Source organism: Erwinia sp. S43 (genome assembly GCF_016624745.1).
Taxonomy (GTDB): domain Bacteria; phylum Pseudomonadota; class Gammaproteobacteria; order Enterobacterales; family Enterobacteriaceae; genus Erwinia; species Erwinia coffeiphila.
On the sequence record NZ_JACVTX010000009.1, the window covers coordinates 1 to 57,671 of the forward strand.

At 59.5% G+C, this 57,671-nt stretch carries 38 protein-coding genes and 1 pseudogene (1 of these 39 running past the window's edge); 21 read left to right on the plus strand and 18 right to left on the minus strand.

Going from position 1 to position 57,671, the window contains the following annotated elements; genetic code table 11:
* Positions 1 to 284: 284 nt before the first annotated feature.
* Positions 285 to 536, plus strand: coding sequence for a hypothetical protein (locus IBT47_RS12845; RefSeq protein ID WP_105592676.1), 252 nt, complete (start codon positions 285 to 287; stop codon positions 534 to 536).
* A gap of 50 nt (positions 537 to 586) precedes the next feature.
* On the opposite strand, the gene aztD is transcribed toward IBT47_RS12845, so the two are convergent.
* A complete protein-coding gene (gene aztD / locus IBT47_RS12850) occupies positions 587 to 1,858 on the minus strand; it encodes a zinc metallochaperone AztD (protein ID WP_200560718.1) in 1,272 nt (423 codons plus the stop codon).
* Positions 1,859 to 1,900: 42 nt separating this feature from the next.
* A complete protein-coding gene (gene aztC / locus IBT47_RS12855) occupies positions 1,901 to 2,839 on the minus strand; it encodes a zinc ABC transporter substrate-binding protein AztC (protein WP_200560854.1) in 939 nt (312 codons plus the stop codon).
* Between the two features lie 462 nt (positions 2,840 to 3,301).
* Here aztC and IBT47_RS12860 point away from each other — a divergent pair, with 462 nt between their 5' ends.
* A complete protein-coding gene (locus IBT47_RS12860; RefSeq protein ID WP_200560719.1) occupies positions 3,302 to 3,463 on the plus strand; it encodes a type I toxin-antitoxin system Hok family toxin in 162 nt (53 codons plus the stop codon).
* 226 nt (positions 3,464 to 3,689) lie between these two features.
* Positions 3,690 to 4,346, plus strand: a complete 657-nt coding sequence (locus IBT47_RS12865) for a hypothetical protein (protein ID WP_200560720.1) — start codon at positions 3,690 to 3,692, stop codon at positions 4,344 to 4,346.
* Between the two features lie 72 nt (positions 4,347 to 4,418).
* On the opposite strand, the gene IBT47_RS12870 is transcribed toward IBT47_RS12865, so the two are convergent.
* The 10 genes from IBT47_RS12870 to IBT47_RS12915 all read right to left on the minus strand — a co-directional run bounded on the left by IBT47_RS12870 (position 4,419) and on the right by IBT47_RS12915 (position 13,334).
* Positions 4,419 to 5,519, minus strand: a complete 1,101-nt coding sequence (locus tag IBT47_RS12870) for an NADH:flavin oxidoreductase/NADH oxidase (RefSeq protein ID WP_200560721.1) — start codon at positions 5,517 to 5,519, stop codon at positions 4,419 to 4,421.
* An 81-nt stretch (positions 5,520 to 5,600) separates the two neighbouring features.
* A complete protein-coding gene (locus tag IBT47_RS12875) occupies positions 5,601 to 6,599 on the minus strand; it encodes an Ldh family oxidoreductase (RefSeq protein ID WP_200560722.1) in 999 nt (332 codons plus the stop codon).
* 12 nt (positions 6,600 to 6,611) lie between these two features.
* Positions 6,612 to 7,895 carry an FAD-binding oxidoreductase gene (locus tag IBT47_RS12880; protein ID WP_200560723.1) on the minus strand — a complete coding sequence of 428 codons (1,284 nt, stop codon included), beginning with the start codon at positions 7,893 to 7,895 and terminating at the stop codon, positions 6,612 to 6,614.
* Positions 7,892 to 8,662, minus strand: a complete 771-nt coding sequence (locus IBT47_RS12885; protein WP_200560724.1) for an amino acid ABC transporter ATP-binding protein — start codon at positions 8,660 to 8,662, stop codon at positions 7,892 to 7,894. The genes IBT47_RS12880 and IBT47_RS12885 overlap by 4 nt, the downstream gene beginning before the upstream one ends.
* The gene (locus IBT47_RS12890; RefSeq protein WP_200560725.1) at positions 8,659 to 9,336 is read right to left on the minus strand and encodes an amino acid ABC transporter permease; all 678 of its coding nucleotides are present in this window, start codon (positions 9,334 to 9,336) and stop codon (positions 8,659 to 8,661) included. Before IBT47_RS12890 ends, IBT47_RS12885 begins: the two co-directional genes overlap by 4 nt.
* The gene (locus IBT47_RS12895; RefSeq protein ID WP_200560726.1) at positions 9,333 to 10,004 is read right to left on the minus strand and encodes an amino acid ABC transporter permease; all 672 of its coding nucleotides are present in this window, start codon (positions 10,002 to 10,004) and stop codon (positions 9,333 to 9,335) included. The genes IBT47_RS12890 and IBT47_RS12895 overlap by 4 nt, the downstream gene beginning before the upstream one ends.
* A 63-nt stretch (positions 10,005 to 10,067) precedes the next feature.
* Positions 10,068 to 10,955 (minus strand): transporter substrate-binding domain-containing protein, encoded by an 888-nt coding sequence (locus tag IBT47_RS12900; RefSeq protein ID WP_200560727.1) that lies wholly within the window; start codon positions 10,953 to 10,955, stop codon positions 10,068 to 10,070.
* A gap of 31 nt (positions 10,956 to 10,986) precedes the next feature.
* Positions 10,987 to 11,727, minus strand: a complete 741-nt coding sequence (locus tag IBT47_RS12905) for a cupin domain-containing protein (RefSeq protein WP_200560728.1) — start codon at positions 11,725 to 11,727, stop codon at positions 10,987 to 10,989.
* 14 nt (positions 11,728 to 11,741) lie between these two features.
* A complete protein-coding gene (locus tag IBT47_RS12910) occupies positions 11,742 to 13,088 on the minus strand; it encodes an FAD-binding oxidoreductase (RefSeq protein ID WP_200560729.1) in 1,347 nt (448 codons plus the stop codon).
* A gap of 36 nt (positions 13,089 to 13,124) precedes the next feature.
* Complete coding sequence (locus IBT47_RS12915; RefSeq protein WP_200560730.1) at positions 13,125 to 13,334, minus strand: hypothetical protein; 210 nt, start codon at positions 13,332 to 13,334, stop codon at positions 13,125 to 13,127.
* Between the two features lie 654 nt (positions 13,335 to 13,988).
* On the opposite strand from IBT47_RS12915, the gene IBT47_RS12920 reads away from it, so the two are divergent.
* The 9 genes from IBT47_RS12920 (at position 13,989) to IBT47_RS12960 (ending at position 41,025) form a co-directional block, all read left to right on the plus strand.
* Complete coding sequence (locus tag IBT47_RS12920; protein WP_200560731.1) at positions 13,989 to 16,076, plus strand: TonB-dependent receptor; 2,088 nt, start codon at positions 13,989 to 13,991, stop codon at positions 16,074 to 16,076.
* Positions 16,077 to 16,195: 119 nt separating this feature from the next.
* On the plus strand, positions 16,196 to 27,880 hold the full coding sequence (locus IBT47_RS12925; protein ID WP_200560732.1) for a non-ribosomal peptide synthetase: 11,685 nt from the start codon (positions 16,196 to 16,198) through the stop codon (positions 27,878 to 27,880).
* Positions 27,877 to 33,297, plus strand: coding sequence for a non-ribosomal peptide synthetase (locus tag IBT47_RS12930; protein WP_200560733.1), 5,421 nt, complete (start codon positions 27,877 to 27,879; stop codon positions 33,295 to 33,297). The genes IBT47_RS12925 and IBT47_RS12930 overlap by 4 nt, the downstream gene beginning before the upstream one ends.
* Positions 33,294 to 34,361 carry a saccharopine dehydrogenase NADP-binding domain-containing protein gene (locus IBT47_RS12935; RefSeq protein ID WP_200560734.1) on the plus strand — a complete coding sequence of 356 codons (1,068 nt, stop codon included), beginning with the start codon at positions 33,294 to 33,296 and terminating at the stop codon, positions 34,359 to 34,361. Before IBT47_RS12930 ends, IBT47_RS12935 begins: the two co-directional genes overlap by 4 nt.
* The gene (locus tag IBT47_RS12940) at positions 34,358 to 35,485 is read left to right on the plus strand and encodes a Gfo/Idh/MocA family oxidoreductase (protein ID WP_200560735.1); all 1,128 of its coding nucleotides are present in this window, start codon (positions 34,358 to 34,360) and stop codon (positions 35,483 to 35,485) included. The genes IBT47_RS12935 and IBT47_RS12940 overlap by 4 nt, the downstream gene beginning before the upstream one ends.
* Complete coding sequence (locus IBT47_RS12945; protein WP_200560736.1) at positions 35,478 to 36,239, plus strand: thioesterase II family protein; 762 nt, start codon at positions 35,478 to 35,480, stop codon at positions 36,237 to 36,239. Before IBT47_RS12940 ends, IBT47_RS12945 begins: the two co-directional genes overlap by 8 nt.
* Positions 36,229 to 37,500: an MFS transporter gene (locus tag IBT47_RS12950; protein WP_200560737.1), complete on the plus strand. Its 1,272-nt coding sequence runs from the start codon at positions 36,229 to 36,231 to the stop codon at positions 37,498 to 37,500. Before IBT47_RS12945 ends, IBT47_RS12950 begins: the two co-directional genes overlap by 11 nt.
* Positions 37,501 to 37,577: 77 nt before the next feature.
* On the plus strand, positions 37,578 to 39,275 hold the full coding sequence (locus IBT47_RS12955; RefSeq protein WP_200560855.1) for an ABC transporter ATP-binding protein: 1,698 nt from the start codon (positions 37,578 to 37,580) through the stop codon (positions 39,273 to 39,275).
* Positions 39,268 to 41,025 (plus strand): ABC transporter ATP-binding protein, encoded by a 1,758-nt coding sequence (locus IBT47_RS12960; RefSeq protein WP_234471884.1) that lies wholly within the window; start codon positions 39,268 to 39,270, stop codon positions 41,023 to 41,025. The genes IBT47_RS12955 and IBT47_RS12960 overlap by 8 nt, the downstream gene beginning before the upstream one ends.
* A 450-nt stretch (positions 41,026 to 41,475) precedes the next feature.
* Here IBT47_RS12960 and IBT47_RS12965 read toward each other — a convergent pair whose 3' ends face one another.
* Positions 41,476 to 42,432 carry a VirK/YbjX family protein gene (locus IBT47_RS12965; RefSeq protein ID WP_200560738.1) on the minus strand — a complete coding sequence of 319 codons (957 nt, stop codon included), beginning with the start codon at positions 42,430 to 42,432 and terminating at the stop codon, positions 41,476 to 41,478.
* A gap of 298 nt (positions 42,433 to 42,730) precedes the next feature.
* Here IBT47_RS12965 and IBT47_RS12970 point away from each other — a divergent pair, with 298 nt between their 5' ends.
* Entirely contained in the window at positions 42,731 to 43,621 is an 891-nt protein-coding gene (locus IBT47_RS12970) for a GNAT family N-acetyltransferase (RefSeq protein WP_200560739.1), read from the plus strand.
* 52 nt (positions 43,622 to 43,673) lie between these two features.
* On the opposite strand, the gene IBT47_RS12975 is transcribed toward IBT47_RS12970, so the two are convergent.
* Positions 43,674 to 44,885 carry a cell wall metabolism sensor histidine kinase WalK gene (locus IBT47_RS12975; protein ID WP_200560740.1) on the minus strand — a complete coding sequence of 404 codons (1,212 nt, stop codon included), beginning with the start codon at positions 44,883 to 44,885 and terminating at the stop codon, positions 43,674 to 43,676.
* The gene (locus tag IBT47_RS12980) at positions 44,882 to 45,565 is read right to left on the minus strand and encodes a response regulator transcription factor (RefSeq protein ID WP_234471885.1); all 684 of its coding nucleotides are present in this window, start codon (positions 45,563 to 45,565) and stop codon (positions 44,882 to 44,884) included. The genes IBT47_RS12975 and IBT47_RS12980 overlap by 4 nt, the downstream gene beginning before the upstream one ends.
* A gap of 89 nt (positions 45,566 to 45,654) precedes the next feature.
* Here IBT47_RS12980 and IBT47_RS12985 point away from each other — a divergent pair, with 89 nt between their 5' ends.
* The 6 genes and pseudogenes from IBT47_RS12985 (at position 45,655) to IBT47_RS13005 (ending at position 51,444) form a co-directional block, all read left to right on the plus strand.
* Positions 45,655 to 46,443, plus strand: a complete 789-nt coding sequence (locus IBT47_RS12985; protein WP_200560741.1) for a MipA/OmpV family protein — start codon at positions 45,655 to 45,657, stop codon at positions 46,441 to 46,443.
* A 149-nt stretch (positions 46,444 to 46,592) separates the two neighbouring features.
* Positions 46,593 to 47,864, plus strand: a complete 1,272-nt coding sequence (locus IBT47_RS12990; RefSeq protein ID WP_200560858.1) for a 4-aminobutyrate--2-oxoglutarate transaminase — start codon at positions 46,593 to 46,595, stop codon at positions 47,862 to 47,864.
* A 249-nt stretch (positions 47,865 to 48,113) separates the two neighbouring features.
* Complete coding sequence (katG, locus tag IBT47_RS12995) at positions 48,114 to 50,321, plus strand: catalase/peroxidase HPI (RefSeq protein ID WP_200560742.1); 2,208 nt, start codon at positions 48,114 to 48,116, stop codon at positions 50,319 to 50,321.
* Between the two features lie 210 nt (positions 50,322 to 50,531).
* Positions 50,532 to 50,621 (plus strand): annotated as a pseudogene (locus IBT47_RS27360) (STM2901 family protein); the annotation flags it as partial.
* Complete coding sequence (locus tag IBT47_RS13000) at positions 50,615 to 50,944, plus strand: DUF1493 family protein (RefSeq protein WP_200560743.1); 330 nt, start codon at positions 50,615 to 50,617, stop codon at positions 50,942 to 50,944. The pseudogene IBT47_RS27360 and the gene IBT47_RS13000, both read left to right, overlap by 7 nt.
* 14 nt (positions 50,945 to 50,958) lie before the next feature.
* Positions 50,959 to 51,444, plus strand: a complete 486-nt coding sequence (locus IBT47_RS13005) for a type VI secretion system tube protein TssD (RefSeq protein ID WP_200560744.1) — start codon at positions 50,959 to 50,961, stop codon at positions 51,442 to 51,444.
* 108 nt (positions 51,445 to 51,552) lie between these two features.
* Here IBT47_RS13005 and IBT47_RS13010 read toward each other — a convergent pair whose 3' ends face one another.
* The gene (locus IBT47_RS13010) at positions 51,553 to 53,079 is read right to left on the minus strand and encodes a cytosine permease (RefSeq protein WP_200560745.1); all 1,527 of its coding nucleotides are present in this window, start codon (positions 53,077 to 53,079) and stop codon (positions 51,553 to 51,555) included.
* A 22-nt stretch (positions 53,080 to 53,101) separates the two neighbouring features.
* The gene (gene deoD, locus IBT47_RS13015) at positions 53,102 to 53,812 is read right to left on the minus strand and encodes a purine-nucleoside phosphorylase (RefSeq protein ID WP_105592633.1); all 711 of its coding nucleotides are present in this window, start codon (positions 53,810 to 53,812) and stop codon (positions 53,102 to 53,104) included.
* A 251-nt stretch (positions 53,813 to 54,063) separates the two neighbouring features.
* Between deoD and IBT47_RS13020 the strand changes: the two genes are divergently transcribed.
* On the plus strand, positions 54,064 to 54,726 hold the full coding sequence (locus IBT47_RS13020; RefSeq protein WP_200560746.1) for a Crp/Fnr family transcriptional regulator: 663 nt from the start codon (positions 54,064 to 54,066) through the stop codon (positions 54,724 to 54,726).
* An 85-nt stretch (positions 54,727 to 54,811) separates the two neighbouring features.
* On the opposite strand, the gene IBT47_RS13025 is transcribed toward IBT47_RS13020, so the two are convergent.
* On the minus strand, positions 54,812 to 56,407 hold the full coding sequence (locus IBT47_RS13025; RefSeq protein WP_200560747.1) for a GMC family oxidoreductase: 1,596 nt from the start codon (positions 56,405 to 56,407) through the stop codon (positions 54,812 to 54,814).
* 352 nt (positions 56,408 to 56,759) lie between these two features.
* On the opposite strand from IBT47_RS13025, the gene mdlD reads away from it, so the two are divergent.
* A protein-coding gene (gene mdlD, locus IBT47_RS13030; protein WP_200560748.1) for an NAD(P)-dependent benzaldehyde dehydrogenase MdlD crosses the window boundary here: on the plus strand, positions 56,760 to 57,671 show its 5' portion. 396 nt of this gene lie beyond the right edge of the window; the window shows 912 of its 1,308 coding nt (coding positions 1–912); its start codon is at positions 56,760 to 56,762; the stop codon falls past the right edge of the window.

Genomic DNA, 57,671 nt, shown 5'->3' on the forward strand with positions numbered 1-57,671 from the left:
GGGTAAGTGGGTAAGTGGGTAAGTGGGTAAGTGGGTAAGTGGGTAAGTGGGTAAGTGGGGAGAGCGCAGTCTGGGAAACTTTTTCGTGGACTGAATATGTAACAGAGTCATCGGCAAGAAATTAAAGAGTCATTGGAAAGAAATTTGCGCAGCGCGAAGCGGATGTTATGTTATTTTATAACCGTTCAGATTAAGCTTCAGTTTTTAAACTAAAACCGTTTCACCCAATGCCCGCAGTCGTTAAGACAGCCCGACAGCGCCCGGAATGCTTATTAGGGGTTCAGATGAAAATCAGTAAAATTATTGCGCTCTCTCTGACGATGGCCTCGGCCCAGGCTCTGGCCTTTCAGGCTAAAGAGACTCAAATTTCCGCTCCGTCGCAGGAGCAGTTAAAAACTGCTGAAAATGCGCTAATCGGCAACTTCTACAATCCACACGGGGTGCGAGGTCAGGCCAGCGCCTTTGCCACCTGCGCCGCCGTCCCGGTCGCCGGATGCGGCTGCCCGTTCTGCACCCAGCTGCGCAGCCGGGCATAAGCCGCAAGCCACGCCGCCGGGGCCTGTTCCGGCGGCGGAGCTTTTACCTGTTAATGCGTGTGTTCGTGGTTATGCGCGTTCTCATGGCTGTGACCGTGTTCGTCGTGAGCGTGCCCGCCGCCGTGAACTTTGCCCGATCCGCCCACCGCCACGATATTAAACGGCTGGCCAGCCACCGCGATCTCGCCGGTTTCTTTAAACGCCACCGCATCCAGCACGTGGATTTTGCTTTTCAGCGGATCGGTCACAAAGATTTTGCTGTCCGCCACGGCAATGCGCGGGCGCGGATCGTTCCAGTGGCCGTCCATTGAGTAGGGCTCGGTGATCTTCACCGACTGGGTAATCTGCCCCTTCAGCACATCAATCTGATTCAACTTGCCGTCTTCAGTAAACACGTAAGCGAATTTCGGCCGCACCGGATCAACGGCAAAATGCACGCGGCGGGTTGGCAGCTGGATCAACCGGAAGCTGTCCGCTTCGGTCGGGTCAATCAGCACCAGGCGGTCCGGGCCGTAGTTGCCAATAAAGTACTGCATGCCCTTGCCGCCAATCAGCGTGGAGGTGCTGCCTTCCGGCAGTGATTTTGCGTAAGGCAGATGCTTAATCACCGGCGCATCGTCATTTTGCGTGATAAGCAGCAGGCCGGTAGCGCAGGAGAGGGCATAGATATTGCCCGAACCGGCAGAACCGTGCAGTCCCGGGCAGGCGGCATCTTCGCCTACTTTATTCCCTTTCAGATCGACCACCCGCGCGCCGATTGGGCGCTTAGTAGCATCTTCAGGATTCGGAATAGAAACCACCGCGTAACCATCGTATGGGACCGCTACGCCGTGATGCGCGGCCACAACACTCACTTTGGCCGCATCATTTTTGCCCGCCAGTACCGCATGCTCGGTCAGCAGCTGTGCGCTGTTTTCACCGTCAAACCACTGCGCAACCTTGCCCTGGCGCTCCACAAAGTGGCCGGGCTTTTTGCCGTCCAGCTCAACTTTCAGCAGTTTTGCATCGTCAATATCGATATCGGCATGATCGCCGTGATCGTGGAAGGCAATGCCGGAAGAAATCGCCGACACCACGTTGGCGCTGCCCTGAATCGCAAATACCACCGCGCCGCTCTCGGTGCGCGAAAGGCTGGCCGGGCCCTTGACGTTAAAGGTCGCCAGCTTGTCGCCGTCCAGCGCATCAATCACATTAATCACCGGCTTATCGTGATCGGCAACAAACAGCCGCCAGGCGTTAACGTCGTCTTCAGCCTGTGCGGAACCCGCCGCGACACCCAACAGCAGCGCGGAAATCGCCGCTGATAAAATGCGTTTTTTCATGCTTTTCTCCATCTTTAACTATTTCCCAGAATAATGAGTCGGTTACTGCTTGCCGATGGCGGCGGCCGCAAGCGTTGTGGCGTTGTGTTCCATCATGGCGAGATAGGTGGCGGCAGGGCCATCGGCGGCGGAAAGTGCATCGGAGTAAAGCGTACCGGCAACGTGCAGCCCGGCTTCACTGGCGATCTGCTGTACCAGCCGCGGATTAGAAATGTTCTCAGCGAAAATGGCGGAGGCGCGGTGGGTTTTTATCTCCCGCAAAATTCCGGCTACGTCCGCCGCCGAGGCTTCAGACTCCGTGGATACGCCCTGCGGCGAAAGGAAATGGATGCCGTAAGCCTCTTCGAAATAGCGGAAGGCATGATGCCCGACGACCACGGTGCGCCTCTCCGGCGGCACCTGCTGAATTGCGGCAGTGATTTTGCTATCCAGCACGCTCAGTTTTTCCGTATAGCGATCGGCGTTCTGCTGATAAAACGTGCAGTTATCCTTATCCGCCGCGCAAAACGCCTCGGTAATATTCTTCACGTAAATTTTCGCATTGGCGACGGACTGCCAGGCGTGCGGATCGAACGGGGCGGCATGGAATACCGCTTTGCCGTTGTTGAAGTGATAGTGCCCACCTGCCGGATCGCGCAGGATCGTGGCGTCTTTGGTGGTTTCAATAACCGGCGCGGTGCTCTCGCTGGAGCGGATCAGCCGGGTCATAAAGCCTTCCAGCTTCAGGCCGTTAATCAGGATCACATCGGCTTTGGCCATTGCGATAGCGTCAGCTGGCGACGGTTCATAGACGTGCGCATCGCCGTTTGGTCCAACAATCGTGCGCAGCGTAATGCGGTCTTCACCAATGCTGTGCGCCATATCGCCAATAATTGAAAAACTGGCGATCACATTGATTTTGGCGTTTGCCTGCGCGGTAGCAAACAGCGACAGCATGGATGCCATCACCAGCGTTAACGCGGGCAGGCGGGGCTTCTTCATCACATCACTCTCCTGATTTTATCCCTGGCGAAAAGCCATAAAGGCATACAAAAATTTACATCATGAAACGTTATAACATAACAATTGATGATGCAAACGATTATTAATGCCGAGTTTCAGGTGACCCGGTGAAGAGTGTGGGTTTTGAGAAGTGTCAAAGACGAAATATGGGTAAAAAGACAGGTTTCAGTAATCAATGGGTAGCCAACTAACCTGGGGACTATCAGCTCATGCGGAAAGAAATTCACAAGAAAATACAATAATCTACTAATACACTCCTGTCTTAAAACACAGCATACTTCACCACGGTGCTTGAGGCTTTTTGTCTGGTCTCATGCAAATGCGTCGGAGACAAAAAGCAGAAAGCCCCGAAGGTAATTTTTCAATCACCAACGAGGCCTACTGATCGTCCCAACAACGTGAATGTAGCCTCTTACCCGTCGAAAGACAAGGAGAACGGCTATGAGATTGCCACCCGCTGTTATTATCGTGTGTTTGCTAATTATCTGCATCACACTGTTAATATTTACCTGGCTGACGCGCGAAACGCTCTGCGAATTGCGCTGGAAGGAGGCAGATCGGGAGGTTGCTGCATTATTCATGGCTTACGAATCCGGTAAGTAGCGACCCGCGCGGGGGAATGATTCCCCCGCTAACGGGGTTCACGCAGGTTGTGACGGTATCCAAAAGCACTGCTTACGGGGCTATCAGTTAACGCTGATAGCCCCGTCCTTTATGCATGAGCAAAACGTAGGAAGAAGGGCGACTGGCGAGGGGTGTGAAAATCCTTTACTCTTATCGGCCTCAAAGCGGGTTGGAAATCCCTGCAAATTCAGTGGTGTAATCCAAAATGAAGAAGTTTTTTATTTCGCTGTTGTTTTTAGTCTCATGCAATTCCTCTGCCTTAACCCTGAGTAACTGGGAGTTCCAGAAGCCGGGATCGTTTTGCCCACTAATGGGCTACGGCATGTGCCTGATGGATGTGTACGAAGGTGACATCGTGAAGGGCGATGCGGATAAGATAGCGAGCCGGATCGAAAAGCTGGCGAAAATAGACCCCTCAACGCGAACCGGAATGATCCAGATCCAGTCCAACGGCGGCGATGTGGAAGAGGCAATGCGCATCGGCCGACTGCTGCGGAAAAACAAAATTCAGGTGCTGGTGCCGATGAATGCGCACTGCTATTCCTCCTGCGTGCTGCTGCTGGCGGGGGGCGTGGGGCGCTTTGCGGCGGGAGAAATCGGCATCCACTCCTTTTACAGCCTGAGTTCGCAAAAGCCTGGTGCGGACTACGATCGGGAAGAACAGCTCTATGCGGATACCGAAAAGTCGATCAGAGCCTATCTGAGTGAAATGCGCGTGCCGGGTTATCTGATGGACGCGATGCTGCAGGTTCCTTCTTCCAGGTTGGAAATACTCGAACTGGAAAAGCTGCAAGAATATGGCCTGTTTAGTGTCGATCCGGTGTTTAATCAGTACTTAAAAGCGAATAATCTGGATAACTAAGCGAAATGGCGGGTAGATATTCTTCCCGCCATGACTCTGATGAGCAGATGCCGAAACATCTGCTTTAATTGCTCACGAGCCGCTTTTAAACGTGCCCTTAACCCCGTGCGGTTCCGAACGCAGATACTGCGGCGGAACGCTGACCTCACCTTTGAGCGCGGCGGCGGCATGCCACGGCCAGCGCGGGTTATAGAGAATACCGCGCCCCAGCGCGATCAGGTCGGCATCGCCATCGGTCATAGCGGCTTCGGCCTGATGCGGATCGGTGATCAGCCCAACGCCAATCACCGGAATAGTGACCTGCTGGCGAATATCGCGTGCAAACGGCAGCTGATAGCCATCCCGTACGGTAATCGCCTGAGCGGTGGACAGCCCGCCGCTGGAAATATGCAGGTAGTCGCAGCGCAGCGCTTCCAGTTCCCGGCTGAAGGTAATCGACTGCTGCACATCCCAGCCGCCCGCCACCCAGTCGGTGGCCGACAGTCGTGCGCCCACCGCCACCGATGCCGGTACGGCTTCACGCACCGCGCGGAACACCTCAAGCGGGAAACGCAGGCGATTTTCCAGCGATCCGCCGTACTCATCTTCGCGCTGGTTGCTGAGCGGTGAGAGGAACTGGTGCAGCAGATAGCCGTGCGCCGCGTGCAGCTCAATCAGCTCGAAGCCCAGACGCACCGCGCGCTCGGCGCTGCGCACAAACGCCTGCTTGAGTTCGCCAAGTTCCTCTTTGGTCAGCGCATGCGGAGGTGCATCGCCCTCGGCAAAGCGGGCCGCCGACGGCGCAACGGTTTGCCATCCTCCCTGTTCCTGACTCAGCTGGTGGCCACCGTTCCACGGTGCGGCACAGGAGGCTTTACGCCCGGCGTGGCCCAGCTGGATGCCGAGCCGAATCGGCGAATACGTGCGGATATCGCGCACCACCTCGGCCAGTGCCGCCTCGGTTGAATCATCCCACAGCCCTAAATCGGCGGGAGAGATGCGGCCTGCGGGTTCAACCGCCGTGGCCTCCAGAATCAGCAGCCCGGCCCCGGAAAGCGCTAAATGGCCGAGATGAATGCGGTGCCAGGCGGTGGCATGGCCGTTATCGGCAGAATACTGGCACATCGGCGCAATCACGATGCGGTTGTCCAGCGCCAGCTGGCCGATATGGACGGGGCTGAATAGTTGACTCATAACATTCTCCGTTGCAAAAGTTAAAATATACGCCGCTCAGCGCGAGGTGACACCCGTCGCAAAGTCGTTTTGTTCCTTGTGCTAAGCCACACCCAGCAGCACCGCCGTTTCACCCGCCACAGTAAAGCCGTGCTGTTCGGTTAGCTGCCGCTGCTGGCGGCGGCGCTCGCCCGGCAGGCGCAGATCGGCATCGCCGTGCAGGTGCGTCACCAGGCTGGCGATGCGCTCGGCAAACGGCATGGCGGTGCTGAACGCCGGATCGATAACGATAATCGTCTGCCCGGCGTTGGAACTGGCTGCGCCGGGATACTTCGCTGAGCGATCTTCAAAGCCGAAACGCCCACCGGTCAGCGCGGCGGCCATCACCTCCACCATCAGCGCAATCCCCGAACCTTTGTGGCCGCCGAACGGCAGCAGCGTGCCGCCGTGCAGGACCGCAGCGGGATCGGTGGTTGGCTGGCCGGATTGATCCAGCCCCGTGCCTTCCGGCAGCGGCACGCCGCGCAGTGCATGCTGCTTGACCTCGCCCAGCGACATTGTGCTGGAGGCCTGATCCCAGCCCAGCACGCCGCCTTTACCATCGGGGAAGGCAAAGGCCATGGCATTGGTGCCGACCAGCGGCCCCGGTGAACCGTACACCGCCAGGCGCGGGCGCGAATTGACAAAGTTTAGTGCAACATAGCCGCGTTCGGCGTACTCCTCAATATCGGTCCACAGCGCGCCGATATGGTGCGCGTTGCGAATGCTTAACAGAGCAATCCCGTAACGGGACAGCCGTTCGAGCACTGCCCGCTGCGCCAGCTGTGCGGCTGCCTGGGTAAAGCCGTTGCCGCCGTCCGCCTGCACAAACGGCGACGGCTGCGCGTCAATCACCGGCTGTGCATCGGCCGTAATCCATCCCGCCCGTATCGAGGCCAGATAGTCCGGCAGGCGCATCAGGCCGTGGCTCAGCGTGCCGTCGCGCTCGGCAATCGCAATACGCTGAGTCAGTATCCCTGCGATGGTGGAAGGAATACCTGCGGCGGCCAGTACCGCCTGTATACGTTCATGCAGCTGTTCAAAAGAGAGAGTAACGCTCATCGGGCGCTCCTTTTATTCGTCGGTAAAGCGGCGCAGGCTGAACGGCGACCGCGCGGCCGAATCATCACCACTGGCGATCAGATCGCTCACCCACCGCGCGGTCGCTGGCGCGCCGGACATGCCGTAATGGCCGTGTCCGAAGGCGCAAATCAGGTTCGCAGCGGCGGGATGGCGATCGATATAGGGCAGCGAGTCCGGCGTTGACGGGCGATGCCCGTACCAATGCGACAGGCGTACCCGGGGATAGCGCGGAAAGCGCTGGCGAAAGTAGCGCTCCAGCCGGTCGTAGCAGTCGCGGCGGGCGGGGCTGCCCGGATGGGCGTATTCAGCAAAGCCGCTGACCCGAATGCCGCCGGACATTTCCGTTATCACGCACTTATGGCTGGCATCGTGCAGTACGCAGGGTGCGAAACCGTCCTGCGGCGAGTCGGCAAACAGCGGGCGGCTGCGTTCCAGCAAAATGTGATAGCCGCGCTCGGCGATGAGCGGGATGTGCAGACTGCTAGTGGGGAGCAGGGCGGTGGAAGCGTGGCCCGCAGCCAGAATGTAGTGGTCCGCGTGCAGCCTGCCTCCGTCGCCGGTCAGGCTGTGGATGCGTCCCTCGCTGACCGTCAGGCGCTCGGCGCGGTAGCGCTGCCAGCGGCCTCCGGCGGCGATAAAATTTTGCCGGAGCGTCTCCAGCAGTGCGGCCGGATCGCGTACGGCGGCGGTGTGGTCAACGGCGGTAAAAATGGCTCTTTCGGCCGCGATCTCCGGGAAACAGCGGGCAATAGTTGCAGGGGAGATAAGGCGTGTCGATACGCCAATCTGCTCCCGCAGCCGGGTGGCCAGCGAGGCCATCACCGCCTCTGCGCGAGTGGATTCATGGCGGGAAACGGTGCTGCCGGGGCGAAACAGCGGCGTCCAGGCCTCTTCACCCAGCAGCTCACGCCAGCCCTCAATGGCCTGATGATGCAGCCTGTGCAGCCCATCGCGGCTGCGCAGAAGCTGTACCTCGTCGGCCATCTTCAGGCTAAGCCGCAGCCAGCGCAGGGCGTCAGGCAGCGCGTGTGGCCGGACGATCACGCTCTTCCTGTCGCCGAACAGCAGGGCAGGCAGCTGTCGCCAGAAGCCGGGCGTCGCCATGGGCACCACCGCATTCGGCCCGACCATCCCCGCATTGCCAAACGACGCGCCCGCGCCGGGGCGACTGGCATCCAGCAGCAGCACCGAATGCCCCTCACGCTGAAGCCGGAGTGCGGTGGCGCAGCCAATCACCCCGGAGCCAATCACGATGCAGTCCGTCACGCGATTCATGCCACCGGCAGCGTGAAGGTGGTGTGGCTGGCGAGAAAGCGCTGGGTATGCGGCAGAGAAGGGCGCAGCAGGATCTCATCCGGCGTACCCTGCTCGTAGATCTTGCCGTCGCGCAGAAAGACGATGCGGTCGGCAACGTGCCACGCAAAGCCCAGCTCGTGGGTGACAATCGCCATGGTCATGCCCTCATCGCGCAACGCCTTGATAGTGTTCAATACCTCGCCGACCAGTTCCGGGTCCAGCGCCGAGGTCACCTCGTCAAACAGCATCAGCTCCGGCTTCATTGCCAGCGCCCGCGCAATCGCCACGCGCTGCTGTTGCCCGCCGGAGAGCTGGGTCGGCAGCGACGTGGCTTTATCCGCCAGCCCGACCTTGGCAAGATAGTGTTCTGCGATGCTTTTCGCCTCGCTGGCGCTGCGGCGCAGAATATGGGTCTGCGCCACGGTGATATTGCGCTCCACAGTCAGGTGCGGAAACAGGTTAAACTGTTGGAATACCATACCGGTTTTCTCGCGCAGCGCCTGCAAATCGCGGTCGTCGTAGCGCCGCGCACCGTCGCGTGCGGGTTTACCCAGCGGCTGGCCGTTGAGGACAATCTCGCCGCGATCGGGCGTTTCCAGCAGATTCATGCAGCGCAGCAGGGTACTTTTCCCGGAGCCGCTGGCCCCGAGGATCACCACCACTTCCCCTTTTTCGATGCGCAGATCGATGCCGCGCAGCACCGGCTGCCCGCCGAACGATTTTTGGATATTGCGTAATTCAATCATAACGACCTCGATTTGGCGGGGGCATAGCGGGCCTCAATCAGCCACGCCAGCGCGCTTAACAGCAGGATAAACACCATAATGATGCCCGCTACGGCGGTGTAGGTTTCCACCGGGCGATATTCACTGTCGCTGATCATCCGCGCCTGGCTCAGCAGCTCAGGGAAGGCGATAGTCGCCGCTACCGCGCTGATTTTGACGATCTCAATCACCTCGTTAACCAGCGCGGGCAGGCTGTGGCGCAGCGCCTGCGGCAGCATCAGCACCGCAAACGCCCGGCGGCGGGAAAAGCCCAGCATACTGGCGGCTTCCCACTGCCCGGCAGGCAGTTTTTGCAGGCTGCCGCGCAAAATCTCGCAGAAGTAGGCGGCGGTATACAGGCTGAACGCCAGCCAGGCGGTCAGAAAGCGGCTCACCTGCATCCCGGTGTACAGCGGCAGGGCGTAGAAGAACCAGAACAGCACGATCAGCGCGGGCAGATTGCGCAGCAGATTAACGTAGATCTGCCCCACTGCGCGCACAGCCGGGCGTGGGGACAGCCGCAGCAGCGCCAGCAGGGTGCCGAGCAGGAAACCGCTGACCATAATCGCCAGCGACAGCTGTACGGTGTTGAGCAATCCTTCCCACAGCACCGCGCGGTAGTTGAGCAGGAAATGAAAATTCAGGCTGTAGTTCATCGGCGCACCTCCTGCTGCCAGCGGCGTTCAAGCCCGCGTGCCGCCAGGCCGATCATCGCCAGCAGTACGAAGAACAGCCCCCCGAGCAGGGTGAAGGTTTCCAGCGGGCGGAAGGTTTGCGACGAAATCCGCCCGGCGTTATACACCACTTCGCTGAAGCCGATCACCGACGCCAGAGTGGTGGTTTTGATCAGATCGATCAGCCGGTTCATAAACGCGGGCATCACGTGGCGCAGCGCCTGCGGCAGCACAATCAGCCGAAAGCGCGTCCATCCGCGCATATTGAGCGCGGCGGCGGCTTCCCACTGGCCGCGATCGACGCCCTGAATACCGGCCCGGAACACCTCGCAGAAGAAGGCGGCAGCCTGCAGGCTGATGGCCAGCACGGCGGAGGTCAGCGGCGCGGGGCTGAAGGCAAACAGAATCGGAGCGGCAAAGAAAAACCAGTAAATCAGCACGATGGCCGGGGCGGAGCGGAAAAAGGCCACGTAAAGCCCGGCAAAAGCGCGGAGCAGCGCCGACGGCGACAGGCGCAGCACCGCCAGCAGCAGGCCGAGGGGGATGGCGGCCAGCAGTGACCAGGCCACTAATAGCAGCGTACCCTCCAGCCCTTCCAGCAGCAGCGGTAGCAGCCGGAAAACCTGGGAGAAGTCCCATTGATAATGCATAACGTCCTCAGTGACTTCAGGCGAAGGAGGCGGGCGCTGAACGCCCGCCGGAAACGGATCGCATTACGCGGATTCGCGTTGCACCGGGATCACGCTTTTCGGATCGATGCCGCGGAACTTCAGGAAGGTTTCATAGAACTGCTGCGATTTACCGGTGTAGTAGAAGTAGCCCGCACAGGTGTTCAGGTAGTTCAGCCAGCGGGAGTCGTTCTCCTGGCGCACCGCAATGCCGCCAGGGATATAAACCTTCGGTGCGGGCACCAGGGTTTTGCCGCTGCCGATGCGCGCACGCGCCAGGTCGGCAGCCACGGCGGAAATCAGCCCGGCGTTAATGCGCCCGGCCTGGAAAGCGGCAAAAATTTCCGCACTGCTCTGGAAGCGGCTGATGTTGGCCTTCGGTGCCTCCTTGGTGATGAACTCATCCCAGGTGGTGCCAAGGCCGACGCCGATAGTAAAGCTCGGGTCGTTGATCTGCTTCCAGTTTTCAATTTTGGCATCGTCCTTCGCCAGCAGCGCCAGCGGATACCACAGCAGCGGGGTGGGGATAAAGTTCACCGACAGCGCGCGGGCCGGGGTGGCATCCAGCAGCACGAAGGTATCAAACTGCCCGGTTTGCAGCCCGGCCACGGCGTTTGCCCAGGTGGTTTCTACAATCTCCAGCTGCACGTTCATCGCATCCGCCACCGCTTTGGCAAAGCTGATGCCGACACCGCGCCAGGTCACGCCATTGCTGACTACCGCGCCCGGCAGGTCCGAGCCGCTGCTGTCTTTAAAGTACCAGGGCTCCATCACCGGTGCGCCAATGCGCAGGATTTTAGTTTTCTGGATGCGATCCCAGGTGCTGTCGCCGGGGTTCAGCGGCTGCGGGGTGGATTCGGCGGTGGCAATTAGCGGCAGGCTGGCGGCGGCAAAGGCCAGCGGCATAGCGGTAAGAAGCTCGCGACGGTTCATGATGGTGTTCTCCTGGTGAAGTAAAAAAAAGTTAAACGCTGATTTTGCTATAGATTTTTTTAACCAGCCCGGTGCTGTGCCAGGCATTGCTGACGCCACGGTTGACCGCCACGCCCTGGCCCGGCCCGTAGACGAAGGATTCCCCCAGCGCGTTGCTCAGTTCGATTTCTCCCTGCACCGGGTACATCAACTCGTAGTCGCCAAAGGCGGCCTGGCGGCGGGTATAGGGCGTTGCCTGCCAGATCCCCACGCTGAATTTTCCGTCGGCGCTGAGGTACAGCACGCGGCGATGCACCGTCGGGCGTTCGGCGGAGCTAATCAGGTCGGCGGCAGGCCCGTCGATGAGACCCAACTCCACGTCGGCGTCCACTTTGAACGGCTGCGCATCGCTATGGCCGTCAGCAATCGCCTCCGGCTGATAGGCGCTGAACCACACCCGGGTACCCGCTTCACTGCGCAGTGCAAACTGCGCACCGCGCGGGATCACCAGACTATCCTCGGCGTTAGCGGTAATCTCATCGCCGTTGCTCAGCCGCAGCGTCAGCCGCCCGCCGATAACAATCAGCCACAGATCGGCATCAAAAGCGTCGATCTGCTGAGAAAAGTCGCGCAGATTCGCAAAGCCGGAATAAACGCCGTGCTGCTCATTTTTGCTGTAGTAAAAGGCACGCTCGATCAGCAGATCCTCATCAAGCTGCGGTCGGCCATCGAGCCAGCTGCGGAAAATATCGCGGCGCTGCTCGTCGCGGTGGTAGGTAATAATCGGATACATAGCAATCTCTGGTGTTAAGGATGAAGTGAAGAAGGCTCGCGGCCGTAGCGGGCATCGTTCAGACGATCCTCCAGCCGGTAGCGAGCGGTAAGGGAACTGACCAGCGGACGGTGGACGGCGTGGAACCAAAGAGGCCGGACGTCGGTCAGCGGATGCACCAGCCGATCTTCCTCTTCACCCCGCGCCAGTGCCGCCAGATCGCGCCCCATCAGCGTACCGATGGCGACGCCGCGCCCGCTGAAGCCGTAAGCAGCCAGCACGCCGGGAGCCAGCCGGTGCAGTCGCGGATAGTGATCGACGGTCATATCCACCCAGCCCGCCCAGTGATTTTCCCAGTTCAGCGTGGTGAGCTGCGGGAACATCATTTGCAGACGTTGGGTCGCGCCGTTAAGCCAGCCGTCGGCGTGGTGGCGAAACAGCGGGCCGTCCAGACCCACGTGCAGACGGCCATCGGGCCAGATGCGCACCCCGGAAAACATCCGGCGGGTATCATTCAGCGGCTGTCCACCGGGCAGGAGCTGGCTGAGTATCTCCGGTGCCAGCGGCTGGCTGACGGCCTGATAGGCTCGCACCGGGATGATTTCACGCTGAGTATGTTGGCCGAGCAGCTCGCCGGTAAAGGCACCGGTAGCAAACACCACCTGGCCCGCCGTCACGCTGCCGTGAGGCGTGGTAATGCGCCAGCCGCTGCCCGACTTTTGTAGTGAAGTAAAAGGTGACTGCGTGTAGATCTCTGCGCCTGCCTGCCCGGCGGCCCGCGCCAGCCCGCGCGCGTAGCCAAGGGGATTCAGCGCGCCGCCGCGTTCATCCAGCAGCGCACTGCGATAGCGCTGGCTGCCGGTAAACTGCTGTGTTTCAGCGGCATCCAGCAGGCGAACCGGATAGCCGCGCCGCTGAAGGTCCTGCGCCGTAGTGCGCACCCACTGTTCCTTCGCCGGATTATGTGCGGCGATAAGATTGCCGCTGCGCACCGCGTCGCAGCGGATGTCGTGCTGTTTTACCAGATTGAACACCACGTCCGGCGCGGTTTCGGCCGCGCGGTTAATACGTGCGGCGATTTCAGGCGGGAAATCCTTCTCTATTTGCGCGGGCATAAACTTGGCGGCAGCAGCGACCTGTCCCCATGCACGGCCGGAAGCGCCCCAGCCGATTTCCCGCGCTTCCAGCAGCACCGTTCGCACGCCGCTTTCCGCCAGGCTCAGCGCACAGGAAAGGCCGGTAAAGCCACCGCCGATCACCACGACATCAGCGTCAGTATCGCCATGCAGCTGCGGCCAGGCGATCGCCGGTTCAGCACGCTGGGACAGATAAACGGAAAGGGGTCCGGCGGTTTCTAAGAAAAGTTCAGCAGATTGAGGCATGGGTTGTTAACCGATCTAAAACCCAGACTATAGGGATTAACGGCAGGCAGCAGAAACGACAAAGCCTGCTTTGCTTATGCAGCCAGCGTATTTGGCCTGGCGGGCGGGCATCATGACCCGCAGCGGGGCAGCAATGAAGACGGCGGGATCTTTATTCGCTGTTATGCCGGGCGTTGAGGCGGAAAATAGCAACGAATTATTCGCTGTGCCGATTCGATTCAGCGCTTGGGAAATTAATTTCTTCAAACTTCCACATTAACGGTCAGGTAATTTCGACTAATGGCGGCAATGAATAAAAGGATATATCTCATCGTACCACTTAAGGCTGGGAATAATATTTCCTGCTAACTTGTTGAATTATTTCCGCGTCTTTTGTTGTTATTTTTACCCACGCAAAAAGTGTTATTAAAATAAATAAAACATCGATTGCATAAGAAAGTGTGATCTTTATCACACATAAAGAATGCTAACGGTTATTGTCGTTGTTTTGTCAATTTTGGTAATGATATAACAAAAACCGCATAAGGGAGTGTAAAGGAATCTCCTTTATACATCAGGTTGTTGATCGAATTTTCAGGCTGTGAAGGCTTTTTCACAGCCTGCGGTAAGAGATTCTTAAAAAAGATAACATAAGAATAATTTGTTATTTTTATGTAAAATTAGCCCTTACAGAGCCTGTGGGGCAGTCTGAATAACAGAAAGAGTCAATCGTGGGTCACGGCAATGCCGGTGATCTTTTGTTGGCTATAAATGAGTTTTTTCGTGACTGAATTTACCCTGATGATGATGGGTTTATTATTGCAAGGCAGTTGGCAACGCTATAATCATTATAATTTACACTGGAATGTACCGTGAGCAGATTCAGGTTTTTTAAAAGCCTTTACCTCATGGAGTATTACGATGAGATTTCATCGCAAAACTATCTTTGTCGCATTAAGCGCCGCGTCATTTATGGCAGGTGCGGCATCAACCGACAAAAAAACCGATAACGAAACCAAACCGGGCGAACTGCCCACCATTACCGTCACCGCAGAAAAAGTGGCTAAAGGCGAACAGCAAACGCCAATCAGCATGTATACGCTGACGGATTTTGATATTGAACGACGCAAAATCGACAATATCTATGACGTTTCGACCTACATACCTAACTTCTACATGACCAAAGCGGGCAACACGTCCGATGCGGGATTCTTCACCATTCGCGGCCTGACGCCGGGCATGGAAGGCGAACAGGCCGTAGGCTTCTTCGTTGATGGCGTATACAGCGCGCTGTTCGACGCCGAACTGCTGGATGTTGACCGGGTCGAGGTGCTGCGCGGGCCGCAAGCCACGCTCTACGGTCGCAACACCGAAGCGGGCGTGCTTAACGTCATCACCAAAGATCCTGACACCGTGCCGGAATACAAAGTCGGCCTGTCCTACGGTAGCTACAACCGTACCCAGGCCGACGCGCTGGCGGGTGGTGCAATCGGCGACAGCGAAGACTGGTCATACCGTACCGCGCTGAAATATGTCTACGGCGATGGCTACTTCAAACGTGAATCCGACGGCGCGAAAGACGTTGACCGCATCCGCGATTTCTACGGCCGCGTCAAGCTGCGCTGGCAGCCGATGGACGGCAACTGGGACGTGATCTCCACCTTTGAGTCGCAGAACAAGCGCGACGGCAACTCGCCGTTCGTTAACTGGAACGACATCAAAAGCGGCCGTAAATACGTGAAGTCCGACTACGGCGGCCAGGCCGACGTCGACGTATGGAAAGCGCAGATGAAGGCGGTGTACTCGTGGGATACCATCGATTTCACCTCGATCAGCGCCTACAACCACGATAAAAAAATCGACAACGAGGACCTCGACTTCACCAACGTCGACGAAGCCAAACTGCTGATGGATCGTGAAACGCGCTACTTCTCGCAGGAATTCCGGCTGAACTCCACCGATCAGGGGCCGTTCAACTGGCTGCTGGGCACCTACTTCCTGCACCAGGACGATAACAACACCATCGCCTACCGCTACAACTCCTACGACTACTTCCAGTCGGGCAACACGCAGATCAAAACCGACAACTATGCGGTGTTTGGTAATGCGGGCTACTACGTGCTGGATAACGTCGAGCTGGTGGCGGGTGTGCGCTACGACTACGACAAAAAACGCCTGCACTACACCTCAACCGGCACCATGATGGGCTATCCGACCGGCGACGGCGAAGACAACAACGATCGTTCGTTCGATGCCTGGCTGCCGAAGGCCGGAGTGAACTGGTACGTCACGCCGGAAGCGATGCTGTACGCCAGCATCTCCAAAGGCTACAAGAGCGGCGGTTTTAACACCCTTGGCCCGAACATGGCCCGTTCTTACGATGCCGAACACACCACCAACTATGAAGTGGGTCTGAAATCCGACTGGTTCGATCACAGCGTTCGCTGGAACACCTCACTGTTCTGGATCGACATGAAAAACCAGCAGACCGAAGTCACCTTCTATCCAGACTCCTATACCGCCAACAGCGGCAAATCGGTCAGCCGTGGGGTGGAAACCGACCTGACCTGGCAGGCGACCGACGCACTGCGTCTGGCGGCGAACGCGGGCTATACCGATGCCAAATTTAAAGACTTCCCGACCGAAGTCGATAACGGCACCGGCACCTACGTTTCCACCAACTACAAAGACAAGCGTCCGGCGAATGCGCCAGCCTATAACTACGGCTTCAGCGCGGACTACAACTTTGCCAACGGCTTCTTTGTACGTACCGACTATAACGTCACCGGCAGCATCTACTTCGATAATGCCAACACCAAAAAACAGTCGGCCTACGGCCTGCTTAACCTGTTTGCGGGTTACACCACCAACGAGTACGACATCACGGCCTACGTGAAAAACGTCACCAACGAAACCTACGTCACTCGCGCGTTCAATATGAACGGTGACTGGTATGCCCGCGCAGGGGAACCGGTCAACTTCGGCGTCAGCGTTAACTACAAGTTCTGATGTAAGCGGAACCTCAGGTGGCTGCGTGCAGCCACCTTTTCTGGCCGTTTCTTGCGGCCGGGCTTTTTCAGCAGGGCCTTATTTTTTATATCCCCCGTGGGGAAATTGAGGGAGGTTGGATGAAGCGATCGTCTATTGCCAGTGGCTGGGTGAGAGAGAAACTGTTGCAGCATGCGCAACACAAGCCGGACAGCATCGCGCTGCGCTATCGTGACAAGCAGAACACCGATGAATGGAGCTATCGTCGGTTAGTGAATACCGCCTTCGCCATGGCGCAGGAGATGGGCGATTCGCTGAACGTGAATCAGCGTGCCATCCTGCTGATGCCGGGCGATGCCAACTTTATTGCCAGCCTCAGCGCCTGCATTCTTAGCGGCGTGGCCGCCATTCCGGTCCATCTGACCAACGCCTTTCGTATTCACCGCAGCGCCGGGGTTATCGGCCATATTGTCGAAGAGAGCGCGCCGGAATACATCTTCACCTACCGTGCGATGGTCGAAGAGATCCAGTCGAAGGGCTGGCATCATCAGCGCAAACTGATTGTCGTTGACGAGCTGCCTGCCAGCCTGGCATCGGGCGATCTGCCGGATAGCGCAGCGCTTGAACAGATCTACCATCCCGGCGGCCCGGTCTACCTGCAATACTCTTCCGGCTCGACCGGAAAACCGAAAGCCGTCTGCAACTACGACGACAATATTCGTGCCCAGCAGCAGCTGCTGTTGGATCTGCACTGCCGCTGCCAGCCGGAGGTGATCACTGCCAACTGGCTGCCGTTCTATCACGATATGGGTATGCTCAGCGGCCTGATGATGCCGCTGCTTTCCGGCGGCTGCTGCAACTTTATGCCGCCGGCGCAGATGGTGGCCGACCCGCATCAGTGGCTGAAGCTGATTGAAGAGTACGGTGCCAACGCCGTCGCCGCGCCGGACTTCGTCTGGGCGCTGTGCAACGAGATGGTCAGCGATGAACAGGTTGCCCGGCTGGATCTGCGCTCGCTGAAGGTGGCCGCCAACGCCGCCGAGCCGATCCGCGCCGATACCATGGCGCGCTTTACCGATCGCTTCGCTCCGGCGGGGTTTGAACCGCAGGCGTTCACCCCAGCCTACGGCATGGCGGAGTCCACCCTGGCTATCACCTATAAACCGGCCAACACCGACTATGTGATCCAGCGCTTCAACGGCGCGGCGCTGGCGGCGGGCAGGGCGCAGCCGGATGCACACGGCAGGCCGCTGGTCAGCTCCGGGCGCGTCGACCCGCAGTGGCAGCTGCGAATTGTTGATGCCGACAGCCATCAGGCGCTGCCGGAAGGGCATATCGGCGAAGTCTGGGCCAGCGGCGCATCGAAAGCGTACGGCTACTGGAACAAGCCGCAGCTCAGCGCGGAAACCTTTGAAGCCACCGTTGCCGGTGAGCCGGAAGGGCATCGCTATCTGCGCACCGGCGATCTGGCCTTCCTGTGGCAGGGGGAGCTGTACATCTGCGGACGCCTGAAGGACATCATCATTGTGGCGGGTGAAAACCACATGCCCAACGATCTGGAACAGGCGATCGAAAAGCAGTGCGAAGAGATAAAAACCGGCGGCGTCTGCGCCTGTCAGGATACCGACAGCGGCGAGATCCTGCTGATGCTGGAAGCGCGCCGCCATCAGAGCGACGAGGTTTACACCACGCTTTCCCGCGCCGCCTGTGCGGTGGTGGCGGAACACTTTGGTCTGACGGTGGGGCGCGTTGTCGTGCTGTCGCAGGGCAAACTGAAGAAAACCTCCAGCGGTAAGATCCAGCGCCGCCAGATGATGAAAGAGTGGCAGGGCAACGAGCTTAGCCCGCTGTTTGTCTGGCAGAACGATCCTGCGGGCATCTCTGCCCTGGCTTATCGCGCTGAAAATCCCGAAGGCGGGATGGCAGAGAAGGATCGCCCGTCTGCCGCGCAGCAAGAATTGGCTGAGCGTGCCAATCCAGCAAACGGATCTACCCGCGTTGATAATGCGGCGGCTGCACGATTAACCTCGTCATCATCATCGTCATCGTTATCTTCAGCATCAGCATCATCATCGCCATTGTCACCATCATCGTCGGCAGCATCTGCCGATCGCGGGCATGCTGCCAGACACGATATGAGCGATGAGATCCTGCCGTGGCTGCACGACACGCTATGCCGCCTGCTGGCGGTCGGTGAACTGGACCCGGCCCAGGGACTGCTGGACGCCGGGCTGAGCAGCCTGCAGGCCCTGCGCCTGTGCCAGCAGATCAATGAAAAATACCGCTGCCGTCTGCGGGTCACCGATCTGTTTGCCCATCCGACCCTGCTACAGCTGAGCGGCTGGATCGCCAGCCACACCGCCGTGCAACGTGCAGACGAACAGCCTGTACCGCCGGTGAACGAGAACGAGGTGGCGATTGTCGCCATCAGCTGTCGCCTGCCGGGCCAGCAGCATGAGGGATGGCAGGCGTACGCCGACTGGCTCTCCGCCGGGGAATCGGCGGTGCGCCACGAAGCAAACGACCTGCGCCGCTTTGCGCTGCCGGTGGGGGCGCTGACGGATATCGACGGCTTCGACGCCGCCTTCTTCGCCATCAGCCCGAAAGAGGCGCAGCTGCTCGACCCGCAGCAGCGCATGCTGCTGGAGCTGAGCTGGCACCTGTTTGAACAGGCGGGCTGGCGGCCGGAAAGCCTGAAAACGGCGTCGCTGGGCTTCTGGATCGGCCAGAGCGGCAGCGAGTTCGGCATGCAGCTGATGCAGCAGAACGATCCCGACTACGCCAAAAGCTGGCTGGCAACCGGCATCAGCGCCAGCGCCAGTTCGGGCCGCCTGGCGAAGTTTTACGGCACGCGTGGCCCGGCGCTGACGCTGGATACCGGCTGTTCCTCGTCGCTGGTGGCGCTGGACTGCGCGGTGCGCAGCCTGCGCGCAGGACAGTGCCACGCGGCGGTGGTTGGCGGGGTTAACCTGCTGCTCTCCGCGCAGGTGGAGCAGGCGCTGACCAACGCCGGGATGCTCTCGCCGAACGGCCGCTGTGCCACCTTTAGCGATAAGGCGGACGGCTACGCGCGCGGCGAAGGCGCGGTGATGATGCTGCTTAAACCCTATGCTCAGGCGCTGTGCGATGGCGATCCGGTGCTGGCGGTGATAGAGGGCAGCGTAACGGCGCAGGACGGTGAAAGCAGCAGTCTGACCGCACCGAATCCGCAGGCGCAGGGCGCGATGATGCGCCAGCTGCTGGACGAAGCGGGCTGTACGCCGGACGCGGTTTCGCTGCTGGAAACCCACGGCACCGGCACCGCGCTGGGTGACCCGGTGGAGCTGAGCGCCGTAGCGACGGTATACGGCGAACGCCAGCAGCCGCTGCCGCTGGGAGCCAGTAAAACCCAGCTCGGCCATCTGGAAGCGGCTTCCGGTCTCTACTCGGTGTTACGCGCCGTGGCGCAGATCCAGCGCCAGCAGCACTTCGGCCACCCGCATTTCAGCCAGGTGAATCCGCAGCTGGCGGAAAGCTGGCCGCGCTATCGCTATCCACAGCAGACGCAGTCAGCCCGCGTGGAACGGGTGGCGGTAAACGCCTTCAGCTTTACCGGCACGATGGCATCGGCGCTGATTAAACGTGTGGAAACGGCTTCACTGCCCGCTTCGCGCGAAGAGGTTAACGGCCTGCTGCCCGTCAGCGGCCACAGCGAAACCGCACTGCGGCAGACCGCCTCGGCGCTGGCCGATGTCCTGGTGAAGCACCCGGAAAACGCTGCCGCGCTGCTGAATGCCTGGTGTGCCGGGCGCGAACATCGCTTCCCGCTGCGCGCGCTGATCCGCTACCGTTCGCTGGATGAGTTAATCAGCCAGCTGAAACAGCCGGAGATCGTGGCCACCGAACGCCTGAGCCGCTACCGCCAGGCAGACAGCGCCGAACAGTGGCTGAGCGGCGGTCGCTTTGACTGGCGGCAGGGCAGCGATCCGGCACATCCGGCCGCGCTGGCGCTGCTGCCGCTCTATCCGTTTGACCGCCAGCGCCACTGGCCGCCGGGGCTGCACTTCACGCCGTCAGCATCGGACACCACAGCGGAGCCGGGCAGCACAACGCGCGAAAGCAGCGCCAGTATTGAGGGACAATCTTCGCCGGGCCAGCCGGGCAGCGAGTTCGTGCGCGGCTGGGTGGCGGACACCCTCAGCCTGCCCGTGACGGATCTGAACGGCGATGACGATCTGCTGACGCTGGGGCTGGACTCCCTGCAAATGCTGGATCTGGTGGATGAGGGGAAAAAGCTCGGCGTTGCCCTGACGCTGGCGCAGCTGTTTGAAAAAACCACCCTTAACGCCTGGCAGCAGTGCTGGCAACAGGCGGAGCGGCAGGCGGAATCTGCCCCGCAGGCTGAAAAGGCGCAGGTACAGTGGGACGGCGGGGCCTTTACCCTGACCCCGGTGCAGCTGGCCTACTGGCGCGGGCGTCAGGGCGATCGCCAGCTGGGCGGCGTGGCCTGCCAGATCTATCTGGAGCTGGACTGCCCGCCGCTGGCCGATGAACGGCTCAGTGCGGCGCTGAACCATCTGCATCAGCGTCACCACCTGCTGCGGATGCGCATTAACGCCGACGAGCAGGGGGTCATTGAAGCCTGGCGTCCGGTGACCGTTGACAGCTATCACTGGCAGGCGCTGGCCGATGACGAGGCCGAAAATCAACGCCTGGCGCTGCGTGAAAAACTGTCCCACCGGGTGGCGGATCTCAGCCGGGAAAGCGGCTTCCATCTGGCGGCCAGCCACCGTAGCGAAGGCAGCCGCCTGCATATCAACATTGATATGGTGATTGCCGACGGCATGAGCGTACAGATCCTGCTGGCCGAGCTGAGCCGCGCGATTAATCAGCCGCAGGCGGCGTGGCCCGCGCTGGAATACAGCTTCCCGCAGTATCTGCTGGAACAGCAGCAGAACGATCTCAGCGCCAGCCGTGACTACTGGCAGCAGCGCCTGATGCAGGGGCTGCCGCAGGCACCGCAGCTGCCTCGGCAAAGCCAGGCCGGGCAGGGCGCACCGCGATTCAGCCACCGCGACTGGCAGCTGGACGCGGAACGCTGGAGCCGCCTGAAAGCACTGGCGCGCGGGCAGGGCGTTACGCCGTCGATGCTGCTGGCGGGCTGCTACGCGGCCACGCTGCGCGGCTGGTCGGCGGTGCCGGATTTCAGCCTGAACCTCACTATTTTTAACCGCCGTGGCGATCACCCTCAGCTGCCGGAACTGGTGGCGGACTTTACCACGCTGCTGCTGCTGGCCTGCGAAAGCCAGCCCGACGACACCCTGCTGGCCGGTATCCGGCGGCTCAACCAGCGCTTTATGGCCGACTTCGATCGCGCCGACTACAGCGCGGTGGAGGTAATGCGCGACGGCGCACAGCTGCACGGTCGCCAGATGGACATGCCGGTGGTGTTCACCAGCAATCTGGGCCGCGATCTGATCGGCAGCAATACGCTCGGCGAGCTGCACTACTGGATTTCGCAGACGCCGCAGGTGTGGATTGACTGCCAGGTGATGGAGCATCAGGGCGCGCTGCTGCTGTGCTGGGACAGCGTCGATTCGCTGTTCCCGCCGCAGATGGTTGAGCAGATGTTTGGCTTTATGTGCCGACTGATCGACGGCATCGCCAGCGACGAACGGCTGCTGCATGCCCCGGTGACGCACCATGTTGATAGCGCCGCGCTGGCGCAGCGTCGGCTATCGCAGGATCGACACACCGTGCCGCCGTTCAGCCCGCGCCTGCTGCCTGCGCCGTTCTGGCACAGCGTGCAGCAGCAGCCGCAGCAGCGAGCGCTGGTGGATGCCGACGGCGATCTCAGCTATCGGCAGCTCGGCAATCAGGCTCGGGAACTGGCCTGGCGACTGCGTGAAGCGCGGGTGCAGCCGGGCGATCGCGTGGCGATCCTGCTGCCGAAAGGCCGCCAGCAGATCGTCGCGGTGCTGGCCTGCCACGCGGTGGGCGGCATTTATGTGCCGCTGGATGTGGCGCAGCCGCCAACCCGTTTACAGCAGATTATCCGCCAGGCGCAGGTGCGAATGGTGGTGGGCGCGGGTGAAAATATTTTCGACGCCGGTCAAAACCCGGCGGATACGTATGGAACTGCGCCGGTCGCTGGCGAGGCCAATGCATCCGCCTCCGCACAGCATGCTGAAAAACCGGTCAACGCGTCTGCCGTGACTGGCCATGCTGATGACGCGTTTACCGCTCCCGCCGCGAATATGGAATACACCTGGCTGGATATCACCCAATCCTGCGACGCGCTGCTGCCATTGAGCGAAATCGCCTGCGGCAATCCGGCGGATGCCGCCTACATCATCTTTACCTCCGGTTCCACCGGGGTGCCGAAGGGGGTGATGGTCAGCCATCAGGCGGCGGCAAACACCGTGGATGAGATCAACCACCGCTACGTCGGCGAGGGTGCGATGCGGGTCTTCGCGCTGTCGGCGCTGAACTTCGACCTCTCGGTGTACGACATTTTTGGCGCACTCTCCTGCGGCGGCACGTTGGTGATCCCGGCGGAGGGCGAAGAGAAAGACGCCCCGCGCTGGCTGAACCACCTGCATCAGCAGGAAGTGACCCACTGGAACAGCGTTCCGGCGCTGTTCGATATGCTGCTGACCGCCGCAGAACACGATCCGCGCGGGCTGCCGCCGTCGCTTAACCGGGTGCTGCTTTCCGGCGACTGGGTGGGGCTGGATCTGCTGCCGCGCCTGCGCGCGCTGGGATCGCAGGCCGGATTTACCGCGCTCGGCGGCGCAACCGAGGCGGCCATCTGGTCAAACGCGCTGGACGTTGAACAGATCGACCCTGAATGGCAGGCGATCCCCTACGGCTATCCGCTGGCCCACCAGTCTTATCGCGTGGTGGATCGGCAGGGCCGTGACTGCCCGGACTGGGTCGCCGGTGAGCTGTGGATCGGCGGCGTCGGGCTGGCGATGGCCTACTACGGCGACGAAGCCAAAACCGCCGCCAGCTTCGTTATGCAGGGCGGCGAACGCTTCTACCGTACCGGCGATCGCGGGCGCTTTGTTCCCGGCGGCTGCCTGGAATTCCTTGGCCGGGAGGATCGGCAAATCAAGCTGAACGGCTACCGCATCGAGCTGGGCGATATTGAAGCCCAGGCCGAGCGTTTCAGCCGGGTGGGCCGCGCGGTGGCGATCTATCTGGACAAACCGCATAAGCACTTACGGCTGTTCGTTGAGGGGGAAGCGCAGCGCGAAACCCGGGCCACGGCGACTCTGACTGCGCCGCTGCCGAACGCCTTAGCGGTGGAAGAGACCGCTCAGCAGGAAGCCCACGCGGTGCGCCATCTGCTCTGCCAGCTGCTGACCACAAAGCTGGGTCTGGCGATCAGCGAATGGTATCAGCCGGATGCGCTGCTGGCTAAGGCGCAGATCGCCCGGCGCTATCGGCCGCTGGTGCGCCACTGGCTGAGCTGGCTGGTCGGGCAGGGCTGTCTGATCTCCGGCGAGCAGGGCGTGAAAGCCGGGCAGTGGCCGGGCGAATTTACCGCGCCGCCGCACCCGTACCTGGCGGCAATCGTGCAGTCGCTACAGCAGCGGCTTGAGTGGATCGCTGGGGTGGTACGCGGCGAGCAGAATGCGCTGGCACTGCTGGACGATCCGGTGCTGTCGCCGGAAACGCTGGTGGCCGGATCGCCGGAAACCCAGGCGGCTATCGATGCCGTGGTGGCGCAGATTGCCGCGCTGGCAGAGCAGCTACAGCGCCCGGTACGCGTGGCGGAGCTGAACGGCCGCAGCGGTCTGTTCGCCAGCGCGCTGCTGGCGGCGCTGCCGGAGTCGGCGATTGAATACTGCCTGGTGGAGTCGGCCTCATCGCTGCGCCAGCAGGCCGAGTTCCGCCTGAGCGGCTATCCGCACCGCAGCCTGCTACTGGCGGCTGCGGACCCTTGCCGCTTCAGCGCCGACGTGGTGCTCAGCAACAACGCGCTGCACCGCTTCAATAACATTGCGACAGGCGTTCAGGCCCTGCGCGGACTGTGCGCCGCCGACAGCCGTGCGCTGATACTGGAAACGCTGACCCTCAGCCCGCTGGCGCAGCTGACGGTGCTGCTGCTGCCGCAGGAAGCCGCTTACGCCGATCGCCGCCGTGGCAGCCTGTCGCCGCTGCTTTCCGCCGACGGCTGGCACGCGGCGCTGGCCGAACAGGGGATGACGGTGGCATCGGCCTGCGCGGTGGGCACAGGCGCGCTGCTGCTGCAAAGCCTTGCGGGCCGGTCGCGCGCGATGCCGGACGCCGCCGCCCTGCGTAGCTGGCTGCAGCAGCAGCTGCCAGCGTACATGCTGCCGCAGCAGATCCATCTGCTGGAGGCGATGCCGCTCAGCGCCAATGGCAAAGTGGACCGCCGTGAACTGGCGGTGCGCGCCGCCGCTGATGCGCAGGCGACGGGCAGTACGGTCAGCGCCGCGCTGCACGGCGAGCGCGAGCATCAGGTCGCGGCGGTGTGGCAGCAGGTGCTCGGCGTGATGCCGGACGCCGCCAGCAACTTCTTCCAGCTGGGCGGCGACAGCCTGCACGCCACGCGGATTGTGGCGCAGCTCGGCGATATCGGCATCGGTGGTGCCACTCTCGGCCAGCTGTTCGCCAGCCCGGTGCTGCGTGATTTTGTCGGCCAGCTGCCCGAACAGCAGGCCAGCGTGCAGATTGCCGCCCTGGCCCACGATGCCAAACAGCGCTACCAGCCGTTTGCCGCCACCGACGTACAACACGCCTACCTGACCGGGCGGCAGTCCGGCTTCGATCTCGGCGGCGTGGCCACTCACTACTATTCGGAATATCAGGGCGAGGCGTTTGACGCCGCGCGGCTGGAGCAGGCGCTCAGCCAGCTGGTGGCGCGTCACGATGCCCTCCGTCTGATTTTCGACGAACAGGGAATGCAGCGCGTGCTGCCCGAGCAGCCCGGTGCCGCGCTGACCGTGCTGCGCTGTGCGGCCGCAGAATGGCCATCCTTTACCGAACAAACGCGTGAAAACCTCTCTCACCGCGTGCTGGCACCGGGTGAATGGCCGCTGTTCCACGCCACGCTGATTGAAAGTGACGACGGACAAAATCGCTTCTGCCTGGGGCTGGATAACCTGGTCCTGGACGGGCTGAGCATGCAGATGTTTATTGCCGAGCTTGCCGCACTGTATGCCGATCCGCAGGCCGCGCTGCCAGCGGTGGATATCGGTTTCCGCGATTACGTGACCGCCGTTCACGGCAAGCAGCGGCCGGAATCGGAACAGTACTGGCTGGATCGGTTGGAAAACCTGCCGGATGCCCCGGCGCTGCCGCTGGCCTGCGATCCGCGCACCCTCGGTACGCCGCGCTTCCGTCGCCGCAACGGCTGGCTATCTGCTGAACGCTGGCAGCAGCTGACCGCTAAAGCGCGTCGCCATCAGATCACCCCGTCGTGCCTGCTGCTGACCTGCTATGCCCAGGTGCTGGCTCGCTGGTCGGCGTCACCGTCGCTGAGCATCAACGTCACGCTGTTTGACCGCCAGCCGGTCCATCCGGCGATCAATCATGTGATGGGCGATTTCACCTCGCTGCTGCTGCTGGCCTGCCACCACCAGGCCGGTGAGAGCTGGCAGCATCGCGCTCGCCAGCTTCAGCAGCAGCTGGGCGACGATCTGGCGCATATGGATGTCTCGGCGGTGTGGGTGATGCGCGAACTGAGCCGCCTGCGCGGCAGCGCGCAGACCATGATGCCGGTGGTGTTTACCAGCGCGCTGGGCGCGCAGAACGCCGACTATCCGCAGGCTGACTTCCCGCCGTCGATCTGGGGCGTCTCGCAGACCCCGCAGGTGTGGATTGACCATCAGGTCTTTGAGCGCGGCGGCGAGCTGCACTTCAACTGGGACGTCGTGGAGGGGCTGTTCCCGGCGGGTATGGTGGATGAGATGTTTGCCGCCTACGGCGATCTGCTGCGCCAGCTCAGCGAAAGCGAGAGCTGGGACGGTGTGATTCAGCCCGAACTGCCCGCGCCCCAGCGGGCCGCACGGCATCAGGCTAACGGCGTCACGCTGCCGCAAGACCCCCGTTCACTGCACGGTCGGGTGGCCGATGCCATGCGTGAGCATGCCGACCGCACCGCGCTGATCGACGGCGAACGCCAGCTGAGCTTCCGCCAGCTGGAGCTGAAAGTGCAGCGGCTGGCGCTGGCGCTGCTGGAGCAGGGCGCACAGGCCGGGGAGCACATTGGCGTGGCACTGCCGCGCGGCAGCGAGCAGGTGATTGCGGTGCTGGCCGTGCAGTGGATCGGCGCGGCCTACGTGCCGATGGCCGTCTCGTGGCCACTGCACCGCCGCCAGCAGATCGTCAGCAAGGCGGCGATCCGGCGAGTCATCAGCGGTCATGATGTTGAGTGGCCGTCGGACATTGCGCAGATTGCCGCCGATGCCCGCCCGCTGGGTTCACGACTGCCTGCCGCCGCGCAGGTGGAAGCGGATGCGCTGGCCTACATCATCTTTACCTCCGGCAGTACCGGAACCCCGAAAGGCGTGGCCGTTTCCCACGCGGCAGCAGTGAACACCCTGGTGGCGATCAATCAGCTGTACGGCGTAATGGAACGGGATCGCGGGCTGGCGCTGTCGGCGCTGCATTTCGACCTGTCGGTGTGGGATATCTTTGGCCTGCTCTCGGCGGGCGGCAGCCTGGTCACGGTGTCCGGGCAGGATGAAAAAGACGCCTGGCGCTGGCTGGCGCTGGGGCAGGAACACCGCATCAGCCTGTGGAACAGCGTTCCGGCCCTGCTGGAAATGGTGCTGCCGCTGTGTGAAATGCAGGATGCGCCCGCCGTGCTGGCGGATCTGCGGCTGGTGATGCTCTCCGGCGACTGGGTGTCGCCAACGCTGGCGCAGCGGCTGCAAGCCGTAGCCCCGCAGGCACAGGCCATCGCGCTGGGCGGTGCCACCGAGGCATCGGTCTGGTCGAATCACTGGCCGATAGCACAGCGCGTTGACGGCTGCCCGTCCGTTCCCTACGGCGTGCCGCTGCCGAATCAGGCGTTCCGCGTGGTTAACGATCTGGGCGACGACTGCCCGGACTGGGTGCCGGGCGAACTGTGGATCGGCGGGTGCGGCGTGGCGGCGGGGTATTTTGGCGATGAGCAGCGAACCGCCAGCCAGTTTGTCACCCTGAACGGCCAGCGCTGGTATCGCACCGGGGATATCGGCCGCTGGCTGCCCGGCGCGGTGCTGGAGTTCCTCGGCCGCCGCGACAATCAGGTGAAAGTCTCCGGCTATCGGCTGGAGCTGGATGAGATCCGCCTGGCCATCGACAGCGCACCGGCGGTGAACGATGCGCTGGTATGGGTAGCCGAACAGGGCGGTCGCCCGGCGCTGGCGGCGGTGGTGCAGTCCGCACAGCAGCCGGACTGGCGCGCGCTGGCGCAGCATCTTGCCAGCCTGCTGCCGGCTTATGCCATCCCCTCTCTGTGGGGCTACTGCGACAGCTGGCCGCTGACCGACAACGGCAAGCGCGACCGGCGTGCCATTGAAGCGCTGGCCCAGGGTGTGGCGCGACAGGCGGCGGATCGCCCGCTCAGCGACGCGGAACGGCAGCTGATTGCGCTGCTGGCTCCGTTGCTGGAGCGCGACGACATCGATATTTACGACAACTTTTTCGCCATCGGCGGCGACTCCTTTATTGCCACGCGGCTGGCCGCCGCTCTGCGCCGTGAACACGGAACAGAGCTGCCGCTGTGGCAAATCTTCCAGTTACAAACGCTCGACCGCATCGCGGAGGCCGTGGCTTCCGCCTGCGAGCAGGCGTCGGATACCCATTTTGAGGAAGGAACGTTATGACCAGCCATTCACCATCGGCGCAGCAGGCGCTTTCCCTGCTGCTTTTCCTTGAAAAACAGCAGGCGCAGTTCTGGTTAGATGCGGGCGCGCTGAAGTTTCGCGCCCCGCAGGGGGTGATTGGTCCGCAGCAGATTGAGCAGCTTAAGGCGCTGAAACCGCAGATTATCGCACTGCTTGAGCAGTGGAGCCGCGAAGATGCCTTTATCGCCGAGCCGCAGGACCAGCACCTGCCGTTTGCGCTCAGCGATGTGCAGTCCGCCTACTACATTGGTCGCCAGCAGGCGTTTAACTTCGGCGGCATCGGCTGCCACGGCTATTTTGAAATTGAAGCCTCGCGCTGGGATGCCCCGCGGCTGGAGGCGGCCTGGAACCGGCTGGTGGCGCGCCATGCGATGCTGCGTGCCGTCGTCAACCCGCAGGGCGAGCAGCAGATCCTGCCGTCGGTGCCGCACTTTGACATCGCCAGCCGCAATGCGTCGCCGCAGGCCCTGCGCGAAGAGATGTCCCACCGGGTATACGCCACCGACCGCTGGCCGCTGTTCGATTTACAGTTCAGCCACACCGACGCCGGTGACTGCCTGCACTTCAGTATCGATCTGCTGATTGCCGACGCGCTGAGTATTCAGATCCTGCTGGCCGAGCTGTGGCGTGAATATCGCGGTGAGTCCGCCGGTGATGAACTCACCGTGAGCTTCCGCGATGTGATCCAGTATCAGCAGCGCCAGCAGCGGCATCGCCGCTATGCCGAAGCGCGGGATTTCTGGCTGGATCGGCTGGAAAGCCTGCCGGAATGCCCGCTGCTGCCGCTGCTGCCGGAGGCCGCCAACGAGGGAACGCCGACCTTCTTCCGCCTCAGCCAGCAGTGGGACGCTACGCAGTGGCAGCGCCTGCGGTCACGCTGCCAGCAGCAGGGTGTGTCGCCCTCCGCGCTGCTGCTGACCCTGTATGCCGAAACCATGGCGCGCTGGTCCGCCAGCCGTCATTTCTGCCTCAACCTGACGGTGATGGATCGCCCGGACGTGCACCCGCAGGTGGCCGCACTGATCGGTGACTTTACCTCGGTCAGCCTGCTGGAGGCGGATCTGCGCGCTACCTGCACCCTCGGCGAGCGGGTAAACCAGCTGCAAACCCGGCTGTGGCAGGACCTGGAGCATAACGCCTTTTCCGGCGTGTCGACCATCCGTGAACTGGCACGCCAGCGCGGCAGCCAGCGTGCCCGTATGCCGGTGGTGTTTACCAGTGCGCTGGTCAGCGATGAGCACGCGCCGGATACCGCCAGCGCGCTGCCGGGCGATGCGCACTTTACCTGGGGCATCAGCCAGACCCCGCAGGTGTGGATCGACTGCCAGGTGATGCTGTTCCAGGGCGGACTGCTGATTAACTGGGATGTGATCGACGGCGTGTTCCCCGAAGGCACCGTGGCGGCGATGTTTGACGCCTTTAGCGGCCAGATCGCTCGGGTGCTGGAGGACGATCGCTGCTGGCAGCAGCCGGTCCAGCTGGCGCTGCCCGGCGCGCAGCAGCAGACGCGCGCACGCGCTAACCACACCGCCCGTGATATCCCCAGCGGATTACTGCACGACGAGCTGCTGCATCAGGCGGCACAGCGGCCACAGGCGGTGGCGCTGATTGATGGCGACGGTGAAGTGACCTATGGCGAACTGCTGCACCAGGCGCAGACCCTGGCCGCAGCGCTGGCCGCTGCGGGCCGCTATGCGCTGGTGCTGAACGTGCGTCGCCAGCAGATTATCGCCGCGCTGGCGGTGCTGCTGGCGGGCGGCACCTATATCCCGGTCGACGCCGGGCAGCCGGAGCAGCGCATCGCCCAGATCGTTGCCGACGCCGGGGTGAAGGCGGTGCTGGTCGCCGGGCAACTTGAGCAGCAGGCGTGGCAGCAGCAGGGCGTGGCGGCGGTGGATGTATTGCATCCCGTGGCGCTGGAACCGCAGACCGTAGCGGCGCAGATCGATCCGCAGGATGCCGCCTACATTATCTATACCTCCGGCAGTACCGGGCAGCCGAAAGGCGTGGTCATCAGCCATGATGCGGCACGCAACACGCTGCACGATCTGCAACAGCGGCTGGCATTAACCGCCGACGACCGCCTGCTGGCGCTCTCCCGCATCAGTTTTGACCTGTCGGTGTTCGATATCTTTGGCGTGCTCGGTGCCGGTGGCGCGCTGGTGCTGCCCGCCGAGGCCGACCAGCGCAACCCGGCGCAGTGGGCGCGGCTGATCCGCGAACATCGGGTGACGCTGTGGAACACGGTTCCGGCGCTGATGAATATGCTGACCGGCTATCTGATGACCGAAAACGCCACGCTGGATTCGCTGCGTTCGGTGATGATGTCCGGCGACTGGATACCGGTGGGGCTGCCCGCGGCCATCGCCCGCTGCGCGCCGCAGGCCCGTCAGCTGAGCCTTGGCGGCGCGACCGAGGCAGCGATCTGGTCCAACAGCTGGCCGATCGACCCGAAATATCACTATCAGCAAAGCATTCCGTACGGCCTGCCGCTGGCTAATCAGCAGTTCCGCGTGGTCAACGCGGTGGGCGAGGACTGCCCGGACTGGGTGCCGGGCGAGCTGTGGATCGGCGGGCGCGGCGTGGCCCTGGCCTACTGGGGCGACGCGGAGAAAACCGCCGATCGTTTTATCACCGACGAGCGCGGCGTGCGCTGGTATCGCACCGGCGATCGCGGCTGCTACAACGCCGACGGCGTGCTGATCTTCCTGGGTCGACTGGATCAGCAGGTGAAAATTCGCGGGCATCGCGTGGAGCCGGGCGAGATCGAAGCGGCGCTGTCGCGGCTGCCGCAGGTGGCGCAGGCGTCGGTGGTGGTGCGCGGTGGTGCGATGCAGAAAGAGCTGCACGCTTACGTGGAACCGGCGATGCTGGCGGCGGCCGGTCCGCAGGAAAATGCCCAGTGGCAGGCGGTAGTGCCGTCGCTTCAACTGGCGGCGAGCAGCGTGACCGCTTCGCTGGATCGCGGGCAGATTGCCGAACTGACCGACGCGCTGGACCGCGTGGCGCTGATGCATATGGTGAAGGCGCTGTGTGACTGCCGGGCGCTGAACGTCGGCCAGCCGGTAACGCTTGATGAGATGATGCAGAGCGGCGGCGTGGCGGAAGAAAACCGCCAGCTGGTGCGCCGCTGGCTGCGCGCGCTGGTGCAGCACAACATGCTGGTGCAGGACGGCGACCGCTATCGCTTGCAACAGTCGGTTGATACCGCAGCGATCGCCCGCCTGTGGCAGCGCGGCGAACAGCTGATTGCCGGGCTGGACGACAACGGCGGCCTGCTGACCTATCTGGAGCGCAGCAGCCGCTGCCTGCCGGAGCTGCTGCGCGGCGAAGAAGATCCGCTGAATCTGCTGTTCCCGGACGGCAAGCTCGATGTGGCGACCCACGCCTATCAGAACAACCTGATCAGCCGACTGATGAACCATCTGCTGCTGCACGCGGCGGAAGAAAAGGTCCGCACGATGGCCGAACGCCGTCGGATGCGGGTGCTGGAGATCGGCGCGGGGGTTGGCGGCACCAGTAACGTGCTGATCCCGCTACTGGCGGGCTATGACGTCGAGTACACCTTTACCGACGTTTCGCCGTTCTTCCTTAACGAGGCGCGTCAGCGCTATCAGCAGCACGACTTCGTGCGCTATCAGCTGTACGACTTTAACCGCCCACCGCTGGAGCAGGGGCTGGACTGTGGTCAGTTCGACATGATCGTCTCCAACAACGTGCTGCATAACGCGGTAGTGGCGCGCGACGGGCTGGCTAATCTGCGCCAGCTGCTGGCCCCCGGCGGCTGGCTGCTGATTATCGAAGCCACCCGCGACAACTACCAGCTGATGACCTCGATGGAATTTAAGCACGGCCTGACCGGCTTTGCCGACGAACGTCTGGAGTTTGACTCGCCGTTTATGCCGCAGGATCGCTGGCTGGCGGCGCTGGATGACGTCGGGGCGGAATCCCTGTGGGCGTGGCCGCCGGAGCAGGATGCGGTATCGCGCCTGGGCCAGAGCTTTATGCTGGCGCAGTTCAACTCCCGCCGCCAGCGCTGTGAACCGCAGGCGCTGCTGGCCGCCCTGAAAGTGCAGCTGCCCGCCGCGATGATCCCGGCCCGACTGGCGGTGCTGGAAGCGCTGCCGGTAACGGTGAACGGCAAGATCGACCGCCGCCAGCTGCCGGAGCTGCCTGCCGCCGCCGAAAGTACGGCGCAGTCGGCCAGCGAGGCGGGCAGCGACGCGCTGGAAACCCAGCTGCTGAGCCTGTGCCGCGAACTGTTGAATAACGCCGCCATCGGGCCGGAGGATGACTTCTTCGCCAGCGGCGGCGACTCGCTGCTGATCACCCAGTGGGTCAGCCGCATCCGCGAAACGCTCGGTGCCGACCGCGTGCCGTGGGAGGGCAGCCTGCGTCAGGTGCTGCAACAGCCGACGGTGCGCGCGCTGGCGGACTACCTGCGCGAGCAGGGCGCGGCGCAGGAAGAGAGCGGCGACGGCTACGCAAAGGTCGCCTGCCTGAAGCCGGGCGACGGCGAAGCGGTGTTTATTTTGCATGAAGGCAGCGGCACGGTGCTGCCGTGCCTGTCGCTGGTGGAGGCGCTGAGCGGACCGGTATACGCCATCAGCGTTGCCAATACCGAGGCCTTCCTCGACCTGCCCGCCGAGGGGCTGATCGCGCGGCTGGCCAGCGACTATCTGGCGGAGATCCGCGCCGTCGCGCCGGATGCCCACCTGTTCGGCTACTGCAAAGGCGGCCTGCTGGCCTATGAGATCGCCCGTCAGGCGATGGAAAACCAGACCCCGCTGGCGTCGGTAACGGTAGCCAGCAGCTACCGCATTCCTTATGTGATTGACGATCCGCTGATGATCGATATGGCTATCGTCTGGGCGCTGGGCATTGATGCACCGTGGCCGCTGGACAGGCTGGAGCTGGAGGAGGTCTATCAGCAGATCCTGCACCGCAATCCGGCGTCCATCACCCCGCAGTGCGTGGCGCGCGTCGCCCGCGAACAGGGCAAAACCGCTTTCGCCAGCGCCTATGAAGAAGTACAGCAGCGCACGCCGGAGCAGCGTCTGAACGAGCTGACCGCCGCCATCGTCGGCAATTCCGGCGGCCAGCCTGCGCTGGCCGAGGCCGAGTGGCAGCGCATGTGCGCGGTGTTCCGCCACAGCATTCGCGGCATCTGCTGCTACAAGCCGGGCTTCTTTGCCGGGGAGATGACCTTCGCCTGCCAGCAGGGGGATACCTATCTGCTGCCTGCGCTCCAGCGCGATATGAAATCGTTCTGGGAAGGGGTGTGCATCGATGAAGTGCGCTATGTCGATTTGCAGGGCGACCATTTCAGCTGCATGAGCGCGGAAAACGTCGCGCCGCTGGCGCAGCATCTGGAACAGCAGCGGAGGGCAGGATGAAACACATTATTGTGATCGGCGGCCGGGGGGAAGTAGGCCGTGCGGCGGTGGCGCTGCTGCGGTCGCTCGATTACCGGGTAACGGTGGTCGGGCGCAGCCCCGGCGGGCTGGAAGCGGACTACCGGCAGTGCGACATCTTCGATGCGCAGGCGCTGGCGGACGTCTGTCGCAGGGCCGATCTGGTGCTCAACGCCGCCGGTCCGTCTTCGCTGATTGGCGCGCGGGTGGCGCAGGCGGCGCTGCTGGCGGGGGCGGGCTACGTTGATGTGGCGGGCGATCCACCGCTGTGGCGTGAAATCGCCCAGGACGGCAGGCTGCAACACGCGCTGGCCCAACGCGCCTGCGTGCTGGGAGCCGGGTTAACCCCCGGCCTGGCGGCGATGCTGCCGCGCTATGCGCTGGCGCGGCTGGCGCACGTTTCCCATATCACCCTTTACGGCGGCGGCATCGAGCGCTTTACCGCCGTTTCCGCAGCGGATTTCATTGCCAGCCTCAATCCTTATCAGGAGCAGGGCCGGGCAGGTACGGTGATTGCCAACGGGGAAATGCAGCGGGCTTCGGCGCAGCAGCGGGTGAAGATTCCCACCGCCGCCCGGCCGTTTGACGCGCTGCCGTTCCTCAGCTTCGAACTGGAACAGCTGGCCGGCGAGTTCGGGCTGGGCAATCTGGCCGCTTACAGTCTGGTGGCCGATGCGCAGATGCTGCTGGCCTGCCAGCAGCAGGATGAGGCGCAGGCGGAACTGGTACGGCTGAGCACTGAGCTGGCCGCTGCCGAAGGCGAACAGCAGCACTTCTGGCTCCAGGCGCGGGGCACCCAGGCCGGGCAGCCGGTCAACCTGGAGCTGCGGCTGCGCTTCGCCAACAGCTACCGCCTGACCGGCAGCGTGGCGGCGCTGGCGGTGGATGCGCTGCTGCGCCAGCCAGCGGGCGGCCTGAAGTGGCTGCCGCAGGTACTGACGGCTGAACCGCTGCTCAATGCGCTGCACGCGCATGGTCTGCTGGCGCAGTTCACTTCCAGCGTGCTGCCTGCCGAACAGCCACAGTTTACCGAGGGGGAGCTATGAGCCGTCCGTTACGCGTGGTGGTCTGCGGTACGCTGTTTGGCCAGGTCTATCTTTCCGCGTTTAATCAGCCGTTCGCCGGGTTTGAGCTGGCGGGCATTGTGGCGCGCGGCAGCCAGCGATCCCGCGATCTGGCGGAAAAGTACGGCGTGCCGCTTTATCAGCACGTGGACGATCTGCCGGGGGATATTGATATCGCCTGCGTGGTGATCCGCTCGGCCATCGTCGGCGGGGCGGGCAGCGAGATCGCCCAGGCGCTGTTGCAGCGCGGCATCTCGGTATTGCAGGAGCATCCGGTTTATCAGAGCGACGTGGCGCAGTGCCTGAAGCTGGCCCGTAAACACGGCTGCACCTACCACGTAAATACCCACTATCCGCACAGTCCGGCGGTGCGGCGCTTCATCCGCGTGGTGCAGAACGCGCTGGCGGAGCAAAAGGCGTTGTTTATCGACGCCACCTGCGGCGTGCAGGTGATCTGTAGCCTGCTGGATATTCTGGGCCGCGCCTTTGGCCGCTTCGCCCCCTGCGCCTTTGAAGCGCAGGACGGCTGGAGCCAGGCGCTGCGATCGCAGATGCAGGGCACGCCGCCGTACAGCCCGCTGCGCGGGGTGATTGCCGGGGTGCCGATCGCGCTGAATCTGCAAAATCAGCTCGACCCCGCCGATCCGGATAATCATTTCCACATTATGCACCGCATCTGCGTGGGCCTGCCGGGCGGCAACCTGCTGCTGGCCAATACCCACGGTCCGCTGCTCTGGCACGCGCAGATGCATATCCCGCGCGAACGGACCGAAACCGGCTGCCGTGAACCGCTGCCGCCGGAGCATGCGCCGCACTATTACCGCACGCCGCTGTACGCGCTGGCCGAGGATAACCGTGACGATCTGGACGGCGTGCTGGCGGAACAGTGGCCGTCGGCGGTGCGCCATGCGCTGCGTGAGTTTGCCGCGCGGATGGCCGATCCACAGCCGCAGCATGCCCAGCAGCTGCTGGCGCTGACCGCCGCCTGGAAGGATCTGATGAGCCAGGTCGGCAATCCGCAGAGCGTGACCTTCGACGCGCCGCCGCCGCTGCCTGCCGCCGCGTGGGCCGCGTTTAATCAGGGCGAGGAGCAAGACGATGACTGAACAACCTTTACGCCTGCTGCGTGCAGGCACCTCCCGGCAGCTGGTCTGCTTCCATCACGCCGGGGGCATGGCCGAGTACTTTCTGCCGTGGCGCGACGGCGTGGCGCAGGAAAGTGCGCTTTACGCCACCCAACTGCCGGGCCACGGTGCGCGGATGAACGAAACGCCGCTGACCTGCCTGCATCAGATGGCCGATCGGCTGGCCGCCGCCTGCCACTTCCTGCCGCGCCGTCCGACTTTTTTCTTCGGTCATAGTATGGGGGCGGCGCTGGCGTTTGAAGTGGCGCTGCGCCTGCAAAAACAGGGCAGGCCGGTGGACGGGCTGGCGGTGTCCGGCCGCCTGCCGCCGCACCGCAACAGCGGCAGCGACTACTACCGCCAGAGCGACAGCCGCCTGCTGGATAAAGTCACCCGGCTTTCCGGTGATGAGATGCCGTCGGGCCAGGCCAGCGAGCTGCTGACGCTATTGATGCCGGTATTTCGCGCCGATTTTCAGGCGATTGAAACCTACCAGCGCCGCTGTGCGGAAAAACTCAGCTGCCCGGTCTTTGCCGCCGTCGGCGAGCGCGACAGCGAAGTGTCGGTGGAGGAGATGTCGCAGTGGGAAAGGGTGACCGGACATCGCTTCAACCTGAAAGTGTTTAGCGGCGGTCATTTCTATCTTCAGCATCAGCGCAGTGCGCTGCTGGATTTTTTAAACCGCGAGTGTGACCGTGCATCCGGTGCCTCGGTGAAGGAATATCATGAAATATAATGCGAATATCGTCAGCCTGTTCGGCCTTTACTGCGCGCAGGGCACGCCGCTGGGCTTTGCCCTGTTTGCCCTGCCGGGAATACTGCGCGAGCAGGGGGCGGATCTGCGCTTTATCGGCCTGGTTGGCCTGAGTATGCTGCCGTGGGCGTTTAAGTTTATCTGGGCTTCGTGGCTGGAGAACCGCCGCCCGTGGGGCTTCCGCGCGCTGCCTGCCGGGCTGGCGTGGATACAGCTGTTAAAACTCTTGTCGCTGGCGGCGATCGCGGCGCTGTTCTGGTTCGATCCCGCCGGGCATATTATCGGCCTGGTGGTGATGGTCACGGCGGTGAACCTGTTCTACGCCACTCAGGATGTGGCGGTAGATGCGCTGGCGGTGCGCACCTTTGCCGGTAGCCGCCACGTTAACGTCAACGTTGGCCAGGTGGCGGGCTTCAGCCTCGGTATGCTGGTGGGCGGAGTGGTCAGCCTGTATGTCTTTTACCGCACCGGCTGGCAGGGTACGGTGCTGCTGTGCCTGCTGATCCAGGTGGTCTGCCATCTGCCGTTCCAGCTTCATCTGCGCCACTTTGCCCGCCAGCCCGCTGAAGTGGCACCGCTGGGCGAGAAGGGCGCTGCACTGCGCTATATCTTCCGCCGCAAACACTGGAAGCCGGTGATCCTCACCGCGCTGCTGTTTAAATCCGCCAGCACCCTCGGCGCCAGCCTGGTGTCGCCGCTGCTGGTGGATATGGGCGTCAGCCTCGACCAGATTGCGCTGATCTCCGGCAGCGTGCTGATCGTCAGCTATATTGCCGGGGCTGTGGCATCCGGCGTGCTGCACCGCTGGCTGAGCAGCGCGCGGCTGACGCTGATCGGCCTGTCGGGCAGCCTGCTGTGCTGGCTGGGGATGGCGCTGTCTTTAAGTGCCGATCGCGCATCCACCCAGTGGATCTTCACCTTCTTCGTGCTGGAAGGTTTCTTCTTTAACCTGTGCTGCGTGGCGCTGTTCGCCTGGTTTATGTGCTGGAGCGAAGGGGAAAAAGACGGTTCGGTGGTGCAGCCTGGCACCGACTTTACCCTGTTGCAGTGCTGCGAAGTGCTCGGCAGCAGCACGGCAATGGTGATTGGCGGCACGCTGGCGCACTACCTCGGGTTTGCCAACACCTTCTATATGGCGGCCCTGTTCGGCGCGGTGATTGCGCTGGTGATTATGCGCTGCTTCCGCCGCGTGCCGGACCGTTCACCCGATGAACCGCAGCCGCTGAATGAGGTGGCGCAATGAGCGAGCCGCAAAACGGCAGCGCCTTTCGCTGGCTGATGGCGCTGGTCAGCACCCAGCGGGCGCGGCTGGCGCTGTCGATGAGCCTGGCGGTGTGCTATTCGCTGCTGGCGCTGGTGCCGTACGTGCTGGTCTGGCGGCTGGTGGACGGCATGCTCAGCGATCGCGCGCTCGCCGCCGGACAGGTGTGGCAGTGGGTCGGGCTGGCGGCGCTGGCGCTGGCGTTGAAAATTGCCCTGCAGCTCACCTCCGGCCTGCTGTCGCACCAGGCGGCCTTCCGGCTGCTGTTCGACCTGCGCCGCCGGGTGATCGAACGGGTCGGCAGGCTGCCGCTCAGCGTCTGTCATCAGCATACTTCCGCCCGGCTGAAGAAGATTATTTCCGACGATATCGGCCGCATCGAAACCTTTGTCGCCCACCATCTGCCGGATATGGCGGCGGCGATTATCACCCCGCCCGCCGCCGCGCTGCTGCTGTTTTTCTTTGACTGGCGGCTGGCGCTGGTGGCGCTGATCCCGCTGCCGGTGGCGATCCTGATGCAGTGCTGGATCTTTCGCGGCTTCAGCGGGCGCATCGGCGACTATCACCGGGTGGTGGCGGATCTGCATACCAGCATCACCGACTTTGTGAAAAGCATGCCGCTGGTAAAAACCTTCAATATGACGGTGGACTCCCATCGCCGCTACGCCCGCGCGGTGGACGAGCACTATCAGCTGGTCAGCGGCTGGCTGCGCGACACGCGTACGCCGATGGCGCTGTTCAAAATCAGCATCGACATCGGGCTGCTGTGCCTGATGCCGGTGGGGATCTGGCTGTTCGCCCAGGGCGAGGTGACGCTGGCGACGCTGTTTATGTTCCTGCTGCTTGGCGTGGGGCTGATGGAGCCGCTGTTTAACCTGCTGCAGTTTGCCGGGATGTTCAGCGAGCTGCTGAAAGGGGTGGAAAACATTCGCGACTTCGCCACCATGCCCGTGCAGCAGGAAGCCGGGCAGTGGGCGACGCTGAAGCACTACGATATCCGCTTCGAGCAGGTCGGTTTTGCCCACGGCAACAGTCAGAAAGCGACGCTGGAAAACCTCAGTTTTACCGCTCATCAGCATCAGATCACCGCTATCGTTGGCCCCAGCGGCGCGGGGAAAACCACCGCAGCGCAACTTATCCCCCGGCTGTACGAATATCAGCGCGGCGAGGTGCTGATTGGTGACGTGCCGATCACCGCGATGCCGCTGGAGCAACTGATGTCGCTGGTCAGCGTGGTATTCCAGGACGTGTTTATCTTTGAAGAAACGGTGGAGAACAATATCCGCATGGGCAACACCGCGCTGAGCGAGCCGCAGATCCGGGCGGCGGCGTGTGCGGCCTGCGCCGATGACTTTATCCGCGCCCTGCCGCAGGGCTATCACACCCCGATACGGCCCGGCATGCTCAGCGGCGGGCAGGCGCAGCGGCTGGCGATTGCCCGCGCCATCGCCAGAAATGCGCCGATCCTGATCCTCGATGAAGCGACAGCGTTTTCCGATGCGCGCAACGAGGCGCTGATCCAGCAGGCCCTGTCGGCGCTGATGCAGGGCAAAACGGTGCTGGTGATTGCCCACCGGCTGAACACGCTGACCGAGGTCGATAAGATTGTGGTGATGTCCCAGGGAACGAACGTGGCGGAAGGGCCGCACGCTGAACTGCTGGCGGCCTGCCCGCTGTATCTGCATATGTGGCAGGCGCACCAGCAGGCGCGCGAATGGCATCTGCCGGTACGGCAGCCGGAGGTGGTGCATGAATGATATTTTCAAGCTGATGAAACAGGTTGGCAACGCACTTAGCGGCCTGCGCAAAATGGTGCTGCTGACGGTGCTGGATGCGTTTCTCGCCTCGGTGCCTTACGCGCTGCTGTTTTACATCCTGCTCGACATGCTTTCAGGCGCGCCGGATTTGCGCTGGCAGTTCACGCTGGCGGCGGGCTGCCTGCTGTTGATGCTGGTGCGCGTGGCGCTGGCAAGGGTGCTTAACTTCAACCTGTCGCTGATGGGCTTCCGCGCCGGGTATCAGCTGCGCAAATCGCTGGGGGAGCATCTGCGGCGGCTGCCGATGGGCTTCTTTTATCACACCGATATGAGCAGCGTGAACAATACGCTGCTGAAGGATATCGATATGAGCGAGAAGATCTTCACCCATCTGTACGCGCCGTTTATCGCCAGCGTTTCCGTGGTGTGCTTCTTCGCGCTGGGCCTGCTGTTTAAGGACTGGCGGATGGGGCTGGCGATGCTGTCGACCCTGCCGCTGGCGGTGGCGGCTTTCCTGCTGACCCGCCGCTACGCGCGCCGCTGGACGGCGCAGATGCAGGCGCTGATGTTCCGCCTGAACGACGCGCTGATGGAGTATATCGACGGCATTAAAGAGTTGAAGGCCAGCCGGATGACCGGGCAGGCGTTTGGCCGACTGGATAAGGTGCTGGAGACGACCTGGCGGCAGTCGTTGATCGCCGAGAAGGCCAGCGCCTGGCCGGTTTACAGCTTTAATCTGCTGGTGGAGTGCGGATTTATCGTGCTGCTGGCGGCGGTCAGCTGGGCCTGGCTGGGGCAGACCCTGCCGATGGCCGAGGTGCTGATGTTCCTGATCGCCGCCGTGCGCTTCTTCCGTCCGCTGCTGAATATTTCGATGTTCCTCGCCGAGCTGAACTACTTTGGTCTGGCCGCCGGGCGCATTGCCACAGTGTTCGATCTGCCGGAGCTGCCGCAGGGCAATGAGATGCGCGATCCCGACCGGCTGCGCATTCGGCTGGAGAACGTCAGCTTTGCTTATCCTGAGAAACCGGCTCTGTTCGAGCGGCTGAATCTGACCATTGAGGCACAGCAGGTGACCGCGCTGGTCGGGCCGTCCGGATCGGGGAAATCAACTCTGGCATCGCTGATTGCCCGCTTCTGGGCGCTGGAGGGCGGCACTATCTGGGTCGGCAGCGATTCGCAGCGGATTGATACCGCGAAGATGGACGCCAGCCACTGGCAGTCGTATATCAGCGTGGTGTTTCAGCAGAGCTACGTGCTGAACGATACCATCGCCAATAACCTGCGGGTGGCGCAGCCGGATGCGGATTTGCAGGCTCTGCGGCGGGTGTGCGAAGCCGCGCGGCTGCTGCCGCTGATCGACAGTCTGCCCGACGGGATGGATACGCTGGTGGGCGCGGGCGGGGTGCATCTTTCGGGCGGCGAGCTACAGCGGCTGTCGATTGCCCGCGCGCTGCTGAAGGATGCGCCGCTGATTATTCTGGACGAGGCCAGCGCGTCGCTGGACCCGGAAAATGAGCGCGATATCCAGCTGGCGATGCAGTCGCTGACCGCCGGGAAAACGGTTCTAGTGATTGCCCATAAACTCTCTTCGGTGCGCTATGCCGACCGGATTGTGGTGATGAATGACGGGCGGATTGTGGAGCAGGGGGATCATCAGCAGCTGATGGCGGCGGACGGGCTGTATGCCGAGATGTGGGGGCTGCAGCAGCAGGCGATGAGCTGGCGGCCGGGGGCGACGGTAGCATAACTGGTCGGCTGGTCGGCTGGTCGGCTGGTCGGATCGTTGGCAGGTTGGCTGGGCGATCGGGGCCAGACCGGTGATGGCTGTGCGAAGGTCGCCCGGGCGATCGTGGTCAGGGCCGGGGGGAGACTGCGCACGCCGGAGCGGCAAAACCCGCATCCCTGCGTGCCTCGGAACGCGCCGTCCGTGGCGCGTTACGCCCGGCTTAGCGCAGTCTCCCCCCGTCCCTTTGATATCGGAGATGGCTGTGGGAAATCTGGCTCTACAGACTGAGTCCGTAACGTGGTTTTGTGAAGTGTACTAAGTTTACAGATTGAATTCGGTGGTTGTTGTCCGTGCGTCAGGCTATAGGGACATACTTGCGCCAGTGCAGCAAGCCGCCCCAACGCCTTCAACCGTGCAGCCATTTGAAGCGATGTTTGCAGCGACCGGTTTTGCTCAAATCCCCTTAGCTGCTCAGATGCAGCGGTTACTGGAAAGTTGCCGATCGATCTGGGCAGAAATGTCATCCAGTAGCTGATAGCGTTTGCGGTATTCGGACCTTTTTTTGCTCGGTATATCTTCAAGTGCCTTTCTGTGAGTGCTGGTAGGGAGCAAATAATAATCATCAAATGATGGGTAGCCGCCTGATGTTTCCCAGAATTCATCATAGTCTGCATGCATGTGTTTTTTACGGTTCCTGTATCTCAGTGACTGATAAACATGCGTTCTGTTAGATACGGCCAGTACTGTCTTCACCTTAAAGCGTTGCGCGATAGACAGTAGGAACTCGAAAACCAGCCTTTTGGGAAACATGCCGTGAAGATTTTTAGTCGCGCGCTGGATCCTTTCCTGAGCGCTTTCACCATTGGGACCCTGTAAGCCTCCCACCATCATCCCTCTTACGCCGTCACACTCAATCAGCGTGAAGGTGACGGAGCACAGCAAATCACCCGCGCCATCGCTAAGAATAAGACTGGATTCGCCTTCTCGGTCTAATTTGTGCGTGGAGACAAAGTTAAGACGAAACGATTCTGCGTATTTCGTTTCAAATTCTGCGATACACAGCGAGTTATCAAGATGCCGGTTAAAAACATCGGGAGTGACAACCGTCTGCATAACGGTGTAATGGTACAAAATCGCCTCCAACCCATCCTGTCGACTGAGGATGCTGGTCAGATAAGGGCGATGTAGTCTGCACGGCAGGCGCGGCTGAGCAAGCAGGAGTTTCTCGTAGCTGGGATGCCCGGTAAGCAGTTTTAACAGTTTATGCGTCGTAAACGGCATAAGCAGACTGCGCGCTAAAAACTTGTGACGGAATTTTTTCGAATTCCAGAGTTCATGGGGGATATGTTTTCCCTGAAAAAGCGACAAACAGAGTTTCCATGGCGATAAGGGCAGGGGAAGCATTATTACATCATCTTGATGGGACATAATATTCCTTTATGATTCGATGAGGTTGTCATCAGTCATGAAAATTAAAATTCAGGAGATTTTCAATTCTTCTGTTTCATCATGAAGTATTGAATTCAAGTATCTGAACAGGATTTCATAAGTCTGTTAATTCTGATTCGGGGATTTATCAAGACATTATCAAGATGAGAGGGTTTGGTTTTGATGCTTTCGATAGGTTAATAAGAAGAGAAGGTAAGAACTGTATTCCTTAATGCGGCCTTGACCTGGTATTGACATAATGATTATACACTCTGATTTTTTAAAGAGTGTTAATTTCATGATTAATCTTAAACGACGTTTATATGGCTGGTCGACGTGCAGTGCAGAAATATATCGCGCGTGTTATGAGATGTTCGGCGGCAGCGTTAACGTTCACCCTGACGTCCTGGATTATGCAACGCAAAAAACAGGTAAGAAACTGGCGTATTATCATAAGAGGGTGAAGGGAAACGTTGTAGCAGCCTATCCGGTCGTTGATGATAAAGATATCGGCGTTAACCTGTGGTCCCGCTATCCCTTTTCTTATGATGAAGTCCTTTTCCCATTAGATAAAACAAAACGATTTCTTCTGCCGGAATCAGGTAATCGGATATCGCCTCTGATGAAAGAGTGTCTGTTAAATGTCAATTACACACTGGCCCGAAAAAAGACCATTTGTTTGGTAAAGGAATCATTTTCTAGTCGAACGCATAAAAATAGGCGAAATGAGTATCGGAAGTTTCTTGCGGCAGGTGGGAAATGTATTGATCAGGTTCAGTTTACCGCTGAAGAACTGGTAGATATCTATATCAAACTATTCAATGACAGATTTAAAAATAAGGTGAGATGCTATGGCAGAGAGGAACTGAAGGACACAATAACCTCTCTTCGGCATCTTATGTTTGGCTATGTACTTTTTGTTGGGGAGGAGCCCTCCGCCTTCGATCTTGTTTTTAGTGCAGAAAGTTCGGGTATGATATATTTCGATGTTCCGAATGGTGGCGTTAATCCGAAGCATTCGGCATTGAGTACGGGAAGTTTACTGATGTGGAAAAATATTGAGTCTGCAAAACGTTATGCTGAAGAAAGGAATAAAATTATGCATTTTTCAATTGGTTCTCTTGAAGCCGAGTGGGATTACAAACGAAGGTGGGCTAACGTCATGAAGACCGGAAAGGTGGTGATTTAATTCTCTTATTTAAAGGGTTAACCTGTATATACCAGGTTAACCTGGGGCAGGATTATTTATTGGCGTCATTATCCTTAGGGAGGGAAACGGTAAATGTCAGTCCACCATCCTCATTTTTTTTGACTGAAATTGAGCCATGATGAGCATGGCAGATAGCATCCGCAATCGATAATCCCAATCCTGAGCCCCCGGAGTTTCTTGATCTGGACGTTTCGGCACGAGAGAATCGTAAAAACATTTCTTCTAAAAAGGAATCTGACACACCATTGCCATAATCCCTGACATTTACGAGGATATTGTTGTCTACATTCAAGAGGGTAAGGTCTATTATTTTTCCCTCTGCGGCATATCTTAACGCATTATCCAGTAAAATAGAGATGACCTGGCCTACCCTGAAATGATCGGCATAGCACATCAACTCTTTTTCACCATAAATATTCACCTCCACACCCAGTTCCAGTAGTTTCGGCTTGAGCCATGACACTTTCTCTCGAACCACGTCGTTGATGGCAATTTTTTGATAATTGAGATACAGCTCGCCTGCCCGCGCCAGTGACAGGAGATGAAGATCTTCAACCAAATGGTTAAGGTGCTGTAACTGCCGCATGACCATTAAATGCTGATCCGCATCGGGACTGAAGACGCCATCAATCAGCCCCTGCAGTCGACCTATAGCCGCGGTAAGGGGGGAGCGCAGCTCATGCGCAATGGCAACATGTGACGCTTTTAATTCTTTATCATAACGAGCGAGCTGCGCCGACATGAGATTTAAGTCTTCAGTCAATCGATTGAGTTCGATGGGTACCGATCCCGGCGTTTCCACCTTAACGCCAAAATTGCCTTTAGCAACCGCGCGTGCCACCTCGGCCAGATGAGAAATATGTTTTGATAAGGGTCTGACAGCTCTTAGCGTGATGAAAATGATGACTGGGATAGAAGCCATGACGAGAGAGATCACCAGAGCCCAGTCGGAAAATTCAAAATCTGGATTGGAAAATTCTAGCCCGTACCATTTGTCAATAATTTCATGATAGCGATTTATGTCGATCGTAGGGTCTTTAATCAAGAAATTAAGTTCATTCCGCTCACTCTCTGGTATTTTGTTTTTCATTAATACGGAAGGAATGTAATATCTTAACCAAATAATGGAGGTGATTATAAGGATAGCGCCTATCGCCAGTGAAAGCAGTCTGGTGCAGATCCAACGCCAAAGTGTGATAGTGTTTTTTTTATTTTTTGAAAATAAATAATTTCGAAATTTCATTTGTCGCTAAACCTGTAACCAATGCCTCTGATGTTAGTAATCATTCCTTTTTTTCCGGCGAGATCCAGTTTTTTTCTTAAATTGTAGACATGAGTGTCTACTACTCGTTCCAGAGCATCACTTTCCGGGTCACAGGCTTCAAGAAGCGACTGGCGACTAAAGGCCTTAAAAGGATGAGCCATGAAGGTAAACAAAAGCTTCATCTCTGTTGGTGTCAATTCCAGATGATTATTCCTCCCTTCGATTGCGACGTGGGCTCTGAACGCATCGGTGTCGGCATGAATATTTTCAAACTGCAGTTCCTTTACTATTTTTACAGCTGAACTCCGTCGTAAAACGGCATGGATCCGGGCAACCACTTCTCCGGGGTTGTAAGGTTTGACGATATAATCATCAGCACCAAATCTTAACGCACTGATTTTATCACTGCCTTCACCAATCGCGGTGATCATAATGATTGGGACGTCGCTCTTTCTTCTGATATCCAATAAAACTTCGGTGCCGCTCTTATTTGGCAGCATTACGTCAAGAAGAATCAGGTCCGGTTTCCAACTCAGGATAAGGTCATATCCTCGTTGTCCATCACTGGCTATCATCGTGTGGAATTGATCCCTTTTTAGATAGGCTTCAAGTACATTTGCTGCATCCAGGTCATCTTCTACGATTAACACTTTTTTCATCTTGATAAAACCTTGATGGTGAGTTGTCAGTATCTTGACTGGGTCAAGTAATAATCTTTGTTTCAGGAAGTATAAGATATATTTGGGGAATGAAGAAGATGAATTTTAAATGCTTATCCACTGCGGGTGTTTTTACAGGCGTGTTTTTTTCAGGATTGGTTAGTGCAGCTGAAAATGAACACCATGTAAGTACAGTTGGTTTAGGCTTTGTCAGTGCCGGGAAATACAGCGGTTCTGATGAAAGAACCTTCACTCCGTCGCCTTTCTTTCATTTTCAGTACAATAACATTTTCCTGGATGATGCCGAAGGGCTGGGGATGATGTTTGAACTTACGGATGGATTTTATTTTTCACAGGCGATGGGATATTCATCCGGACGTAGTGATAAAAATTCAAGCTGGAAAGAAGGCTCAGAAAAACTCAAAGGAATGGGGTCGATAAAAGGAGCATTAACTTCATCGACCACGCTGGGTTGGAGTTACGGTAACCAATTCTCTATTGAAGCGAATTTAACCGCGCCATTAACCGACAGTCAGGGGGTTAAATATCGTGCGGGAATAAATTACAACATATGGTCCAATGACAGTGATACGTTGGTTATTGGTTCTAATGCAAACTTTGGTGATGCCCGATCGAATAATACCTTCTACGGAATATCCGAGACACAGAGTGCGCATTCGGGGTATGCGAAATATAAAGCAGGATCGGGATTATACAGCGTAGATACCCGCCTGACATGGACACATATTTTCAATAAGAACTGGTGGAGCTATGCTGACGTCAGCTACACGAAACTCGGTAAAAACGTCCGCGAGAGCAATATCGTATTTAAAGACCATTCCACCGATTTTTCAGTCGGGTTGCTTTATTCGTTCTGAGTGAAGGGCGGGAAGCGAGAGTAATGGTTCCGGTTAAAAAATCGGTATGGGCTCTCGCCTTAGATGTCAGTTCAAGGCTATATAATCATTCATACCTGTTCGTTCAACGTGCGGTATCCGCCAGTTGCCGACTTTAAGTGAGGGATATGATGACTAACGCAGAACTGAATCAACGACGTCAGCAGGCCACACCCCGTGGTATCGGCGTGATGTGTAATTTCTTTGCCGAACGGGCGGAGAATGCCACGCTGTGGGATGTGGAAGGGCGCGAATATATTGATTTTGCCGCCGGGATCGCGGTACTGAATACCGGGCATCGTCACGCGAAAATCATTGAGGCCGTCACCCGGCAGCTGACGCAGTTTACGCATACCGCCTACCAGATTGTTCCCTATGAAAGCTACGTCTCGCTGGCCGAGAAAATTAACCAGCGCGTGCCGATTGCCGGGCCGTGCAAAACGGCATTTTTCTCCACGGGTGCAGAAGCGGTGGAAAACGCGGTGAAAATTGCCCGCGCGCATACCGGGCGCCCCGGCGTTATTGCTTTTGGCGGTGCGTTCCACGGTCGTACCTTTATGACCATGGCGCTGACCGGCAAAGTGGCCCCCTACAAGCTCGGTTTCGGGCCGTTCCCCGGACAGGTCTTCCACGCCCGTTACCCTAATGCGCTGCACGGCGTGTCCACGGAAGAGGCCCTGGCCAGCCTGGAAACGTTGTTTAAAACCGATATCGATCCGAAGCAGGTGGCGGCGATTATTCTGGAGCCGGTCCAGGGGGAAGGCGGTTTTAATATTGCTCCGGCCGATTTTATGCGGGCGCTGCGTGAGCTTTGCGATCGGCACGGTATTTTGATGATTGCCGATGAGGTACAGGCCGGTTTTGCCCGCACCGGCGAGATGTTTGCGATGGAGCATTACCCGGATGTGGAAGTCGATTTGCTGACGATGGCGAAAAGCCTGGCGGGTGGTCTGCCGCTGTCGGCGGTGGCCGGTAAGGCCGAGGTGATGGATGCACCTGCACCGGGTGGACTGGGCGGCACTTACGCGGGGAATCCGCTGGCGCTGGCCGCCGCACATGCGGTGCTGGATATTATCGACGGAGAGCGGCTTTGCGAACGCTCCCGCCGCCTCGGCAGCGAACTGGCTGAGGTGCTGAACGGCCTGAAAACGGAATGCGCGGCAATTGCGGAAGTTCGCGCGCTGGGATCGATGGTTGCCGTTGAGCTAAACGATCCCGCTACCGGCCAGCCGTCGGCGGAGCTAACCCGCCTGGTGCAGCAGAAAGCGCTGGAAAACGGTCTGCTGCTGCTCTCCTGCGGCACTTACGGCAACGTTATCCGCTTTCTCTACCCGCTTACGATTCCTGATGCCCAGTTCAAAAGGGCACTGGCGATCCTGAGCGATGCGCTGAAAGCCATCTGATCGCCTTTCTCACCGAATAAAGGCCTGCATAATGCAGGCCTTTTGCGTTGTTGGGCTGCAAACAACGGGTTCAGCGCTAAAAAGCCAAATTATGCGAATTGTTGCCCGCCAATAGGCTGATTGCCCGACGGTTTTCATTACTCCTCTCAGAAAGTAAGGAAAAGGCTATTAAATATATAGGGTGTTTCAAATGTGACCCGCTTAAACCCGCGTATAGAGTAGCCAGAGAATAACAACAGGAGTAGAGCAATGAGCAATTCGACCGATCAAGAAGCAAACGATGCAAAGCCGATTGTTGAAGCAGACAGAGAAGCCCCGGCCGGTAAATGCCCTTTCCATGCGGGGAAACCGAATCAAACCTCCGGCGGCGGCACGGGGAATCGCGACTGGTGGCCTAACCAGCTGCGCGTTGACCTGTTAAACCAGCACTCCTCCCGATCTAATCCGTTAGGTGAATCTTTTGATTACCGCAAAGAGTTCGCCAAACTCGACTATTCCGCGCTGAAAGGCGATCTGAAAGCGCTGCTGACCGATTCGCAGTCCTGGTGGCCCGCCGACTGGGGCAGCTATATCGGGCTGTTTATTCGTATGGCGTGGCACAGCGCGGGGACCTACCGCTCGGTTGACGGACGCGGCGGCTCCGGACGCGGCCAGCAGCGCTTTGCGCCGCTCAACTCCTGGCCTGATAACGTCAGCCTGGATAAAGCGCGCCGTCTGCTGTGGCCGGTGAAGCAGAAATACGGCCAGAAAATCTCCTGGGCCGACCTCTATATTCTTGCCGGTAACGTGGCGCTGGAAAACTCCGGTTTCCGCACCTTCGGCTTCGGTGCCGGGCGTGAAGACGTCTGGGAACCGGATCAGGATGTGAACTGGGGTGATGAAAAAACCTGGCTTGAGCACCGTCACCCGGAAGCGCTGGCGCAGTCGCCGCTGGGAGCAACCGAAATGGGGCTGATCTACGTCAACCCGGAAGGTCCGGAACACAGCGGCGATCCGGCTTCGGCGGCTCCGGCCATTCGCGCCACCTTCGGCAATATGGGCATGAACGATGAAGAGATCGTTGCGCTTATTGCCGGCGGCCATACGCTGGGGAAAACCCACGGAGCGGCACCGGCCAGCCACGTCGGGACCGATCCGGAAGCCTCGCCGATTGAAGCCCAGGGCCTGGGCTGGGCCAGCAGCTACGGCAGCGGGTCCGGTGCGCATGCCATCACCTCCGGGCTGGAAGTGACCTGGTCGCAGACGCCAACCCAGTGGAGCAACTATTTCTTCGAGAACCTGTTCAAATACGAGTGGGTGCAGACCCGCAGCCCGGCAGGGGCGATTCAGTTTGAAGCCAGCAATGCGGGGGATGTGATCCCCGATGCCTTCGACAGTGCGAAGAAGCATAAGCCAACCATGCTGGTCACCGACCTGACCCTGCGCTTTGACCCGGAATTCGAGAAGATTTCGCGCCGCTTCCTGAACGACCCGCAGGCGTTTAATGAAGCCTTCGCCCGCGCCTGGTACAAGCTGACCCACCGCGATATGGGGCCGAAAGCACGCTACATCGGACCGGAAGTCCCGAAAGAAGATTTAATCTGGCAGGACCCGCTGCCGCAGCCGGTTTATCACCCAACGGTCGGCGATATTGCGTTACTGAAAGAGAAAATCAAATCATCCGGTTTGACGGTCAGTGAGCTGGTGTCGGTGGCGTGGGCTTCGGCCTCCACCTTCCGCGGCGGCGATAAGCGCGGCGGTGCCAACGGGGCTCGGCTGGCCCTGCTGCCGCAGCGCGAATGGGAGGTCAACGCCGTTGCCGCCCGCGTGCTGCCGAAGCTGGAAGCGATCCAGCAGTCGGTGCAAAAAGCTTCGCTGGCGGATGTGATTGTGCTGGCCGGTGCGGTGGGCGTGGAGCTGGCGGCGAAGGCGGCCGGAGTGGACATCGAGGTGCCGTTTACCCCGGGCCGCGTGGATGCACGTCAGGATCAGACCGATGTCGATTCGTTCGCCTGGCTGAAGCCGCTGGCCGACGGTTTCCGCAACTATCGCGGGCACGGCGGCGGTTCGACTGAAAACCTGCTGATCGATAAAGCCCAGCAGCTGACGCTGACCGTGCCGGAACTGACGGTGCTGGTGGGCGGGCTGCGTGCGCTGGGTGCCAACTACGACGGCAGCCAGCACGGAATATTTACCGACCGGCCGGGCGAACTGACCGCCGACTTCTTCGTAAATCTGCTGGATATGCGTACCGAATGGAAAGCGACAGATGCCAGCGCCGAGCGGTTTGAAGGGCGCGATCGTCAGAGCGGAGAGGTGAAATATACCGCCACACGTGCTGATCTGGTGTTTGGCTCCAACGCCGTGCTGCGCGCTTCGGCGGAGGTTTATGCCAGTGAGGATGCGAAAGAGAAGTTTGTGAAGGACTTTGTTGCCGCCTGGAACCGGGTGATGAATCTGGACCGCTTCGAACTTTGACCGACTTTTCCCCGGTGATATCCGCCGGGGAGAACAGACGCCCGCCCGGTTTATGCGGCGAAGGCCGAACGTTATACGCTTAACGTCCGGCTTCGCGGTTTGAATCGCGGCGGGCTTTTTGTTTGATGTATAAAGGCTTAGTGGCTTTGATGAAATGGTAAGAGAATCATTTTATGCGCTTGCAGGATCGCGCGGCTTTGAAGTAATAAAATTATTCTTGCTGCGGATATATCAGAAATTACCTATTGTACAGTTCGTGATTACAACAGGATAGCGAGGGGCGGTGACAAATTATGGTAGCCGATAATATTGAACAACGAATCTACGAGCTTGTAAAACCTTATGCAGGTACGTATCTCTTTACCAAAAAAAATATCACTCTCACGCCTGAAACAGACTTGGATTTTGATTTAAGTATTGATGAACTTGAAGCCGAGGATTTGATGGCTGAGTTTTTTAACACTTTCCTCGTTCAAAAGGGACGCTTCAATATTAAAACATATTTCCCGGATGAGAATATGTCGCTAAACCCATTCAGAAAAAACGCCCCGACAGCTGTTCCTGATTTTACTATTGGAATGCTCATAGCATCAGCCAAAGCGGGTCGTTGGTTATACGATTAAAAAGGAGTTTTACTATGGCCGTACCTGTTCACCTTTGGTTGAAAGATGATGGCGGAGCTGCGATCAAAGGTTCTTGCGATGTCAGAGATCGTGAAGGAAGCATCGAACTTCGCAGTATTCACCATAATCTGAGTATCCCTACTGATATGAATACAGGGAAACTAACAGGAACTCGTCAACATGCGCCCTTTCAATTTGAAAAGGAGATTGATAGTGCCTCCCCTTACATTTATAAAGCTGTTGCTACAGGGCAGGCGTTAAAAAGTGCCGAAATTAGGTGGTATTGTATTAATGATGCGGGGCAGGAGGTTGAGTATTTTAATATCCTATTGGAAGGTGTGAGGGTTATTTCAGTTACACCTACGATGCATGATACCCGGACCAGCACAGGGACCGGACACATGGAAAGTGTTGCTCTGCGATATGAAAGAATTACCTGGAAATATGTTGATGGTAATATTCAGTACACCGATGCATGGAACGAACGAGCAACTGCATAATCATGCAATAAATTTATGTTGGGTTGCCGCCAGCCAAAATCCCTTAAAGTAATGCCACCGCGCCTGTCTGATGTGTTTTCGCAGGCGCAGTGGCTACCGCTAAGTAAGTTACAGCGCTTTCTGCGGATGGCTCGCCTTAAGCTTTCCGCTCTGAGTATCAGATGCCGAAACCGATTCAATCTTCAGCACAAAAGTCAGCAGCGCATAGATCCCGCCGCCGGTCACCATCGACACAATCACCCCAATATTAGCGGTGGCAAACAGGCTTTTGCGGGCTTCATCGGTCAGTAAAAATCCGACGATATGCGCGATATAAGGATCGCTGGAGGTAATGGTCCCCAGGCCGACCAGCGTGGCGACGCACAGCGCCAGCAGCGCCGTCCAGCGTCCGCTTCTGCCGCCCGATTCGGGTTTGTTGGCCAGGGTCACATCCCAGCCCAGGCGCTTCTGCCGCACGAAATCAATCAGCTGAATAGCTCCGGCGGAGCCGATGACTACCGAGATCGACGCCAGGAATGACTGGAAGGTTGACAGGAAGGAGTCGGAGATAAACATCAGGTAGAACGCACCGAAGCCGATAATCAGCGCATTGATCGCAGTAGTCGCCGCGCGGCTGACCGGCAGGCCGAGCGCCAGCAGCGCCAGACCGGAGCTGTAGATACCGGTAATCGCTGCCGACAGCAGGGAGATAATAATCACCACGGAGAACGGCACGTAGAACCACATTGGCAGCAGGTCGGTCAGCGAGGATATCGGTGACTGCGCCGCCGCTGCGCTGAGGTCCGGGTTGCTGTCGGCCAGCAGGGTTCCCAGGATCAGCAGAATACTGACCGGGAAGGAGATGCCCGCCGTGGTCCAGAAAATCACCTTCGAGGCCGGGGTTTTCTTCGGCAGATAGCGGGCAAAATCGCCGCCGTAGTTCAGGAAGCCCAGTCCCACCATGGTCATCGCCATTACCGCGCCGCCGATCCAGGTCAGCAGGCTGCCCTGATGGGCGCTGACGCCCACGCGATCCCAGTGAATGTGCGGCAGGATCAGGAAAATAAAGATAATGCTCATAAAGCCGGTCAGCCAGGCGATATATTTTTCCACCTTCATAATCAGCTGATGACCATAGACCGCCACCGACATGGTCAGCGCCAGGCTGAGAATAAACCAGCCGAGTATGCAGCCGAGCGTCGGCTTGCCGTCGGCCAGTGCAAAGGCGGCGGGCCAGAGTTTGGCAAACAGCGCCGCGCCGGAGGTGGAGGCGAGGGTGATCAGGGTGATCTTCCAGCCCATATTGGAAATATAGGCAAACAGAGTCGGGAATTTATTGCCGTGATAGCCAAAGCAGAAGCGGGTCTGGGTCAGCGTCGGCAGGCCGGTTCGCGGGCCGCCGACAGCCAGAATACCCACCAGGAAGCAGGAGATCAGATAGCCGACAATACCGGCGCTGATCGACTGCCAGACATTCAGTCCCAGGGAGTAAACGTAAATCCCGTAGGCGATGCCGAGGATTGAGACGTTCCAGGAGAACCACACCGGGAACAGCCCGGACGGCGAGCCGTAGCGTTCAGATTCCGGGACGGTATTGACGCCGTTGGCTTCAACTTTTAGCCCGCCGGAGGTGGGCTGCTGTGTAGAGTTTGTCATCGGATAAGCCTTATCAAGAGGTTCAATCGCTAAAAATGGCGGTTTCTAATGCCAGCCGGAACATATTGTCTAACGCGGTTTGTTGTTGTTCTTCGGCGGGTTCTTCGCCGGTATTGCTGTTAATGCAGGCGGTCAGCAGGCTCAGTGCCCTGGCGCGATGCTGTGCGGCGAGGGTATACAGCGCCGAGGTTTCCATTTCGACGGCCAGTATGTTCATTTTGCGCAGCGCGGGCAGCATCCCGGCGGGCTTGTCGTACAGCAGGTCGTTGGTGAAGGTGTTGCCGAACTGCGCGGGGATCTGCTGATGTTGTGCCACGGTCCAGCAGTGGCGCAGCAGATCGAAATCCGCCACGGCGGCGTAGTCGTAGCCGCCGAAGCGGTCGCGGTTGACCGACGACGAGGTGCCCGCACCGGTGGCGACGATAACGTTGCGCATATCCACGCCGTCATCCACCGCGCCGCAGGTGCCCACGCGGATCAGCGTTTTCACCTCAAAGCCGGTAATCAGTTCGTGGACATAGATCGAAACGGAAGGGATGCCCATGCCGTGCGCCATGACGGAGAGGCGTTTCCCCTTGTAGTAGCCGGTGTAGCCGAACATGTTGCGGGTATCGCAGACGCGTCTGGCGTCGGTCAGATACGTTTCCGCAATACGCTGCGCGCGCAGCGGATCGCCCGGCATAATTACGGTGTCGGCGAAGTCGCCGGGTCTGGCGTTAATATGTGGCGTCATCAGAGTGCTCCTGCTGTGGTTCAGGCCCCGATGGTAGAAATCCCCGCGCGGCGTGAAAAAGGCAAATGTCCGGGCCTGGCCGACGGCGATCACAAAATTCATTTATTTGCCGTTCTGTGCGGCGGTGAATCCACAGAAAACGCGGTGTGCTGAAGAAAGGAGTGCGAGAATGAACGGCTGATAGCGTATTGACAATGCTTCAGCCGGGCGGCTAGTCTCAGCCACTTTTTTGCCGTTGAGAGCGCGATATTATGACAATCATTCAGCAGTTTGCGCAGCGTGGGCATCAGATCCTGCGCGATGCGGTTAATGCGGCACCGTTGAAAAGTAAACTGATGGGAGCCGGTGAGGTTATCCTGCGACAGGGTGAGGAGATTAAAGCCCTTTACTGGATTGCGCTGGGTGAATACACCATGCATTACAACGCGGGCAACGGGAAAACCTTCAGCCTCGGCCAGCGCTTCGTCAGCGATACGATCATCGGGGAAATTGAATATCTGACTCATACGCCCAGCCAGTTTTCGGTGGTGGCCCATGAATCGATGACGGTGAAGGTGATCCCCCGGGTGATGATGGACGAGCTGCTGACCCGTCATGCGGAGGTTGGCGTCTGGCTCAGCCAGCTGCTGTCGACCAGCTACCAGCGCGGTATGGCGAAAACCATGGAGCGTTTCCTCCAGCCGCTGATGTTAAATATCGTGTCGGATCTGTATGAACGGCATCAGCAGAACAAACCGCTGGTCGATTTTTCACAGGTTTATCGGGAAGCCGAACGCTTTGGCTGCTCCGAGCGCACCTACCGCCGTGCGCTGCATCAGCTGGTGGACGAAAAGTATCTTGAGAAGGTCGCCAGCGACTATGTCATTTGCGATATCGATAAATTCCGCCAGCTACTGTTGCACCCGGAGAAATAAACCGGCCGATGGCGGATCGGCCATCTGCGCTCACGCTTTCAGTACGGATGAAAAGTAACCCGCCGTGGCGGCGGGTACTCTGCTATCAGGCAAAGAAGCGTTTTGCCAGCCGCTTCGCGCCGATCAGCGCCAGCGCCTGGGTGGGGGCATTGGTGTTGCCGCTGGTGATGGTCGGCATGATCGACGCATCAATAACGTACAGGTTTTCCACGCCGCGCACCTGCAGACTGGCATCCACCACCGCGTCGTCATCGCTTCCCATACGGCAGGTGCCCACCGGGTGCCACATAGTGGTTGCCACGGATTTGACAAAGGTCTCGATCTCTTCATCACTCTGCACTTTTGCTCCTGGCATCAGTTCCTCTTCAAGAATACCGGCCAGCGACTCCTGCTTCATTACTTCGCGGATCGATTTCACCGCCTGAACGCCCACGTCGAGGTCCCACTTATCGCCGATGAAGTTCGGATCGATCAGCGGCATCTCCAGCGGATCTTTGCTGGCGAGGCGAACCGATCCCCGACTGCGCGGTTGCAGTACGACCAGGGCAAATGTGACGCCGGAGCGGGTGCCGGTCGGGCTCAGGCCGTTGGTGGAGATGATCGGTTCGTGGTAGCACTGCACCGTCGGCTCTGCCGCCAGATCCAGCGGATTCCAGTAGGAAACGGTTTCGATACCGTTGCCGGATGCCGGGCCATCTTTGGTGATGTAGTAGCGCATACCGGCTTTAATGGTGCCAAAGCCCAGCGCGGCGCTCTGATAGCCGAGTACGCCTTTCACGTAGGCGCTGACCGGGATAATCGGATGATCGTGCAGGTTTTCCCCGACCGCAGGCCGATCGACCTTCACGTCGATGCCGAATTTTTGCAGTTCCGCCGCCGGGCCGACACCGGAATGCATCAGGATTTTCGGTGACTGCACCGCTCCGGCGGACAGAATGACCTGGGCGGCGTGAATGCGCTGGATTTCACCATTGACGTCCACTTCCACGCCGGTGGCTTTGTTTTCTTCAATCAGCACGCGGTGCACGGTGCGGTCGGTCAGCAGCGTCACCCGTCCGGAATCGACGTGGCGTTTCAGATGGGCGACGTACGCGCTACAGCGCTTCTGTTCACTGACGTTGCTCTGTACCGGGGAAACCCCGAGCTGGCTGTCGCCGTTGTAGTCGGCATTGTACGGCACGCCGTATTCCTGGAATGCCTTCATGCAGTACTGATTCAGGGGATTGATACCGTGGGGCAGCTGTACCGCCAGCGTGCCTTTAATGCCGTGATGCTGATTGTGGAAGGTGTCGTTTTTTTCCTGCTCGATAAAGGTGTCCCAGATGTTTTCAAACGACCAGTCAGCATCGTGGCCGCTGGCTTCATGCCAGTAGTCAAAGTCGCGCTTTTGCCCGCGCACGTAGCACATCGCGTTGATTGAGGTGCCGCCGCCGACCACTTTGCCCATGCGAAAACGTCTGACTGTGCCGTGCTGCGGCGTGGTGTCATAGGGCCAGACGTGGCGATCTTTCGCCAGAATCTGGCCGTAGCCCGCCGGGATATGGATCATCGGATCTTTATCTGTTGATCCGGCTTCCAGAACGGCGATTTTTGCCTGGGTATTTTCGGCCAGATAACCGGCCACCACGCATCCTGCCGCGCCGCTGCCAATCACCAGTACGTCGTAATCTTGCTGACTCATTCTTTTTCCTCACTGCGAGTTATTTTGCATAGCCGTCATTAATTAACAGCAGGTGGGAGGGCTATTTCTGTTATGCAATATGATTAATTATGTGAAAAACATCAATTGAGAAGTTAATAAATAGCCGGGAATGATAAGAAAATGACATTTTTTAAATTATTGATAAATAATAGATAAAAATTAAATGCACCGCAGGATAAAATTAAATGCACCGAGGAATAAAATTTTTTGTATCCAGATTGTTAGATTGGCCACACTGAAAGTATGAATTAACGTTTTTACCGCTGACGATATTCATACCGCGCTGCGGAAACGTAACGAATGCTATTAATGACGGGAGCAAAGAATAGAAATGATTAATCAACAGGGTATTACCGAACTCTTTCATGGTCAGAAGCGGGCATTTCTTGCCGGTAAAACGCAGAGCGTTGAGCAGCGTACTGCGGCGTTGCACAAGCTGAAGCAGGCTATCCTGGCTAACCGCGAGGCAATTCATCACGCGCTGGAAAGCGATTTGGGTAAAACGCCGGACATCGTCGATCTGGCGGAAATCGGCGCAGTCATCGAGGAAATTGACGGCGTGCTGGCCGGGCTGGCCGGGTGGGCTGAAGATGAGGTGTTTCCCCTCAGCGGTTTTCTCGCCGGTTCCGAAGGGCGCATCTGCGCTGAACCGTACGGTGTTTGCTATATCATCGGCCCGTTCAACTATCCGTTTAATCTGGCGCTGACGCCGCTGGTGGGGGCGATTGCCGCGGGCAATACGGCCATTATCAAGCCTTCAGAGGCCACACCCGCCACCTCGGCGGTCATTAAGGCCGTGGTGGAGCAGGCTTTTGCCGCGGAGTGGGTAGCGGTGGTTGAAGGAGGCCGGGCGGAAAATGAAATCCTGCTGTCGCTGCCGTTTGATTTCTTCTTCTTCACCGGCAGCCCGGCGGTGGGCAAGATCGTGATGAAGGCCGCCGCCGAGCATCTGGCCCCGGTGGTGCTGGAGCTTGGCGGTAAATGCCCGGTGGTGGTGTTTGAGGACGCCGATCTGGACCATCTGGTTGAGCGGCTGGCCTTCAGTAAATACCTGAATAGCGGGCAAACCTGCGTAGCACCGGACTATCTGCTGGTGCCGGAGGCGCTGCGGGATACGCTGGCATCGAAGCTGGCGGCGGCGCTACGGGCCGGTTTCAACGGGCAGTCGATCGGCAAAGTAGTCAGCGAGCGGCAGATTGAAAAGCTGGCAGGCTATCTGGAAAAAACCGGTGGTAACGTGGTG

Coding starts and splice junctions, on each gene's coding strand:
- IBT47_RS12985 (WP_200560741.1), top strand. CDS start 45,655: ATGAAGAAGATGAATTTTAAATGCTTATCCACTGCGGGTGTTTTTACA.
- IBT47_RS13005 (WP_200560744.1), top strand. CDS start 50,959: ATGGCCGTACCTGTTCACCTTTGGTTGAAAGATGATGGCGGAGCTGCG.
- IBT47_RS12890 (WP_200560725.1), bottom strand. CDS start 9,336: ATGAACTACAGCCTGAATTTTCATTTCCTGCTCAACTACCGCGCGGTG.
- IBT47_RS12980 (WP_234471885.1), bottom strand. CDS start 45,565: ATGAAAAAAGTGTTAATCGTAGAAGATGACCTGGATGCAGCAAATGTA.
- IBT47_RS12880 (WP_200560723.1), bottom strand. CDS start 7,895: ATGAATCGCGTGACGGACTGCATCGTGATTGGCTCCGGGGTGATTGGC.
- IBT47_RS12940 (WP_200560735.1), top strand. CDS start 34,358: ATGAGCCGTCCGTTACGCGTGGTGGTCTGCGGTACGCTGTTTGGCCAG.
- IBT47_RS12990 (WP_200560858.1), top strand. CDS start 46,593: ATGACTAACGCAGAACTGAATCAACGACGTCAGCAGGCCACACCCCGT.
- IBT47_RS12900 (WP_200560727.1), bottom strand. CDS start 10,955: ATGAACCGTCGCGAGCTTCTTACCGCTATGCCGCTGGCCTTTGCCGCC.
- IBT47_RS13010 (WP_200560745.1), bottom strand. CDS start 53,079: ATGACAAACTCTACACAGCAGCCCACCTCCGGCGGGCTAAAAGTTGAA.
- IBT47_RS12950 (WP_200560737.1), top strand. CDS start 36,229: ATGAAATATAATGCGAATATCGTCAGCCTGTTCGGCCTTTACTGCGCG.
- IBT47_RS13020 (WP_200560746.1), top strand. CDS start 54,064: ATGACAATCATTCAGCAGTTTGCGCAGCGTGGGCATCAGATCCTGCGC.
- aztC (WP_200560854.1), bottom strand. CDS start 2,839: ATGAAGAAGCCCCGCCTGCCCGCGTTAACGCTGGTGATGGCATCCATG.
- IBT47_RS12970 (WP_200560739.1), top strand. CDS start 42,731: ATGATTAATCTTAAACGACGTTTATATGGCTGGTCGACGTGCAGTGCA.
- IBT47_RS12935 (WP_200560734.1), top strand. CDS start 33,294: ATGAAACACATTATTGTGATCGGCGGCCGGGGGGAAGTAGGCCGTGCG.
- IBT47_RS12885 (WP_200560724.1), bottom strand. CDS start 8,662: ATGATTGAATTACGCAATATCCAAAAATCGTTCGGCGGGCAGCCGGTG.
- IBT47_RS13025 (WP_200560747.1), bottom strand. CDS start 56,407: ATGAGTCAGCAAGATTACGACGTACTGGTGATTGGCAGCGGCGCGGCA.
- deoD (WP_105592633.1), bottom strand. CDS start 53,812: ATGACGCCACATATTAACGCCAGACCCGGCGACTTCGCCGACACCGTA.
- IBT47_RS13000 (WP_200560743.1), top strand. CDS start 50,615: ATGGTAGCCGATAATATTGAACAACGAATCTACGAGCTTGTAAAACCT.
- IBT47_RS12870 (WP_200560721.1), bottom strand. CDS start 5,519: ATGAGTCAACTATTCAGCCCCGTCCATATCGGCCAGCTGGCGCTGGAC.
- katG (WP_200560742.1), top strand. CDS start 48,114: ATGAGCAATTCGACCGATCAAGAAGCAAACGATGCAAAGCCGATTGTT.
- IBT47_RS12925 (WP_200560732.1), top strand. CDS start 16,196: ATGAAGCGATCGTCTATTGCCAGTGGCTGGGTGAGAGAGAAACTGTTG.
- IBT47_RS12910 (WP_200560729.1), bottom strand. CDS start 13,088: ATGCCTCAATCTGCTGAACTTTTCTTAGAAACCGCCGGACCCCTTTCC.
- IBT47_RS12905 (WP_200560728.1), bottom strand. CDS start 11,727: ATGTATCCGATTATTACCTACCACCGCGACGAGCAGCGCCGCGATATT.
- IBT47_RS12860 (WP_200560719.1), top strand. CDS start 3,302: ATGAGATTGCCACCCGCTGTTATTATCGTGTGTTTGCTAATTATCTGC.
- IBT47_RS12945 (WP_200560736.1), top strand. CDS start 35,478: ATGACTGAACAACCTTTACGCCTGCTGCGTGCAGGCACCTCCCGGCAG.
- IBT47_RS12930 (WP_200560733.1), top strand. CDS start 27,877: ATGACCAGCCATTCACCATCGGCGCAGCAGGCGCTTTCCCTGCTGCTT.
- IBT47_RS12865 (WP_200560720.1), top strand. CDS start 3,690: ATGAAGAAGTTTTTTATTTCGCTGTTGTTTTTAGTCTCATGCAATTCC.
- IBT47_RS12875 (WP_200560722.1), bottom strand. CDS start 6,599: ATGAGCGTTACTCTCTCTTTTGAACAGCTGCATGAACGTATACAGGCG.
- IBT47_RS12955 (WP_200560855.1), top strand. CDS start 37,578: ATGAGCCTGGCGGTGTGCTATTCGCTGCTGGCGCTGGTGCCGTACGTG.
- IBT47_RS12895 (WP_200560726.1), bottom strand. CDS start 10,004: ATGCATTATCAATGGGACTTCTCCCAGGTTTTCCGGCTGCTACCGCTG.
- IBT47_RS12920 (WP_200560731.1), top strand. CDS start 13,989: ATGAGATTTCATCGCAAAACTATCTTTGTCGCATTAAGCGCCGCGTCA.
- IBT47_RS12965 (WP_200560738.1), bottom strand. CDS start 42,432: ATGTCCCATCAAGATGATGTAATAATGCTTCCCCTGCCCTTATCGCCA.
- aztD (WP_200560718.1), bottom strand. CDS start 1,858: ATGAAAAAACGCATTTTATCAGCGGCGATTTCCGCGCTGCTGTTGGGT.
- IBT47_RS12960 (WP_234471884.1), top strand. CDS start 39,268: ATGAATGATATTTTCAAGCTGATGAAACAGGTTGGCAACGCACTTAGC.
- IBT47_RS12845 (WP_105592676.1), top strand. CDS start 285: ATGAAAATCAGTAAAATTATTGCGCTCTCTCTGACGATGGCCTCGGCC.
- IBT47_RS12975 (WP_200560740.1), bottom strand. CDS start 44,885: ATGAAATTTCGAAATTATTTATTTTCAAAAAATAAAAAAAACACTATC.